The sequence below is a fragment of the Streptomyces sp. NPDC020875 genome (assembly GCF_040641415.1).
Classification (GTDB): Bacteria; Actinomycetota; Actinomycetes; order Streptomycetales; family Streptomycetaceae; genus Streptomyces.
Genome location: NZ_JBFADP010000038.1, coordinates 1 through 56,318, shown reverse-complemented (window position 1 = coordinate 56,318; position 56,318 = coordinate 1). Strand labels below are relative to the sequence as shown.

The window sequence follows — 56,318 nt, the reverse complement described above, 5'->3', positions numbered from 1 at the left end:
TACGTCCCTTGCGACCCGAAGGGGGAATGGACGCCGGTCGCCGCCGCGCTCGGCGGCACCTCCATCGCCCTCGGCCCCGGCCTCCCGGGAAGGCTCAACCCGCTGGACGCCGCCCCGCGTCCGGTGTCCGTTCCGGAGGAGGAGTGGGCGGGCGAGATCCGCAAGCGCCGCCTGCTGCTCCTCGGCTCACTGGCCCGGACCGTCCTGGGACGGGACCTCGCCCCGATGGAACACACCGCTCTCGACGTCGCCCTCGACGCCGTCGTCTCCCACGCCACCGCAACCGGACGGGCCCCGCTGCTCGGTGACATCGCCACCACCCTCAACAACCCGGGCCTCCTGGACATCGCGGGCGGGGCCCTGTCGGGACGGCTCGGCGACGCCGCCCGCGACCTCGCCCACGCGCTCCGCCGTCTCGTCCACGGCGACCTCGCCGGCATGTTCGACGCACCCTCCACCGCCGTCTTCGACCCCGGCTCGCCGATGCTGACCATCGACCTCTCCCGGCTCGGAGGATCCGGCGACGACACCGCCCTCGTCCTCGCCATGACCTGCGCCTCCGCCTGGATGGAGAGCGCGCTCACCGACCCGAACGGCGGCCGGCGCTGGATCGTCTACGACGAAGCCTGGCGCCTCATGCGCCACCCCGGCCTCCTCCAGCGCATGCAGTCCCAGTGGAAACTCTCCCGGGGACTGGGCATCGCCAACCTCATGGTCATCCACCGGCTGTCCGACCTCCTCACCGCGGGCGACGCCGGATCCCGCGGACGCGCACTGGCCGAAGGACTCCTCGCCGACTGCTCCACCCGCATCATCTACCGCCAGGAAACCGACCAACTACAGGCAGCCGCCGGCCTCCTCGGCCTCACCACCGTCGAAACCCAGGCCATCGCCCACCTCAACCGCGGCCGAGGACTCTGGCGCGTCGCCGGACGATCATTCATCGTTCAACATCTTCTGCACCCGCACGAGCGACAGCTCTTCGACACCGACGCCCGCATGCACTAGAACCCCGCCGGACGAACAAGCCCCCGGCACCCCGAACCGCCCGGACAACCCACGGTAAACCCGCAGACACCGACACCACACCCAGCCCTGCCAAGCCTGATCACACCGCCACAGGAGCACAACATAGAATCTCACCCCACCACATCCCTCCTTCCGCCGCTCGACGAGGACGACCTCGCCGCCCTCGCCCAGGACATCGGCGACAACGGACTGCTGCAGCCCATCGTCCTGGACAGTCACGGACGAATTCTCGACGGCCGCGGACGGCTCGCCGCCTGCGAACAGGCCCACGTCGAACCGGCCTTCATCACCTATGAGGGCAACGACCCCGACATCTACGTCCTGTCCGTCAACCTCCGGCGCCGCAGCCTCACCAAGGGCCAGGCCGCGATGATCTCGGTCAAGGCCCGTTCCCTGGGGGAACAAGAGCGCTGTTCCTCCAGGGAACAGACCGCGCGTTCCCTCGGGGAACAGCTCGGAGTCGCCGTCGCCGTCATGGGCCGGGCCGGCATGGTCCTCCAGCACGCCCCCCATCTCGTGGACCCGGTCATCGCCGGCGCCATGGGACTGAACGAGGCATACGCCACCGCGCAGGAGAACAAGGCCAAGGCCAACAGCGCCGAGGTGCAGCTCGCCCGGCTGCGGGAGGAGGACCCCGAACTGGCCGACCGGGTCGTCGAAGGCGACCTGACGCTCGCCGGGGCGTGGGCCGAGCGCACCGCGCGGGTCGAGGAGGACAAGCGGCAGCGCCGGGTCGCGACCCGGCTGCTGGAGGAGATCGTGCCACCCCTCGCCCAGGCCCGCGGAACGAGGACCTTCATCCGGTACGACCCCGCGTTCGCCTCCGGTACGCCCATCACCCGCGAGACCATCGCCCACGCCATGACCGCGCTCACGGAAATGGACCAGGTCTGGCAGGAGCGTGACCTGCCGTGAAACCCACCACCAACACCCGCCTGCAGCAGATCGTCGAGCAGTGCGCCATCGCACTCACCGACGCCGACGGGCGGGTCAGCAAACGCGAACTCACCGTGGCGGTCCGTGAACAGCTCACGAGCGACGACCTCGACCACCACACCAAAACGGCCGCTCTCGGCCAGCTGGCCAGCAGCCTCGTCACCGGATTCGGAGAGCAGCGCAACCCCCGGCGCCGGCGGGCCGATACGCTCTTCCACCCCCGGGACCTGATCAAGCCCGGCAACGGCGTCTGGGTGTGGATGGACCAGGCCACCGACTCCGACCTGCTGGCCTGGAGCCGCCTCTCCAGGCGCAACCGCGCCCGCGTCGACCGAGCGGACGACGAGGTCCAGGACTACGTCGACCAGCGAACCGACGCCTTCCGCACCCACACCGGCATCGTCCGCCTCATCGACCTCGAACGCGCCGCCTTCGGCTGGAACGACACCGACGACGAACCCGAAGAACCCGACCAGCCCGGGCTCTTCGCAGCCTGACCCGGCACCGAACAGCACCCGCACCACGCCCGCGACGCCGCCGGTGGCCCCGGACCCCGAAATCCGCCCACCGGGGCCGGGGCCACCGGGCCGGCAGTCCACCCTCACCATCCGGAGCCGCCTTCTGACGACCCGTTCGTTCATTGCCCGCCCCACCCCCGACGGGTACACCGGCATCTACGTGCACCTCGACGGCGCCCCCGCCTCCAGACTCCCCCTGCTCCTTGCCGCATTCCAGTACCGCTTCGGCCGGAACCTGACCGTCATGACGCGGCATCTCGTGGACGACGTCGCCGTCGGCTGGGACGAACTCGGCAGCGACCTCCTCAACGGGGCCCCGGTCCAGACCCTCACCCTCCTGACCGGCGGAGAAGTGTGGCCCAGCCGCACACTCGACCACCTCATCACCCCGGACGGGTCACCACCGGTCCGCATGACGGTCACCGAAACCACGGCCGCCGACACGGACCTGCAATGGGGCTACATCCTTCACCCGGAAGGCATCGAGGTCATCGCCGTCACGGCGTACGAACGCGGCCCCCTCGTCGACTGGGACACCGACCCGCTGTCCCTCATCAGCGACAACCCCGCCCACTGGGCACCCGGCCGACCCGCCCCCCTCGCCGACCGCCAGCCCACACCCGCCCCCGCGCCCGCGTCCGCCACACCGCCAGCGGCCGAAGGCGCCCCTCAACGCCGAGCCGCCCGCCGGTGAACCAGCTCTCCCCCCGCCTCCTGGAGTCCTTGTGTCCCAAGACCTGTACGAGGTGAGCCCGCGCTATCTGGCGGCCAGCCCTCCCTCCGATCACCGCGACCACCTCAACGCCCTCGCCGAGAACACCGGCTGGACCCTCCACACCGACGGGCCAACTGCGGTCGTAACCAGCCCGTGCGAGCGGATCGTCGTACGCCACGACCAGGCCGCCGAGAGCTTCGGTCCGCACCTGGTGATCACCGCCCGCACCGGGCCCGGCGCCCCGGTCCGGTGGCGGGCCGATATCGCCGGCAACACCCCCGTCGAAATCCTCACCACGCTCACCACCACGATCACTACCGCGCTGGAGACCGATCCGGACCATCTGGTCTACGACATCGCCGCCGTCCCGGAACAGCCGATCACGCTGCTCGCTGACGCCGGGGACTGGGAGTTCGTCCACGGCCCGGGCGTCGCCGGCATGAGGTCTACCGACGGATACGCCGCAGCGCTTCAGCACGCACCGGACGACCCGGCCCCACCACTGCGCGACGACCCGACCATCGCCTGGCACCTCTTCGCGACCCACCCCGCAGGATCCCTGTGGGCGGTGTCCTTCACCCACGACACCCCTCTGTTCGTCGTCGCCTCCGCACTCGAACAAACCCTGTCGCCCGAACCGCTCATCCGCCCGGCCGGCCTCGCCCGGCATCCGGCCTTCGCCCCCCTGATCACCACCCGCCCCGTACCCGCCAAGCCCGCGCAAACCACTACCGGTCTCCCTCCCCAGCCCCCGGGTCCCGCCCAGGGCAGCGCGAAGGCACGGTGAAACGGAGAGAAGGGCCTTGACCTCCCACGCCGCTTCGACGCCGCCCGCCCGGATCGCCCTCTCCCTGCGCGAGGGTCCACAGATTGCCGCCGTCGCCACCGGCGAGCAGTACAAGTGGGCCGAAACCGCCCTGCGGGCCGCCGGATGGCAGCGGACCGGAAACGGGGTCTACACCCGTCCCGCCGCCGACCGGAAGGCAGCGGAGCTCGCGTTCGCCACACTGGTCTACTTCGCCCGCCGGCACCGGGCCGCCGTCGTTACCAGCACCCGTCCCTACCTCGGCGACGTCGCCGGCACTATCGCCCGCCAGCTCCCCGGACCGTGGGTCACGGCCGTCGAGGTCTACAGCCACCCGGTGTGGCAGGAGGACCTGGTGCCGTGGCTGTGGGACTCCGGCGACCTGATCCACGCCGTTCAAGCCGGGCAGGTCACCCACGCCGCGAAGCTCACCAACCCGGCCGCGGGCGTCGATCTGCTGATCGTCGAGCGCCCAGGCCACCCCGCCGGGTACGTCGCCGGGGCATTCGCTCCCGACGGGTTCGACGACAACTTCGAAGATCCTCACGCGCCGACGAGCATCGTCCTGCCCCAGGACCCCCGCCAGGCCGCTGCCGAGATCATCGAATACCTGTCCGCCTACCAGCAGGCCCTGCTGCACCACACCCGCGTGCATGCCCCGGGCAGCGCCCCGCTCCCGGCTACCGGCACCGTCCCCGCCCTGCCGCCCGCCTCCGGGCCCACCCGCCACCGCTGAAAGTCCAAGGAGGCATCCTGCTCTCCCAGTTCCATATCGGCACCCATCCCGAATACGGGATCGCCGCGTCCGCCCGGGCCGACATGCCCGCCCACCTCGCCGACTGGTACCTGACCCGCGAGCAGTTCGAGACGGTGCCCGACCGGCCCGGCTTCTACCGGCTCACCGACCCCGGCCGCGACGGCACACGGCGCGCCCGCCAGGCCGTCCACGACCTGCGCGTCCAGGGGTTCACCGTCCACGCCGACTACACCCTCGACCCGGCATCCGAGCACGATCTGCCGGAGCTGCTCGCCACCGCCCGGCAGACCCGGCTCGCCCGCGCCGCCACAACCCGCTCCCCCCAACTCACCACCACGGCCTCCCCCGTGCCACCACCCGCCCCGGCACCCGCAGCCACAGCCGATGTACGGCGGGCGGGCAGAAGCCGCTGACCGTCCCGTCGCCGTCGCGGACGCCACCGGCCCAGCCGTGGTGCCCCTCGCCACCGAACCGTTCCGGAGTACCTCTTGCCAACCAGCGCTGAGATCACCCTCCACCTCAGCCCCGAGGACGGGCTCGTCGCCGTGCCCGCCGGTCCCGGATACGACTGGGCCCGCGCTGTGCTCGACCTTGCCGCATTCGAGGAAACCTACGAGGGCATCCACACCCTTCCCCTGTCCGATCCCGAGATGGCCCGCCGGGCCATAGACAACCTGCATATCGTCGCCTTCCGTTTCGGGGCCCGCGTCGGCACCACCGACCGGCCCTTCATCGGTGACACCGCGCGCCGCATCGCCCAGGGGCTTCCCGGAACGTGGGAACTGGCCGTGGGCCATCTCCAGCTCCCGCACTCCGATGCCCGGCAAAGTCTGGACCGGGCCTGGTCAGTGCCCGGCGGCCCGTTGCCTGTGGCCACAAGGTCCCACCTCCGGGACATGCCCGCTGCGGCATTCTTCTCCGACCACGCCGGCCGCGAGCTCGTGGTGGTGGCGCGGCCCTGGGACGACACGGTCCTCGTCGGTGCGATCGCCCCACATTCCGAGTTCCCCTCCCTCGACGTACGCCAGCCCGCCAGCATCTCCGCGAAAACCATTCCCGCCGCGCGGGCGCAGGTCACCGGGCGACTGCTGCCCTCCTACGACCGGGCCCTGGTCGAGGGCCACCGGCGGATGCTGGACACCGTGCTGAACGGGATCCGTGAGGCCCGGGCCAGCGAAGGATGGCCCGACCTGCTCCCCCTGGCGGCCGGTGCAAGCCAGCACGTGCCCTACCTGCTCCAACATCTGCGCGGGTCCGGAACCCGGCCGCTGTCCGGACAGTCGGCCGCGGCCCTCGACCGCGCCGAAGAAGTATTCGGTGCCGGCATACCGGCAGACGTGAGGCGGACAGCCCGGGTACTGGAGGCGTGGCTCGAACACGGGACCCGTATCGCCGACATGATCGACACGCTCGATCCCCACCTCGCCGACACACCGCCACCGGCAAAGACCGCCCCGGCACTGCCCCCAGGACTTCCTGGACAGGCAGCCGGATCACACCCGCAGAGGTAACACCCCGGAGCAGCCGGCCGATACCGCACGGGCACCGCCCCACCCTCCCCTCCCGACTCGAAAGCCCCCTCATCTCTCCGCCACGCTCCGCCGAACAACCGCCCTCCCCATCGCGCGGCCCCCTGCGGGTGGTCCTGTCCCGCCCCCATGTCGTCCGGCTGCTGACGGCCACGATGGTCGGGCGTCTCCCCACCGTCATGGTGCCGATAGCGGTGATCCTGCTGATCACTACGGCCAGCGGGTCGCTCGCCACCGGCGGGCTGCTCGGCGCCGTCTACTCGCTGACCGCCGCTCTGTCCCAGCCGGGCAAGGGCAGGCTGCTGGACCGGTACGGGCCCGTGCGGGTCTCCGGACCGGGCGCCGTCCTGCACGCCGCCACCTTGCTCGCCCTCCCGCAAGCCGCTGGAGCGCACCGGGCCGTCGCCGTGGCGGTGGTGGTGTTCGCCGCGCTGACCGCGCCCCCTCTGGAGGCGGGCCTGCGGGCCCTGTGGCCCCGGATACTGACCGACCCCGCAGAACGACGGGCCGCCGTCCTTCTGGACAGCACGTGCTCCGGCCTCGTCTTCATCACCGGCCCCCTCCTCACCGGCGGCCTGGCCGCCGCGCACGGCCCCGACGCCGCGATCCTTGCGGCCGCCGCCCTCGGGCTGGCCGGCGCGGCGGGCGTCCTCATCTCCGTCCCGGCACGGTCATGGCACCCGGCCGGCCGCCCGGTACGGAGGTCCGGACAACTGCTCACGGCCTGGCTCGGCGGCCTGGTCGCCGTCCTGACCGGAACGGGCCTGGCGACCGGCGCGATGAACGTGTGGGCCGTCCGGCTCGCCGACGAGAACAACGACGCCGCCCTCACCGGACTGATACCGGCCGTCTTCTCCCTCGGCGCCCTGACCGGGAGCATCCTGCTCGCCCGCCACCTCCACCGCGCAAGCACCCGACGACACCTGGTCACCGGCGCGGCAGCGCTCCAAGTGGCCTGGTTCGTCCCCCTGATCGCCGCGCACCACCACCCGGCGAGCGGTGTCACCGTGGCGGCCATGGCCGTGCCCGGCCTGTTCCACACCGTCGTCACCACCAGCGTCGTCCTCACGGTGCAGAGGCTGGCCCCGGCAGGACGGCGGGCGGAGGCGTACGCGTGGCTCATCCTCGCCGGCGGCACCGGACACGCTCTGGGCACCGCCCTGGGCGGCGCTCTCGCCGCGCACCCTCTCGGCGGACCCGTCCTTCCCGCGCTCGGCGCCGCACTCACCCTCGCCGCGGCCATCCGCACACCGACACACACGGCGCCGGACGTACGCGCGTAGACCCACACGGACCGTCCCTCAACTACTGTCCCAGGAGGCACAGATCCCCGCTTCGCCCCAGCCGTCCGCAGGCGCCGTCAGCCGAGCCCGCGACTTCGCCCTGCGGTTCTCGGTCATACACCTGCGCTGCGAGTCCGTTCTCGACCGCCTGCGCAACCGGCACGGAGCCGTCATCGACGCCCGCGCCGCCGCCGAGGCAGTCGCCGAACGCGACCACGCCGCCTCCGAGGTCTACCGGACCATCCTCATGCAGCACACCGGGACACTGCTCACGGCGGCCCGCGGCGCACTGGACAGCCTGCCGCCCGCCCGGTACCACACCGAATGGTCCGCGCGACTGGACGACCTCCAGTACGCGGCCGACCAGATCGAGCAGATCTTGTCCCAGGCAGCCTCCGAGCCGGGCAGCGAGGCCGCCCGCACCGCGCAGCAGGCCATGTGGCCCCATCTCGTGATATGGGCCGAGCACACAAACACCGCCTGCGACCTGGCCGACCAACACCAAGCTGCGCCTGCGGCCACCGCGCTGTCCAGCGACGAACTACGGGAGTGGACGCAGATAGCCCGGGCGGCACGGTCCTCCGGCCGCCTCACCCCGTATGAGTCCTGGTACGACGCCGACCAGCGGCTCATCACCATCGCCGTCCTTGAGCACGAGGACGAGACGTTCACGGCGGTGGCCCTCGCGGGAGACCTCGACAGCCCGGACGTACAGGTCCTGGGGCACTACGAGGACGAGCTGGAGGCCATCGGCGCGAGCCCTCCCCCCGTTCCGCCCGGCGTGCTGCACCCCAGCGCCTCCCCCTACGCGGAGCGTGTCCACTCCGCGGAAGTGAGCTTCCAGGCCCTGATCCAGGACGTCCGCGAGGCCCGCCGGGCATCGGATGTGGCGGAGGCGATCGAGACCGCCGTCGACCGCTACGGGCTCTCACGCGGCCAGCTGGTCCGCCTGGAGGAATTCGTCAGCGTCTGTGCGGAGTTCGCCCAGGCCCTGGGTACCCAGCACGCCCAGCGCGTGGCGGGGCGGCTCGGTGCCCTGTCCCGGCAGTTCGCCGTTCTCACCGCCGAACTCAGGGAGGCCGGTGACGACCTGAGCTCAACCGTGGCCGTACTGCCGCCCCACCGGACCCGGCACGCCCACCGTCCTCCCGGCACCGGCCACCCGGCCACTCCCACAACGCTCCCCGTCGCGGCACCACCCGCCACGATGCCCGCGCACCGTCGCTGATGCCCACGGTCCGGGCATCAGCGACTCGTGGCGCGGCGCCGTACTCCGGCTCTTCGTTCCCGCCTTCGTCCAACACCTCGCCCTTTTACCGCCACCACCGATAGGAGACCCAGCTTGTCCGAAGCACCAGCAGAGCCGTTTATGCCGATCCGGCACTCCATCACCGGCGAGATCACCACCACCGGCTACAACGCCGCCGCCCGGCGGATCCTGCTCCGGGACGGCTTCGAAGAGGCACCGGGCTGCGCCTGCCGGGCGACGGAACCCGGTACGGAGCGGGCGCACGGGCCTGCTCGGCACCCGGCGAGCTGTGCGTCGCCGGCCATCCCCTGCACCTGTACCGAGCCCTCGGTCGGCCGGTAGGCGCAGGCTGACCCGGTCGCCACTGTCCGTGATCCGCTCCGAAAGCAGCCGGCCTCTCCAGTGCATCGCCAACCCCGGCCACATCCGTACCTGTTGAAGGGACTTCGTTTTGACCACACCCGGACCGCCTGCCAGTCCGGCGCGCACCAAGGGCGGCGAACTGCGGGCCAAGGTGGCCCGGCTGCTGGCCGACCGGCCGACGGACACGCTCACGATCGGGGAGATGGCCCGGCTTCTGGGCCACTCCCACGGCGCGGTCCGTAACGCCGCCCTCACCCTGGTGCGGCGCGGCGAGGCCGGCCAGAGCGGATCCGGGCAACCGTCGTTCCGCGCGAATGCGAAGACCGCCGCTGCCGCGCAGTCCGCGGTGATCAGCCCGCCGGGCACCCACGCTCCCCGCGCCCAGACGGCGGCCACGTCCCGCACCATGATTCCCGCGGCAGCAACGCCCAAACGGAGCGGGCCGATCCGCCGCGCGGGGGGCCAGCTCTACCATCCCCGGGAGCTGGCTGACCTGCCTGACGTCGAGGCGCTGAATCGCCTGCGGGACGCCGATGTGCCGGTGCTGCTCTACGGCCCGCCGGGTACCGGAAAAACGAGTCTGGTCGAGGCCGCGTTCCCGGACCTGCTCACCGTCGCCGGTGACGGCGACACCACGGTCGGCGACTTGATCGGCGAGTACACGCAGGCCGACGGCGGAGGCTATGTCTTTCAGTACGGTCCGCTGGTCACCGCGATGACCGAGGGCCGCGCCCTGCTGATCGACGATGCCACCCTGGTCTCACCGAAGGTCCTGGCGGCGCTGTATCCCGCGATGGACGGGCGCCGGCAGATCCAGGTCAAAGCCCACAAGGGCGAGACGATCAAGGCCGAGCCGGGGTTCTACGTGGTGGCCGGGCACAATCCCGGCGTCCACGGCGCGGTGCTGACGGAGGCGCTCTCAAGCCGGTTCAGCGTGCAGATCCAGGTCGGCACGGACTATGACCTCGCCCTGGCCTTGAGGGTCGATGCCCGGGTGGTCCGGGTCGCCCGGCACCTCGCCCGCCAGGTCGAACTCGGCGAGCTGGGCTGGGCCCCCCAACTGCGGGAACTGCTGAGCTACCAGAAGACCGAGGCCGTTCTCGGCACGAAGGCCGCGCTCGCGAACCTGGTCGGCATCGCTCCTGTGGAGGATCGCGACGCCGTCGCCGACGCCGTCGTCAAGGCCGCCGGTGTCCAACAGGTCGCGCCGCTCACCCTCGGCAAGCAGCTCCCCGCCACGGCCGCCCGGCAGCCCCCGGGCACCGGCTCAGCACACCGGGGCCGCTCGCGATGAGCGCCCACCACCACGTCCAGCCCCCCGCCACCACCCGGGACGACGCCGCCGACCTCGCGCGCTGGGACGACGACGGCGCCCCGCCCGCGCAACCCCGTTCCTCCCCGGCCGCGTGGCTGCGCGTGGGAGCCGAACTCGGCGACCGGCTGGTCGCCCTCTCCGGCCGCCAGGACCTCCTCGTCACCTGCCGCCCCGGCACGCGCAGCGGCGCACCGGCCGCGTTCTTCCCCGCCCTGGGCGAGGTCGAGTTCGACGCCCGCCTGTTCGCCCCGCTGAAGCCCCACGAGATCCATCCGCGGATCGTGGGCGACGAGGAGCGGTATCCCGCCGCCTGGGGCGTGTTCGTCCACGAGGCCGCGCACGCGGCCCACTCCGTCTGGACGGCGCCTGCCGGAGCGGACCCCCGTGTCGTCGAGGCCGCGCTCCTGCTGGAGGAGAGCCGTGTCGAAGGCGCACACCTGGCCAGGCGGCCCACGGACCGCACGTATCTGCGCACCAGTGCCCGGACCCTGGTCATGCCCGACATCGCCCACCCCGCCCTCCAGGGTATCGAGCACGCCGCATCCGTGGCGGCCCTGATCCTCGGCCGCCGTGACGTCGGCATCCTGGACGGCGGCGAGACCCGGGCCGTCGCCGATCTGTGCGAAAAGGTACTGGGCGCACCGCTGCTGGCCACCCTGACCCGTATCTGGACCGCGGCCCACCGGTGCGCGGACCACGACGCCACGGCGATGCTCGCGCACGCGAAAGAATGGTGCGACGCTCTGGATACCGCGGCCCCCGCCCTGCCCGTGCCGGAGGGCCTTGCCGATCTGCTGTCCGTCGCCGTGGGGGTCGTCATGGACAGTGCGGCCGCCACCGACGCCGCCGACCTCGCGGCACAGGCCGCAGCGGCCGATGCCGTGGCCGCGCAGTCCAAGGCGCAGGCCCAGGACCGCGCCCAGCGGACCGGCCGGCGACGCAAAGCCGCCGCCACCGCCAAGTCGGTCTTCAACTCCCGTGGCACCACCGTCGCTCCCGACGGCACACCGGCGCCCTACGACAACCCGGTCACCGGCACCCGCAGGCCCACCGCCGCCGAGCAGAGTGCCGCCTCACGCCTGAGCCGCGCCCTGCGTGCCGCCGCCTACCGCGAGCGGACCGAGGAGCGGACCACCAGCCCCACCCCGCCCGGCCGCCTCAACATGCGCTCAGCCCTGGCCCGCGACGCCCAGCGCGCGGCCGGGTCGGTCCCCACCGCGGAACCGTTCACCCACACCCGCCGCCGGAACTCCCCCACCCCACCGCTGCGCGTGGGTATCGCCGTCGACGTGTCCGGGTCCATGCGTGCCGCCTGCGCGCCCGTCGCCTCCGCCGCCTGGATCGTGGCACGCGCAGCAGCCCTGACCGACCCCGACTCCCTCACGGCCACCATCGCCTATGACCATCACCTGACCGCATTGACCCGACCCACCCACCGGGCACCAGAACGGGTGACGGATTTCGACGCCAACGGCGGCCACCACAACCTCGGCGACGCCATCGACGCACTCGACCACGGCCTCGAACTCAGCCGCCCCGGCGCCGGCCGCCTCCTCGTGATCGTCACCGACGCCCGGTACAGCAGATCCGAAACCGCTTCGGCCGTCACCCGCATCAAGCAGCTCACGACCGCCGGCTGCGCCGTACTCCAGCTCACCCTCACCGCCCAGTCCCTCCACTTGCCGGGGACCACCTTGCTGCACCTGCCCCGGCCCTCCAGCGCTCCCGCCGCCATCGCCGCGGCAGCCACGGACGCCATCCGCAGGACACGCTGAAACGACGCAGGCCCCCACCCCGACCGCCCACGAAAGGCACTCGACTTGAAGCCCCGGACCAGCAGCCCGATCTCGAACGCAACGCCCATCAAACGGAATTCCCCGGGGGTTGCGACTTCCTGGGACATCGTCCACGCCTGCGGACACGCATGGACGCACGACCTCTCGTCCCGCGCCGCCGACCAGCGCGCTTCCTTCGCCCGCTGGCTCACCGGGCGGGACTGCACCGACTGCTGGCGGACCACCCGGCCCGCCGACACCGCCGGCCGCGAGGAGTGGCTGGCTGCCCGGCGCGCCGCCGAGCAGCAGACCGCCGCCGAGTGGGCGAAACGTTTCGGCATGCCGCCGCTCGAAGGCCCCGAGAAGATCCTCGGCTGGGCCGAGCGGTGCCGCCACCAGCTCGTGACCGCCGCGCACACCGCGCTGGTCGCCGAGGGCACCTGGGACGAGGCGGACTGGGCCGATCTGGAGGAAAAGGCCCGGACCGTCACCCGCGGCGGATGGTGGCTCGACCAGCGCGAAAGCGAAGCCGCCGATCTGCCCGAACTCCTGAACGCCGCAACCGAATCCGACCGGGGGACCGAGAATCCGTTTCTCTGACCCCTACACCCGAGACGCAGCCTTCCCCAGCCAGGGAATCACCATTGGCACAGGATGACCGGTCTAGCTCACCGGTTGCTTGCGGCGCTCCTCGGGAATAGTTTCCAAGAGGTCGTCAGCCAATCCGTCGGCGTAGTAGCTCCACAAACCGGCCTCCGTGATCAGGCGGCGATATCGAGTGAAGTCCACCTCGGGATTCGCCGATATCAAGTCCCCAACCCGTTTCAGTGTCATATGAACATCTCGTGCCTGGCGCAGCGCAAGGTGAAGCCTCTCGCGCAGGTGATCTTCAGGGCTCGGGTATGTGGGGGGCGGCACGAGATCGAAGGTAGCGCGACCACCGTCCGTCACGGCCCCATTGATCAGCAGCGGGATGAACGAACAGTCCCTGTGGTGCTGTTGAAGGGCTTCCATGACCTTCAGATGGTCATCCCTGAATTCCGCGCTGATCCATACGGCATGGCTGGCTTTCACTTCTGCTGCACAGGTGATGAGACGTCCCAGATGGTCCGCATCCGTACGCTCCAGTTGGTTTTCGATGACCACAAAGCGGTCGCGATCTCCTACTTGGGTTTTGGCAAGAATGTCGATGCAATATCCGGCAATTTTCTGTTCGGTTCCGACGAGCTTGAGCGGCTTTTCGAACCAAGCCGCGCGCTGCACGATGCCGAGCCGCCGGGCGAGCCAAGGGGTGAAATTTGTCGCCTCGTGCCCGAAATAGGTTCGTATGTTGTCGACGGTGCGGAGCCACTGGGTACGTTTCTCGTCGGCTCCCTCGGGTTCGGCAGCGTCAACTACTCCTTTCTGCAGGGGAAGGATTTTCTCAGGCCCTGCCTCAACCGGGAGGAGATAGTCACTGGAGTCCAGCTCGGCGTGGGCGGCTGCGAAGGACTGGCCCAGCATGGTCCAGTCAAGCGCGGGGGAAGTATCTGTGGTCATGCTGCAGAACGCTAGCTCCTGCCACTGACAACGCCCGGCGGAGACCGCAGACAGTTCCCTGTCTCGTTGACGGCAAGGCATTTCAGCAATCAATCTCGGGCCACCGCACAGGCGCGCCGGCAGACGGCAGTACGGGCTGGTGGTGAGAGCCCCAGCAGGATGGCGCTCGTCGCACTAGCGACGCCGCGTCCGGCCTCCTCCACACAGCTGGGAGTCGAATGCGGATATGCACCGACTGCTGATGCGTCACCCAAGCCGGCATTACCGCCGACCGGAAGAAACGGCTGGCCCCCGTCGAGCCGCCCAACAACAGCCGCCACCCGCGCCGGATAGTGGCTCGGCCAGCGCGACGTCAAGCCCGCCAGACATCGCCGAACTCCCAGACACAGCAACCTAATCCGTTCGAGGAACCGGAATCCCGCACCGGGCAGGGCACTGAATCACCGGCACCTTGGAGACCGCCATCACCGACAACACGCCACCGAACTCCGCCCTGTCCGGGGCCGAACAGCGCAAGTGGTCCGAGATAGCCAGGGAGGCGAGGGCGGCAGGGCGGATGGACCCGTACGAGTCCTGGTAAGAAGCCGATCACCGGCTCATCACCATCGCTGCCCTCCAGCACGAGGACGACACTTTCACCTGCGTCGCGCTTGCCGGAGACCTCGACAGCCCCGGCCTGCAGGTCCTGGGCCACTACTGGGACGAGAGGAACGCCGTCGACGCGAGCCCCCCACCGGTCACGTCCGGCGTACTCCACCCCACCACGCCACACGTCCCTGCCCCCGAGATCAGCTTTCAGGAACTGATCCACGATGCTCGCCAGGCCCGGCGGGCATGCGACGTGGCTGAGGCGATCGGCCTGGCCGTCGGCCGCGACGGCCCCACACGCGGCCAGCTCCTCCAGCTCGAAGAGTTCGTAACCCTGTGCGCCGAGTTCGCCCAGGCCCTGAACACCCGGCACGCACAGCGCGTCGCCGGACGGCTCGGCGCCCTCGCCCACCAGATCTCCGCGCTCCCGGCCACGGCCCCCGTACATCACCGCTGAGCCCACGAGCCACTGCGTCGGTCGACGAAGCGCTATTGAGATGATGGCCAGAATTGAACGACGTACCGTTCCCCCGCCAGTTCTTGCGCTCGTTCGGCACTGATGGGGAACACGCTCATGGCTTCGTTCATCTGCTGCCACCCCTGGTACATCACGCGTACGGCATAGTTGCCGGGTCCGGGGAGTTCGAGGACCGTAGCGCCCATGGTGCGCTTCGAGATGACGAGAGTGCCTGTTGGGCATTCCAAGGCCAGAAGGCGGTGGCCTTCCCAACTGGTCAGGTCGGAGTCTGGGGCCGTGTCCCAGGCTTCGATCGTGAGGTCGACATCCATGGTCCCCGCGCAGTGGATGGCGATTTCGTAGCCGTTGCCGGCTGCCACATCGCTCCAGGCTGTCTCGGCTACCTCCGGATCCCCGGCGTCACAGTCACCGTCGTAGAGATCGAACCCCCCGAAGTCAGGCGTGATCCGAAAGTGTTGTGCCAGCAGCCGTTCGGCCATCGAAGCCCCTCCCTTCGTCGGCGACGGCCCCACGAACGCAGGGCAAAGCTCTCCCCCGCTTTCGTCGTCCGCCGCAGGCACGCAACCTGAAACGACGACTTATAGCCGATGACGGCCGGTTCGGGAAATCGGGGATCGTGCGGACCCTTGAATCATCCCCACCACCGCCGCCCGTGCCCTGCTGGAAGGACCTCTGCGTGCCCGATCCCTTTTCCCGTCCGCCGTATGTTCCCGCGGACACCGTCACGCCCGAACGGGACATCACCCACCAGCATTTCCGCCCCGGTGACCAGGTCTTCATCGTGAAGGGTGTCGCGGGCGCGGGGCTGTGGGGCGAGACGATGACGGTGGTGACCCCGTCGTGGCACACCGCGACCGACGCGGACGGCTGGCGGCTGCGGAACCCGCGCGGCGGTGCCCGGACGTTTATCACCGCCCACCCCCGCTACATGATCCACACCTCCCGGCTGTGCCGGGACTGCCTCAGCCACCGGCGCGCCCTCGAAGACCACATCCTCCAGAAGATCCCCGCGGCCGGCGGGCCGGTGGACTGCGGCTGGTACACCCTCACTGACCTGAATCAGCTCGTCCACACCGGTGACACGGCCCGGGGCGGGCGGTGATCGCCTGTCTGTGGGGGCGGAGCCTGAGTGCTTACCTCCCCGTCGAGGAAGCTCTCGGCCGGGCCGCCAGCGATTCGGGGAGTGTCCACGAGTCGGTGGTCGCGTACTGGGACCGGCTGGGTGACTACACGCAGGGCGAGGAGCGGCTCTGGACGTCCGTGGACTGGATCAATCATCTGGACGACCCGACCTTCGAGTGGCCGTTCGCCAGCGACGAGAAGGGCGTGCGGGAGCCCGTGTTCCACCTAACCGCCGAGCTGCACCCCGCCGACCGGGAGCTGGAATCCGCGGAGTGGGCGACTATCGCCCACCGTCTGGCGATCACCGTGGGTCTGGCGCCGCCCCTCGACGACCAGGGGTGCCAGTGGGTCGCTTTCCAGGCCCGGCCCCGCCGCCTCGATCTGCTGGCCAATCTGATCCGGCTCGACGGCGCCTGGCAGCGACTGCCCCCTGATCCGCTGCGCGCTGCGTTGAGCCAAATCCGTCAGGTCCAGCGCGATTTCGGGTTGACCGGGGCTCACCCGGCACCGCCGCCGGTCCCGCCCACCGCGCCTCCCACGCGGGGACCGGGCCGCCGCTGACCGATCACACAAGGGAACCGCCATGCTGCCTCTTGCCGACCGTTTCCTGAGCCTGCGGCGCGATCCGGACTCCGGTGAGGTCCTCGCGCGCGGCGGCGGCCCGGACGCCCACGGCATCCTGGAGCGGGCCGGTTTCGTTCCCGTGGCCCGGGTCCACGAGCTGTACCACCGGCTGCCGACCGGCCTCACCCCGCAGGAGGAGACCCGGCTCGCGACCCGGGCCGTCGCCCGACTCCGCTCCGCCGGCATCCCGATGGAATGCGACCGGGCCTTCGAGACCGATGCCCTCGAGGTGGCCGACCTCACCCTCGGCGCCCAGGTCGGCAATCTCGCCGCCCGGATCCGGCGGGCGACCAGCAGCGCCGAGGTCGCCGAGGCTCTGGCCGAGGTGACCGCCGGATACGACGGCGTCCTCGCCGGACTCGCCGACGTCCTGACCGCCGCGGCCGGCTTCCACCAGGACCTCGGCGGCCCCGCCGACCGGCCGGCCGCGGAGCGTCTGCACTACCTCGCCGTCCACGGGCTCGGGACCATCGCGGCCGACCTGCGCACCATCCGTACCGACCTCGCCGACCGCAGAACACCCCACCCCCGGCGGTCGGTGTGCGCGGGCGAGGTTCCGGAGAACGAGCGGGAAGCCTCCGCCGTCTGCGCCTGCCCTCCACTTCCCCCGCCGGCGCCCGCGCCGACTGCGGCCCGCCTCCGCTGACCCATCACCTTCTTCCCCGAGGAGCCCATGCGCCACCAGCACGACCACGATCACGATGTGGAGGGGTTCGCAACCGTCCTCGCCGGCGAACTCCCCGGCCACTGGACCGTTGACTACCGCGAACACGCGACCCGAGCCGAGCAGATGAACCGGGCCGGGGCGGTGTGGGACATGGATACGGTCGCCGACGCCATCGCCCGGCACCCCCTCGGGCACGACGCGATCCTCACCCGCGACGACGGCACCCGCCTCTACGTCACCGGGCGGCCCCGGCACGAGGAACAGTTCCTCGTCGCCGCCCTCGCCCCGGCCTCCATCTCGGCGGAGGCATTCCGGGGGGTGCGGGAACCCGGCGGGATCGTCGTCCCGGCAGATCCGTTCGCCGGGGCCGACGCCGTTGCCACCGGACTGCTCCCCCGCTACGAGGCCGCCCTCGCCCAAGTCCAGGACAATGCTGCCCGCCTGACCTCCCGGGCCCCGGTGACCCTGACCTGGGTGGGGCCGGATCTCCACGCCACCGCCGACGTATCCGAAACCGTACGGACCGTACTCACCGAGCACGGCTTCGCCCCGTCCGGTACCGGACACACTCTCGTGCTCAGCGGCGACGACACCGCCCTGCAGGCCCAGGCCGTCCGCGCCGTCGGAGCCGTCCTCGCCACCCACGGCACCCATCTCGCCCTGCGCCACCCCGCCCCCCGCACCGGCCCGGACACCGCCACCGCAACCCCGGTCCGCCACAACCGCCCCGCCGCCCGCGTGCGCTGACCGCCCGCCCCGGCCACACCTGAGACGAAGACCCCAACCCTCGCACCGGCTCCATCCGGGCTCGGGCCCGTCTTGAACACCCCTCCGGCCTACGGAAACACCCCCGGGGGCCGGAGTTGGACGCACGCTCCACCTTTCCATCGGAGAACCTCATTCCCCAGCCCAGCCGCACCCCGTCGCCAGCCGCTCTGGCGCGGCTGCGCCGTCTCGCCGCCCGGCTGCCCCGCAGGCAGCAGCGCGCCCCCAAGGCCCGTATCCGTCCGGAGCGGGACACCGTGCCGGAACTCCCCACCTTCTGGGGGCCGATCCCCACCCGCCACCGTCAGGACTTCTGACCACACTCCCCTTTTCGCCCCCGCTCCCCGGGAGGACTGTGCCCCACCCCGCCTCTGATCCCGTCCGGCTCGCCGGTGACATCGCCCGCAGAATCGACCAGCTCGCCGAACACCTCATCGCCGCGCCGCCCCCGCTGTCCGCCCAGGTCATCGCCACGGTCCTCGACTCCGAGGAGGGAATTCTCGGGCGCTTCACCACGCTGGTGGCCACCGGCTCCCACTTCGCCCAGGAGCACGCCGAGGCCGGCGAGCTGGCGCCGGAGGTGTGGCTCGCCCTCGGCCGCGCCGCGAACGAGCTGTACGGCATCGGTATCGACCTCGACGAGCACACGGATACCCTCCGCGAGCTCGCCCGCCCCGCACCGCCCGGCACCGTCCCGCCGTTGGCGAGGCCCGCCTCTCCCCTGATCGCGAGGCGGCACCGGTGAACCATCCCCACGGCTTCCGGGCAGGCTGGCACGACCGCCCCCAGCAGCACTACCTGATCGAGCCCCGCTATCTCGCCGGAGCCGGCGACCTGCGGCACGCCACGGAGTTCCTGCGGGCCTCCGGCTGGAAGGAGAAGTCGAAGACCGGCGGCCCCCTCGTCTTCCACAACCCGGACAAGTCCGTCCGCGTCGTCTTCGATCCGGTCACCCAGCCCGGCGGCTGGACGATCGAAAGCAAGGCATCCGGTCACCAGCCCTCCTGGGCGGCGAAGTTCGGTATCCAGACACCCGTCGAGATCGTCGCCGGGCTCACCGACGCACTGACCCAGCCGCCGACCGCGCACGCCCCCAACGTGTGGTCGCCCCTCGAAGGCGAGAAGTGGAGTACCCGGCAAGGCCAGCACTTCACCGCCATGAGCCCGGACAGCTCCGCGTTCGTACAGTTCCACCAGTCCTCCGCCGGGCAGGCCCACTGGTGGATCGGCGCCCGTACCGAGCACGGGCGTGCCTGGGACGCCCAGCTCTCCCCGACGACCCCGTTGTCGCTGGTGCAGGCGGTCACGACCGCGCTGGCCGACCCGAAGCCCGTGATGCGCCCCCGCGGCATGTTCCCGCCCAGCAGCCGGATCCGGACCACCTCGGTATCCGTCCGCCCCTCGGAGCTCGGCGCCTGGCAGCAGGCCCGGATCAACACCGCCCGCACCGCGGCCTGGGCCCGCAACGCCTGGGCTACCGCACGGCCCCGAGGCCGCAGACCCGCCCCCGCGCCCCGTATCCCCGCCGGATACGCGACCGGCCGCCGCTGACCCCGCGCGCGGAACCGGCATCCCTTACACACCCGAAGGAGTCACCATCCCGGCCACCCACTCCCACAAACATCTCGACCGGCTCAACCGCTTCCTCCACCAGGCCAAAGCCATCATGGAGGCATTCGACCAGGACCCCGCCCAGCAGCAGGGAGATGACGGCTGGCCCGTCGACACCGAGGCGTACAGCTGGGCCGCCCATCGCCGCGACCGTTCCCTGTGGGACGCGTTCCTCCCCGTCCGGGTGCATGTCGGAGCGCTTCTCGCCACCGCGACCGCACAGCTCGGTCTTCTCCCGGACGCCTCCCGGGACGCCTGGACTTCCAAGATCACCGCGCTGAGCCATGCGACCGAGAAGCTGGACTACGAACACGATCGCGCCATCGAGCAGCTGCACCAGCACCTCGGCCAGCCCCACCCGACACTGAGAACCGTCGACTCCGTCGTGACCGAGTTCTTCGACGAGGCGTGGCCCGCACTGGACGTGTGGGCCGGCGGTGGGCACGCGGTGACCGAACTGAACACCACGGTGAACCCGGGCACCGCTCCGTCCCGGACGGCCAAGCCGGCGCTTCGCCTCGTGTCCGGCGGCATCGTCCCACCGGGGGCCCCGCCCACCGGCCGGTCCCGTTGCTGACCCAACGCCAGACCGATCTGTTCGCCGCCGACCACTCCGGGCGTCTCGACGACGTCTCGCCCCGGCATCTGGCGGGCCCCGGCGACCCACGGCACGTCACTCACGCCCTGGCCGCCGCCGGATGGGCCCTGCGCTCCGACGCCCTCTCCCCCGTCATCCATCTGGTCAGCCCGGACGGGCTGCACCAACTCCGGTACGGGCCGACCCTCACCTCAATGACCTGGCGCCTCGACGGCACCCACGCCGACGGGCACTGGTACGCGTCCTTCACATCCGTCCCCGCCGAGATCCTGACCGGATTCACCGACGGCCTCCTCATCGCGGCACCCGCCGAATCACCTCCTCCCGTCTGGGACGTTCTCACCGGCGCCGGGTGGACCCACACCCGCAGTACGACCGGCAACGAAGCACGCTCCCCGGACGGGGCCATCCACCTCTCTCACCAGCCGATCACCGGCAAGGAGGACCCGTACTTCGGGTGGCAGATCACGGTCAGCACCGAACGGGACCACGGCCCGCCCCTGTGGACGGCGTGGATCGCCCACTTCCCACCCCCGCACCTGGTCCACGGCCTCGTCACCGCGCTGACCGACCCCGCCCCGGTTCAGCGCAACTGGCATGAACCAGAAGGCCATTACCGTGCCCGGCGCACCGAAAGCCCGGTCACACCGAAGCAGTACGCCCGGGCCCACCGCGACCGCATCGACACCGCCCGCGCCCACGTGCGGGCCGCTACAAGAACCCTCACCGCCACACCGCCATCCCCTGCTCCCGCCCCCGTACGACAGGCCCGGTAATCCCCGACCTCGACGGACGGCCGTACGACGAAGACGCTCAACGGCGGGCGCAGAGGCGGCGAAACCACAGGGCCACTGAAGGAGTGATCATCGACCCGATCTCCCAGTCCGACAAGCATCTCGCCCGAATAGGCCGCTTCGTTCGCACCGCGGCGGACATCATGCTGGAGTTCGACAGCGATCCCGCCCAGGAGCAGACCCCGGGCGGCTGGCCGTGTGACGAGCTCGCCTACAGCTGGGCCGCCCACCGCCGCGACTGCAGCATGTGGGAAGCCTTCCGGCCCGTGGAAGAGTGCCTGGACTCCGTGCTCGCCACTGCCAACTCACAGCTCGACCGCCTCCCCACCGCATCCCGCGGTGAGTGGCAATCCAGAATCGACGCCTTCACCCGAGCGGCCGAAACCCTCGACGCCGAACACCTTCGGGCCGTTGCCCGGCTCCGGGACCATCTGGTGCGCGACAACGCCGACATCGCCACCGTCGGCCACATCCTTACCGAGTTCTACGACGAGGCGTGGCCCGCGCTCGACACCCTGGCCGGCAGCGCCCGCTCCATCATCGAACTCAACGCCGCCGTCAATCCCCCGAGTACGGCCCAACGGCAGCGGGGCGACACCCGTTCCGCGGCTCGCCGCTCTTCCGGCGGCGCCATCCCAACGCCACCCGTGCCCGGCCAGGGCCCAGCCCGGCGGGGAGACCACCGGTGGCCCCGCCCCTGATTCTTCCCCGCTCCGACAGGCAAGGTGACACCCCTATTCCGACGCACGACCCCCGACCCGACCATCTCCTAGCCGGCTTTCTCGCCCGGATGGACCGCCTCCAGACCGCGTGGCAGACCTACGAAGACATCGCCACCGACCTCGACGGACGGCCGTACGACGAAGACGCTCAACGGCGGGCGCAGAGGCGGCGGAACGCCGCCGCCTGGGCCGCGTTCGAACCCGTATCCCAGCTCGCCGTCCGGCTCGTGGTCTCGGCCGAGAACCGCCTCGCCGACCTGCCCTCCACCCTCGTCCAGTCACGCTGGGTCTCCCAGCTCGGGGCCCTCACCGCCGCCGCACACGGACTCACCGTCGTCCGCGCCACCTGGGAAGAGGAACTCGACAGCCTGCCGCCCACTGCCCGGCCGGGCACCCCCGCGTACGACACGGTCACCGCCGAGCGGAACGCGTCGGCCTGGCTTCTGCTGGAGGAATGGGCCCTGCACGGGCAGGCGGTACTCGATATCCGCGCCGCCGTACCGCAACGGCCCCGGCCGACTACCGTGGCCCCCGCCGCCCCGACGGCGATCACCGGGTCCTCCAGCACCCCGGCGGCCCGCCGGTGACGAAGAAGATCACCGTCGAGCAGGCCCTGGTCTCCCCGCGGGCGCTGGCCGGCGGCGGCGACCCGGCCTGGATCACCGTCCCCCTTCACCGTGCCGGCGGATGGAGTCACGGGCACGACCCGCTGCAGCCGCGCGTCCTGCTGTCCAGCCCCGACCAGCGGATGCTGCTGCGCCTGGAGCCCGCCCCCGACGACCTCATGTGGTGGAGCGTGCACCACCCGCGGACCGCCACCGGCCCGGCATGGTCGGCCGCCTTCGGCGCCCGGACGCCGGTCGAGATCATCGCCGGATTCACCGACGCCCTGATCCAGCCGCACGCCGCCCAGGCCGGCTCAGCCCCGTACGCGCCGCTGGCCGAACGGGGTTGGACGCCCCTGCGTCATGTCAGCGGCTTCGCCTCCCCGGACAGCCTGACAAAAATCGACCAAGCCCCTCACAAAAGTTCCGCCGGGTGGGTCGTGACGACCCTGGAACAGCGCAACGGTCCGCCGCCCTTGTGGCGCGCCCGGTTCAGCGGCCATACGCCCCCGTATCTCGTCGCCGGGTTCACCCGCGCCCTCGCCGACCCCTCACCGCTGGCCCGCAACCCGCTGCATCTCCCTTCCGCCGTCGTCCGCTCCCGGATCACCCGGCACGAAGTTCCTGCGGACGAGGTGGCCCGCGCGCTGGAGCAGCGTGTCCAGCAGCTCACCGTCGCGAGCGAGCCCGCGGCGGGCACTACGCCGCAGGCTCCGCGTGTTCCCCCGCCGCACCGCCGCACCCGCTGACCCCTCACCCCTCTCTCCTCCCGGACCCACCCCCTTGCCCAGCCCTTCTTCTCCTTCCTCTCCCTCCTCCGGCGAAGGCACCGACCTCGCCTTCAAAGCCCTGCTCGGCGCGTTCGCCGTGGCTGTGCCGCTGGCCAACCTCGCCTGGCTCGCCGGGAACACCACCGTCTGGCTCACCGCATCCGGCCCCGCAGCGCCGTACCGGCCGACCGATGCCCTCCTGCATCCCGACCGGCTCTGGCCCGAAGCCGGGGAAACGTCTCTGCTCGTCGGAACCCGTATCGCCCCCGCAGTGCTGCTGATCGCCCTCGGAGTGATCGCCGCCGTGGTCTGGAACCGGCACAGGAACAGCCCCGGCGGGCGCCGTCGGAAGGTCCGCGGGACGGCGAAGGCGAAGGACATCGAGCCCCTGCTCGCCAAAGCGGTCACCGCCAAGGCCCGCTCGCTGCGTCCGAGCCTCAAGGACGCGAAGACCATCGCACCGGCCGACACCGGGATCCGCCTCGGCAACCTCCAGAGCACCCGCATCGAAGTGCGGATGGGGTACGAGGACGTCGCCGTCGCGATCATGGCCCCGCGTTCCGGGAAGACCACCTCGCTGGCGATCCCGAGCATCCTCGCCGCCCCCGGCCCCGTCCTCCTCACCTCCAACAAGGCCGCAGGCGACGCGTACACCACCTGCCTGGAACCCCGGTCCGCCGCAGGACGGGTGTGGTCGATGGACCCGCAGCAGATCGCCCACGCCGAGCGGACCATGTGGTGGAACCCCCTCGCCGACGCAAGGACCCTCGACGGCGCGGGCAGATTGGCCGGGCACTTCCTCGCCGCTTCCGTGGACGCGAGCCAGCAGGGCGACTTCTGGTCCAAGGCCGGATCCAACATCCTGTCCCAGCTCTTCCTCGCCGCAGCCCTCGACAACCGGCCGATCACCGACGTCATGCAGTGGCTCGCATTCCCGGCCAACCGCGCCCCGCTCGACATCCTCCGCGACCACGGATTCAGCGCCGTCGCCGCCCAGCTCAAGGGCACCGTGGAGGGCCCGCCCGAGACACGGGACGGCATCTACGAGACCGCCCGCCAGTACGCCGCCGCCCTCCTCAATTCGGAGATCGCCGCCTGGGTCACCCCCCAGGACCAGATCGCGGAGTTCCGGCCCTCCGAATTCGTCACCAGTACCGACACGCTGTTCCTGCTGTCCAAGGACGGCGGCGGCGGAGCATCCGCGCTGATCGCGGCGTGCGCGGACTCCGTGATGCGGGCGGCCACCGCCCAGGCCGAACGCGCCGGCGGACGACTGGACCCGCCGATGCTGGCAATCCTCGACGAGGCCGCCAACGTATGCAAAATCTCGGACCTTCCGGACCTGTACTCCCACCTCGGGTCCCGCGGCATCATCCCGATGACAATCCTGCAGTCCTACCGTCAGGGCCAGAAAGTGTGGGGCGACGCGGGCATGGACGCCATGTGGAGTGCGGCGACGATCAAGGTCATCGGCTCCGGTATCGACGACCCCGACTTCGCCGACAAACTCTCCCGCCTGATCGGCGACCACGACGTCGAGACGAAGTCGACCTCCACCTCCGACTCCGGGACCTCAACGAGTATCAGCATGCGACAGGAACGCATCCTGCCCGCCGACGCCATCCGCGCCCTGCCCAAGGGCACCGCGCTCCTGTTCGGCACCGGTATGCGGGCCGCCATGCTCGACCTCCGCCCCTGGTACCAGGAGCCCGGCGCCGACACCCTGTCCGCCGCGTCCGCCCGCGCGTCGAAGGCGATCACCGCCCGCGCCATCTCCAAAGCCACCGAGCCGGACTTCGGGACCGCATGACCCATCGGCCGCCCCTCGCCCTGGACCAGCTGCTGGTCCTGGCCGACCAGGCAACCTGCCTCTCGGACGCCTTCCACCTGCTGGAACGCAATGACGACCTGACCATGACCGTGATGTCGGCGCATATCTGTACCGCCGAGGACCTCGCCCGGGACCTGGCCAAGTGGGATCACGCCGTCCACATCCTCAGCCACTCCCACCCCACCCTGACCCAAGCCCGGACCGCCCTGCACGCCGTGACCCAGCACACCCGGCTCGCGGGCGAACACCTCGGTGAAGCCCTGGTGACGCACGGCCGCCGGCCCGCCAGCCCCGAGCCCAGTACCACTGACGCCCAGTGGGATCACAAGCTGTGGTCCGCGGCCCACCAGCGGACACGGGCAGCCCGCAGCCTCCTCACTCTCGTACCGGCCATCTGCGTACAGGCCGCCGCCGCCCTCGCCCAAACCGTCCCGCACACGGCCGCCATCCAGGACATCACCGCGACCCGGCAGGTGTCCCTCTCCCCTCTCCAGACCGCCGCGCTGCGGGCCACCGCCGAAGGACACCTGTCACTGGCTGCCGTCGGCCCGTCCACGATCCTGCTCAACGACAGCGACCTCCGCCTCACCATGCGAACGGTCAACCCTCTCGTGAACAGAGGGCTCGTCCAGTACGACAACGCCTACACCCGCGCCCGCACATGGCGTATCCGCCTCACCCCCGCAGGACGCAATGCGCTGCTGAGCAGCCTCGCGCACCCTCTCCACGGCTCCACACCCTCTGCTGCGCCCGTTCCGTCTCCGCCCCGGCGGCGAGCCAGCCGCCGCTGACCGACGCCGGGGCCACCGCCCGCACCCGAATGGACCCCGAACTCCATGCCCGCTGACAACCTCCCGCCAGCAGCCGGGTACGCGCCCGACGACCGGGTCATGGTCTCCCCCCGGTACATGGCCGGTGCCGGTGACCGGATCGCCGACGCGATCGGCCCGTTGATCCACCTCTTCGGCTGGTCCACGCAGCATGACGCCACCACCGGACACCTCAAGATCGACAGCCCTGACGGCAGCTTGTTCTGCGACTTCGACCCCGTTCATCCCCTTGGGCAGTGGTGGACGATCGCGCACCACGAGCCGTACTGGGAAGTGCAATTCAGCTGTCAGGCCCCGCTGGAGGCGGTCGCCGCCGTCACCCAAGCACTGCCCCAGCTGCTCGGCGATACCCGTCACGCCGAGCGCATCCCGATCACGGATATGCCCATGGACCAGCTGGCGGAGCTCAACGGCTGGTCCGTCGAGAGCGACGGCGGACTGAACTCACCCGACTGGTACTGCCAGCTCCTGCACACGCCCGACGAGGACATCACCTGGCGGGCCTGGCACGCCTTCTACGAGAAGCAGCCGCTGGCCACCTTCACCCGCGACACCCCCGAGGGGCTCGTCCGGACCTTCTTCGCCCACCTGGCCACACCGACAGCGGTCGAACGGGCCTACGCCGAGGTGCCCCTGAGCACACGGTACGAACACAGCGCTTTGATCACCCCCGTCCGCGGGGCTGTCATCAACCCTCACTTCGATCACTCCTTGGCGCAGCTCGACCGCCCCCGCCCCCGCAGCCGCTGACCATCCCCCGCGCTCGCCAGGAGCCTACGCCCTGACCAACAAGGAAACACGATTCCCGCAACCCCCGCTTTCCGCGCCATCTCCCTCGGCGCCGGAATCCAGTCCAGCGCCATGCTCGCCCTCTCCGCCGAAGGCGTTCTCCCCAAGGTCGATTACGCGATCTTCGCCGACACCGGCTGGGAACCAAAGGCCGTTTACGACCACCTCGACCGCCTGGAACGCGAGATAGCACAACCCGCCGGAATACCCATCCTCCGCGTTTCATCCGGGAATATCAGAAACGACGCACTCGACCCGGAACACCGGTTCGCCAGCATGCCGCTCTACATTCTCAATAAAGACGGAAAGCCCGGAATGACCCGGCGGCAGTGCACCGGCGAATACAAAATCAAGCCAATAAAGAAGCAGGTACGCGACCTTCTCGGCTACCCCTACCCCGCACGAATACCGAAGGGCGTGTTCGTCGAGCAGTGGGTGGGCATCTCCACCGATGAGTTCCACCGGGCCAAGGACGCCGACGTCAAGTACATGCGGAACCGGCATCCTCTCATCACGGATATGAACTGGTCCCGCGCCGACTGCGTCCGCTACCTGACGTCGATCGGACTCGCCGAAACACCCAAATCCGCTTGCCTGGGATGTCCTTTCCACGGAAACGCCCAGTGGCGTGCCATCCGGGATCACAGCCCGGAGGAGTGGGCGGATGTTGTGGAATTCGATGCGGCGATCCGCGAGGGGAATGCGCGGGCGAATGCGACGGGGAACCGTCTGCTGGGGCAGGCGTTCCTGCACCGTTCCCGTGTCCCGCTCGGCCAGGCCCCGATCGACCACGTCACCGCCGCCGAATGGGCCGCCCTCCAGGTGGAGATCAGCGACCTGGACACGGCCGAGTTGGAAGAAGGCGTGGCGGACGGCTGTTCCCCCTGGGCCTGCCGCGGCTCCGACCCGGTGCAGGACGACTTCGGGCTGGCCGCGTGACGCGGAGCGTTCTGGATCTGTTCGCGGGTCCGGGCGGATGGTCGGTCCCCCTGCACCGGTGGGGAATCCGGGAAGTCGGCCTGGAATGGGACGAGTGGGCCTGCCGGACACGGGCCGCCGCCGGGCTGCTCACCATCCGCACCGACATCGCCCTCTATCCCACGTGGGTCTTCACCGGGCGCGTCGTGGGGCTGATCGCGTCCCCGCCGTGCCAGGCGTGGTCCATGGCCGGCAAGCGCCTCGGTCTGCTCGACCAGCCCCTGGTCCACCAGGCGGTCGCCGATCTCGCCGCCGGACGCGACACCCGCGCCAGCCTGCTCACGGCCTGCCGCGATGAAAGGTCACTTCTGGCGGCGGAGCCGATGCGCTACCTCCAAGCCCTCCACCGCAGCGGCGAGCCGGAGTGGGTGGCCATGGAAGAGGTCCCGCACGTCCTCCCCCTGTGGAAGCAGTACGCCGAGATACTCCGCAGCTGGGGGTACTCCGTATGGACCGGGATCCTGAACGCGGCCGACTACGGAGTCCCTCAAACACGGCGCCGGGCGATCCTCCTCGCCTCCCGGACCCGTACCGCGATACCTCCGCCCCCGACGCACGCCTCCGTCGCCGAGCCCGAATCGCTGTTCGGTCCGGGCCGGGAACGCTGGGTCTCGATGGCCGCGGCCCTGGGCTGGGGCGCCACCGACCGGCCGGTTCCGACCGTGTGCGCGGGCGGCGGCCCCGGCGGCGGACCGGAGCCCTTCCCCTCCGGCTCCCGCAAGGCCCTCACCGACGCCCGCGACCGCGGCACCTGGACCCGGCGGAAGGCCGGCACCGGGATCTTCCTCGCGTCCCGCCGGGAGGGACCGGGCTATGCCGAGCAGCACGGCCCCCGCGAGAACCGCCCCGCCGGCGCGCCTGCCCCCACGTTCACCACCGAGCCGCACCGGCGGTCGTGGAGTCTGCGGAGCAACAACCAGACCAACGCCACCGTCCGCCGCGCAGACGAACCGGCGGGGACGCTGTTCTTCGGGCACCGCGCGAACGAGTGCGTCTGGGAGGCCGAGCCGACGGATGGCGGCGCGGTGGAATCGATCCGGATCACCGCCGCCGAGGCCGGCCTCTTGCAGACGTTCCCGGCCGCGTATCCGTGGCAGGGCAACAAGGGACAGCAGTTCTCCCAGATCGGCAACGCGATCCCGCCGCGACTGGCAGCCCATCTGCTCGCCCCGCACGTCGGCCGGAACCTCACCCGCGACGACTTCGACCTGGCAGCCTGATGCCCGGAAGGACCCAGTTGTACGGCGACGGGGAAGGGCCAGAAGACCCCGCGCCGTCGCCGCCGGTGCACTACGCCGAGCAGGCTCTCCTCGGCGCGCTCCTCCTGAACCCCGCCCGCCTCAACACTCTCGGCCCGCTGGAAGCGGTCCAGTTCCACAATCCCGCCCACGCGGCCGTGTTCGCCGCCATGGCCAGCCTCCCTGCTCCGGAGGCCGCCGTGCACGCGAAGGAACCGGTCTGGCTGACCGCAGTCCACGATCACGCGCGCCGCGACGCCCGCGTACTGACCGCCTCCTACCTCCATGCCCTCGTCCAAGCCTGCCCGGCGCCCGAACACGCCCCGGCGTACGCGCGGATAGTCCGTGCCGACCACGCGCGCCGGACCCTGCGCGCTCAGGCCGAGCGTCTCGTACAGGCTGCCACCGGCTCGACGATGCCCGACCCGGCCGCCACCGCTATGACCCGCGCGGACGCCCTCGCAGGCTTCCTCGACAACCTCGCGAGCTTGTTCCCGCCGCACCCCGGCTCGCTGCCCCGCACCCCGCTCCCGCCACCGCCCGAACACGACAGCGGGGCAGAGGCGGCCTACGAGGAACGGGCCCTGCTCGCCTGCGCCGTCGCCCGCCCCGAGACCCTGACCGCCATGCGGTGGCTCCAGGCCGACGACTTCGCCACCCCGCTGCACGGGCAGCTCTTCCGGTGCGTCGCCCAGCTCGCCCACCGCGGCGACGCGGTCGACCCGGTCACCGTCCTGTGGGAAGCCCAGCACCACGGTCTGGTCCCGTCCCTCCCGCCGCGCGAGATCCTCGACCTCGTCAGCACCCCCGCCGGCGCGGCGGAGCACTGGGGCGAACGGGTCCTGCAACGTTCCCTGCTCCACCAGGCCCGTACCGCCGGGCTGCGGATCCGCGCGTACACCGACGACCCGGCCACCAGCGTCCACCAGCTCGTCACCGGCAGCCGCCGCGCCCTCGCCGACCTCACCGCCGTCCGCGCCCGCTGGCACCACGCCACCCACCCCGGACCCGCCCCACGGGCCGCCCCCACGTCCACCGCCGCCCGCGCCGGTCCCCGTTCACCCCGAACGAAGCCGGCGAGCGCCGTGCGGACCGGCCGATGACCCCAAGCCGAGAGAACCCGATGCCCCACTCCGAGCCCGCTATCCATGTCCGCCTCGCCCTCCACCCGGACCACCAGCCGGCGGTCACCGCCACGCTGACCGGTCCGGACAACGGCACCGCCCACGAGGTCCTCCTGGCCCACGGCTTCCGGGACAGTGAGCCGGGGGTGATGGTGCTGGCCCGGATCGACCGGGAGGAGCCCTACTACGCCGCCCGGGCCGCCGAGGACCTCGCCCGGCAGGGCTGCCGCACGGTGATCGAATCCGCGCTCCAGGAGGAGATCGACACCGAGTGGACCTGGGGCGGCTATCCGATGCCCTGGCTGACCCGCGACGAGATCCGGGAAGTAGGCGCCGCGGCCCAGCAGATCCACGACGACATCGCCTCCGGCCGCCTCACCATCCACCTGCACGCCCACGACGGGCACACCATCGTCGCCGCCGGCACCCACCAGGACGGCCGCCACCTCCACCTCCACGGCGAAGACCACCTCCGGCAGATCACCACCGTCTACGACACCGAGACCGAAGCCGTCGCCGACTTCCACCAGCTCTACTCCGTCGCCGTACGCCCCGGACCCGCACCGGCCACCGAAACCGAGCGCGCCGCAGCCGCAGCCCTCGCCAGTCCGCGTTCGGCCAGCGTGTCAGAGCCGACCGCTAGCCCCACCGAGACCGCGCCCGCCCCCATCCCCGCGCTGGAGGACCACGAAGCCGTCCTCGACTCGTTCCTCGAAGCCCAGAACGAGTGGCAGAAGTGGCGGACCTGGGACGACAACTGCACCTACGCCGTCCACGAATCACAGACCATCCGCGTCGAGTTCGACCACGAAGCCCGCCACCGGAGCGACACCGCCTGGACCGTCGCCGTCTACGAGACCCCCGTCGGCGAGCGCCTGTGGCACGCCACCGCCACCGCCGGCACTCCAGCCCCGATCATGAGCACCCTTCTCGACAGCCTCACCAACGGGGACGGCGCCTGGGGCCACGGCCCCGCACCGGTCAGCGAGAAGACCATCGCCGAGGTCACCCGCCCCCTCAGCGACGCCGACTGGACCCACACCGCCGACGGACACGGAATCACCCTCACCGGCCCAGGCCCCCACCCCGCCGGAGTCCGGTTCGACCCGATCGCCGCCCACCCCGCCTGGACCCTGTGGAGCGGCAACCCCGACCGGCCCGACTGGGCCATCCGCCTCTCCCCTTACACCCCAGCAGCCCTCCTGCAGGACCTCACCGCCGAACTCGCCCACAACCAGGCCATCCGCACACCACCGGCCCCGGCCAGGTCGGCAGCACTCAGCGTCCGGGTGGGTACCCCGGCATCGCCCCGTGGCACGGCAGGTAGGGCACAGCGGCGGTGATCCGCAGGAGGTGACCAGCGCCGTTCAGCCCGTATGCGCGATATCAGACGAGATGTGAAAAAGGCGAGGCGAGTCTGTCTCCATCCCGTAGATGGGGGCAGACTCGCCCTCGCCTCAACTGTCAGTGTCTGCCCGTACGCTGGCCGCGTGGGCTACATCATGGAATCAAGGATGCCGTTCGCGGCCAACAACGCTGACAATTGGCAGGCGTTTGAGCGGTTCGTTGCGGACGAGGTCAGCAAGCTCGACTCCAACGCGACCGTCGAGCACGACGCGAAGCTGCAGGGTGTTCACAGCGGGATTGAGCGCCAGATCGACGTGCTCGCATCGGTTCGGGCTCTCGGCGCCACCATGCAGGTCGTCTACGAGTGCAAGCTCTACAAACGCGCTGTGGGCATCGGCACCGTCGAAGAGTTCATCGGCAAGATCCTGGATCTGCGGGTTGACCGAGGAGTCCTCTGCGTCTTCGGCAACATAACTCCGTCTGCCTTCCACCGTCTGCTTGGTGTCCTCCATCCCCGCCTGGACCTTTACATCTGGCATCGGGACAACCCCACGCTCTTCGATCGGGAGCCGTCGCTGGACGAAGAGAACTGGGATGCCATTGCGGATTGGGATCGGCGCATGGAGCAGGTACGCCGTCAGCGGTTCCATTTCTGCTGATCCGGGTCGAACAGCGCGCGATGCGTCCTCGCGGCCTTCAGCCACAGGCGCTCCGACACGGGCAAACAGCTTGGCTACCGTCCTGATCCCCTGCGTCCAGAACCGTTTCATGCCAGACCGGGTAGCAACCGCTCGCGATCCTTGCCCCGCGCTTCCTTCATCCGCTTCAGGTGGGTGACGGTGCCATGACGGTTGTGGCAGTGCGGGGCACAATCCGCGGCCATGCCAGGGAAGTTTCCGGTCGTTCGGCGGATCTCCTGGCGAGGGCTCCCGGTGAAGGTGAGCGCTTGGTTGTACTCAGCGATCTCACAGGGCGTGTCGGCTTCCAGCAGTTGCAGGTCGAGTCGCCCGGTGCCGTGTCCCGGCCCGTCGAACCAAATCCGGCACCCACGCGCTCCGTAGTCGCAGGAGCAGGTGCGCATGTCCTCGCTGAGGGCGATTCCGAACTCGGGGTGGGTGAGGTGCTGAATGAACTCGTCGTGTGGTGTCCAGTGCGGTTTCGCGAAGGTGAGGGTGAAGCCGTAGGTGTCGTTGTGCTTAGTGAAACCGGCCATGTCCAGCCAGTCGGCACCAGCACGGAAGATCATCAGTCGCCGGAGCAGGGCACTGCCGAGTGCCGCCGCCTCACGCCACGCCTCGTCAGACCATGCGTGTGCCCGGGTGAACGCGGCTTCACCAGGTGTCAGCTCTCGACTCCGGAACGGCACCGATGCACGGCCTTGCCGACGGTAGCGGAGCTCCACTGCAGCTTTCCAGGCTTTCTCGGGAATACCCGCGAGGCGGATAGAGGCGGTGGTTCCCAGGAGTCCCACGTCGATCCTGTTGTGCTTGGCGTGGAGGACACGCAATCCGCAGATCCCCCCGAGATCGTGCTCGCCACCAGTCGGGAACAGACCCCAGGCGATCAGCTCGGCGAGCCCATCAGGGTCTGAATCAGCCGCGAACCGCACGACCGTCCCGGTCTCCCGCGGAATGACCCGCTCGATACGCAACGGCCGCGTGGTGTAGGTGGTGGGGTACTCCAGCAGCGCGCGCAGCACCTGAGCCTCCAGGAACTCCTGGTCACCCAGTGCCCGGGGAATGAGCGGGCTGCCGGGCGGGAGTGTTCTGATGCGCTCCTTCACTCCGGAGGAAGCCTCTCCGGTGTACCGGCGGCACAGGTCGACAGCATGGTCGTGGAACACGACGGACTCGCTTTCCGTGAAAGATGCTGCTGCCGGATCCCAGCGCGGAAGTGAGTTGGCGTTCCTGCGACTGTCAGGTGCGGTGCGAGGTACTGCGGGGGACTTCCGGCACACTGCGCTTCCGATCCGGGCGGCGCACGCCGAGGACTCCCTCAACCAAGACCGCACCGTACGGTGCAGCAGGCCAGTGCCGCAAGCGGCCTGCCCCAAATGGGGGAACCCGCTGCACACTCCTGCGAGGTTGTCGTCCCTCGGAGTCGTGGCTTGTACCATCCGGGTGCGGCGAGAACACCGCTCCCCGGAGAGATTCGGCCCATCCTTCTCCACGCTCAGGTGAACCGTTCGCCCTCCAGCAGCATGAGGTGCAGCACTTCTGGATTCCCACTTGCCACGTGTCCAGGGCCGGGACGCGCAAGGGAGAAGCATGAGTGCATCACCACAGGACATCGCGGGGAAGCGCTGCCTGTACACGGGGGAGACGTTCCAGGAGGCTTTCCGTGTCCTGGGGAAACTACGCCAGGGCGAGGCCCCCATCCCTACTGCCGCCAATCCGGATCAGGTGCTGCTGGAAGCCCGCGTTCTGCTGAATCTGCTGGAGTCCCGGAACATCTACACTCGCTACCCCCTCGGAATCGTTGCCGTCCACCCCGCGCCGGACACCATCGGCCTCCAGGTGGAAAGCGTGGAGCGCGCGACTGAGATCCTCTTCAACATCCTCCCGGCGTTTGGGCCCGACGGCGAACTCCACGGTGTGCCGGGCCTGCGGATCGCCCGGTGGCACAAGACCGCCATCGAGCTCCGTGTCTTGGGGCAACCTGCCCGGCTGCGGCTGTCCGGCCTTCCCTGTCGGCTCTGGCGCCAAGCGGAAGCGGATACGCTTCCGGGTTGGATCGACCCGGCCGAGATGCGCTTGTGCTGGCGCTCCTCACCCGCCCAGTACACCACCGTGGAACGCGAACGCCGGAACATGTGGGAAGACCCAGACGACGACTACGTCCAGAGAGTCCGCCGCGGAGCCTGGCTGAGCAGCGGGCTGCTGCGGCGGGCAGCTCTCCTGCATACGGTGTCCAACGCCTTCGCCGCCGACGGGTACCACTCACTGGGCGCCAACGTGGCGCCGCTGGTGGTCCGCTCCTCGCACGTCCGCGGACACGGTCCGGGGCCGCATCACATCGTCGCCGCCCTCCTGGACCCCGTCTTCGGCCTACCGCTCCGAGTGGCACGGTTCCAGGGTGACACCGACGAAAGCTACGGGGCGGACCAGCACTTCGTCCTTAAGGACCGATCCGGAACCGGCGCACTCGACCTGCGGGCCTCCACCGAGAAGCCCTCGTCCCGCATGGACGACACCCTGTGGCGGTCCATCATGCGCAGACTACCGACGCGGGGCTTCACGGGCCCGGAAGCGGGTCCCCTCGCCATCCTCAACTGCGTCGGGGCGCCATAGCGAGCTCGCCTGGGCAAAACAGCGGGCGCCCTCCGGCAACGCGTCCGAACGCCGGTCGGCTCGGGAATTCGAGGGCTGACCGTGCCCCTGGTGCCGTTCGCCGACGCACGATAGCCGGAGATCCCCGGCTCACGAAACCGGGGATCTGCCGGACCATTGACTACTCCACCGCCACGTCCTGCTCCTCCTCAAGAAAAACGCCCACTACGACCCAGCCTCCACCCGAGAGCGACGAACTCGAACTTCTATGCTCCCGCGTAGGCGAGGCGGAACAGCTCCCCGGCCCGCTCCAGGTCCCGCTCGGACCGGAGCTGAACCTCCAGGTCAACCGTTCCGTGGTGGCCGAGCCCCGTCACATCCCGGGTGAACCCGAGCGTGAGGTCGGCCTCCTTCGGGTCGACCTTCACATAGGCGAGGATGTTGACCTGCCGCGCCGGCGGGACGCAGACGAAGTTCCGCAGCCGCCGGTAGGCGGTGTACTGCTTGCGCCGCACCGCCCCCACATCGCCGCCCAGCCCGAGCAGCACCTCGTCCAGGGCCGTCGAGAGATCCGCCATCGCCCAACCGACCGTCTGGCGGCCCGGTGCCGCCGCGGTCCGTTCATGACGCCCCGAACCGGCGTGAAGCGGCAGAGACGATACCCGCGCACCGGGAGGGACGGCGGGGCGGGTGCCGTCAGTGCTCGGTGAGGTCCCGGATGTCCCAGCCAGCGCCGGTCATCGCGTCCGCGTACTTTTTGCTGCGGTCGCGGTGGGCGGCGAGCACCAGAAGGTGGGTTGGGCGTGTCGCGCCGACGAAGACGAGCTGCACGGCGGCCTGGACGCTCTTCAGCTCCCGCAGCGGGTCGCTCCTTTCGGCGATCATGCGCAGCGCCTCGGTGACGTCGAACTTCTTGCCTGTCTTTTCCAGGCACTCCAGGATCAGTGTTGCCGCGTGGGTCTCGCCCTTCGCGTCATGGATGCTCCCGGGTACCGCCCTCGCCGCCGGTACTGCGGCGACGGCCGCGGGGGCGGGCCCGGGAGCCGCGCCTACCGTAGCGGCGGGGGTGAATTCCATTACAGCCTGGCGTAGTTGGTAGCCATTGAGGAGCTTCAGCTGGATGGTCAGCTGCTCGGTGGCCTCTCCCCAGCTCGCTTCGTCGAATTCGTCCGCGTTGAGGAGGAGTTCGCGCAGCAGGATCCGCACCCTGCCTCCGGTCGTCGCTATTGACCTCTCCAGGCGGCCGAGGGGTGGGAGCCCGTCGCCGGTCGGTGACGAGACGGACGCGCGCACGGCGTTCCACAACTCGGTGGCCGCTTCGTGGCTGTCCGGGCCTGATTTCCACCGGTCGCTTGCCGCGCGGGCCGCGCCGATCAGGGTGCGGTGAGCCGTCGGGGTGCTGGTCGGGGTGTATCCGGGCAGGTAGCAGGAGATCGACTGCGGGTAGACGGGTGAAGTTTTCGGGTTCTGTCGTGCACCCAGTACACGCGGTGGACGTCGCACCAGGACGTCCTCGGGGACGGTCACAGCGGCCATGCGCTCGAAGGTCGGTACGACGTCGGACACTGTGGTCTCGTCGAACAGCAGAACCGCCACCTGGCCGTCGGGGCCGACTCCGCGGACCTGCTGGGGCCGCCGGACGGCCAGGCGGCTGGCCACGGCCGCGATCTGCGCCCCGAAGCGCTGGCTGACCGGCAGCTCCGGGGCCCCCGGCAGCGGGAACAGGGAGGCGGGCCCTCCTGCGGAGGCCGCGTCGCTATAGATGCCCTGGTTGGTGTCACCCACCCGCTGCACGACGGTGCATGAGGAAGCGAACACGAGGTCCAGCAGTTCATGCTGGGTGGCGCTGGTGTCCTGCGTTTCGTCGAGGAGAACGAACGGGAAGCGCGTGGTGACCGCCGCAGCGATACCCGGGTGGCGGGCGAGATACTCCTGGGCGATGGCGTACATGTCCTGGAAGCGGAAGATGCCCCGGCGGGCCAGAGTCTTCTTGAGGTGGTCCAGCTGTTTTCCGCTGGATGACTGGGCACCGAAGGGCAGATCTCTGGCCGCTCCAGTGACCGCGAGTTCGCCGTCCCGGTAGGTGAACGTCGCCCCGGCGACGATGCCAGTGCCCTGGTGCTGGCGTTCCACATAGTTGCGCAGGGTGGAGTATTCGGGACGCTGCAGGAGCAGGAGGGCTGCGGTCTCGAAGGCCGCGTCGTCGATGGACCGGACCTCCACTTTTCTGTTCCGGACGGCCGGCAGCGCGAGGAAGGTGTGCACGAAGGACTGAATGGTGCCGATGAAGTGCGGATAGCGCAGCAGGCTGCGTCCTGCGGCGAGAAGGTCCACCCGGTCGGCGATCTCGTTCTTGGCCGTGTTGGTGTGCGACAGCACGCACACCCCGCGTGTCGGGGAGGTCCACGCGTCGGCCATCAGGGCGAGCTTGAGTCCGATCAAGGTCGTCTTGCCCGATCCCGGGGCGGCCTGGAGGTCCTGCGTACTCTCGCTCTGGAGGAAGTCCCACTGCTCGGCGTCGAGCGGGTCCAGCCCCAGGAGTTTCACCATGTCCTCCACCTTGTCGGTGGCGAAGGCATCGGGCAGGTAGGTGCGGGTCACAGGGCCACCTCGCCGCACAGGTACGTGAAGGCATCGAGCAGGTAGGGCGGGACGTCGCTGCGAACCAGCGGCGTCGAGGCGAGCAACTGGGCGGCGAACTGCGCGGTGATCGGCTTGCTGACGTTGTCCAGCTTGAGCGGACGGTAGATCTCCAGAGCGGCCTCTTCCAGGGACAGGCCCTGCCCTATCCACGCGTCGACAGCCCGGTCGGCCCGTGCGATGGCCTTCTGCGACTTGTCGGCGTCCGGCCATGACCCCGCGGCAACGGATGCCAACTTGACCGCTCGGTACATCAGCCTGGCCATGGTCCAGGACGTGACCGCGAGATCGTACTCCAGCGTCCACCAATCGGACACGAACGTCTTCACCGGCCCGTCGTCGCCGGTGGTGAGCTTCGTGAGGTACGCGGAGATCTCCTCCTCCGTCATATCCGTCCAGCGCGCGAGCTTGCCCCTCATATCCTCGGGAGTGCCGGCAGGCACGAGATCACGGTCGCGGATACAGGCCACGCGGACCGGGATCTGCTCACCGTCGCGCTGGAAGACCCGGCTGTAGCGGAACAGGCCGACGTGGCCGACGTTGACCACGCTGATCCCGTGTTCGTTGAAGGGCATACCCAGGGCGTCGGCGAGCGCAGGCAGGAAGATCGCCTCGGCGTCTCCCTCGACCATCGCCAGCCCCCGGGCGAAGAACATGTTCGCCTTGGTGACGTCCAGGAACCGGGTCAGGAATGCGTAGTCCTCCTCGGTCAGCCGCGTGATACCGCGCCGCAGCGGAAAGGTGCGTCCCCGGGCGACGAGGGTCAGGCACTCGACCGGTGTCGAGGAGGCGAGGTTGGGGCTGTGGGTGGTGAGGATGACCTGCACAGGTGACCTGTCACCATCCTGCGACACCTGCGCCTTGTCCCGCAGCAGGTCCATGATCCGAGTCTGCAGCTGGGGATGGAGATGCGCCTCGGGCTCCTCGATCAGCAGCAGAGGAGCCAGTTCGTTCTTGCCCAGCAGGAGCAGCTCCGCAGCCATGAACAGGGCATTGTTGTAACCGAGTCCGCGTCGCGTCCACTCGTCGGATGCTGTGAAGAGGTTCAGTTCCAGCCGCTCCAGCGCGCGGACCAGCGTCGCGTCCGTGGCAACGCTGATCTTGGCGCGCAGGACGTCGTCACCAATCGCAAACCGCTGCAGGTAGGCCGAGTTGATGTCCTCACTCACCTCCGCGACAGCCTTGTTGTCGCGGATATCGCACTCAGCCCGCCGCAGGATACCCCGCAGGGTCGACGGGGGTTCATCACCGGTCGGGTCGAAGTCGTCGACATCCTGGTCCTTCATCGCCGGATAGCCGGCGAGGATCTGGGACAGCCGTGACCCGCGGCCCGAGCGCAGTTCCGCCTCCGCATCGCGAAGGGGGCGCAGATAGGTGGCGCGCAGGAGTTCGCGAGCAGCCCCGTCCAGGGCGGGGCCATTGCCATCCGGCCCGGTCCGGGTGGTGACCGAGACCCGGTTGCGCAGCGGTTCCATCCGCTGAGCCTTGAACGTGACCCACAACCAGGCAGTGCCATCGCGGTCGTGGGTGAGCAGTTCCAGGAAGACCGCCTGCTCCTCGGTCGACAGGTCGGTGAAGGCACACCCGATGGTGAAGGTCCCCGCCCTCCCGTCCTTCCCGAGGTGGAAGTCGTCCTGGGAGACCCGGTAGTAATCCGATGCTGCGGACTGCAGGCACAGCCGGATCGCGTCGACGATCGCCGTCTTCCCGCTGTCGTTCTCCCCCACGAGCACATTCGTACCGGCCGTGAACGACAGGCTCAGCGCATCATTCCGCTCGCCCTCACCTTGCGCTGCGGATCCAAAGACCCGGAAGTTCTCGACCCGCAGATGCGCCAAGTACACACAATCCCCCGCCGACAGAGGCCGCGACACCCTCTTCTCCGGGAAGGAGCCCCCGGGCGGCACGGCACTTGATCGATAATTCCGGAATCCTACGCTCTTCGTGGTCCCCGCCCGGGGCGAATTCGGCAAACCGGTGGGCGCCAACACTGCGAGGGCAATTCCCACGGCGGCGGCAACGGAGCGCTAGGCGCTGCTTGCAGACCGCACGGCGCGGAATGGTACGTCACAAACAGACGGGGACTCAGGGGCTGCTGTTCGCGATCTCTGCGTCAGCCGCGAGGCCGTGTGGGTGCCACGGCGTCAACCGCCGATCGTGGCCGCTTCCGTACCGCTGTCAGCCCGGTAGCGGGTGACATCCCGGAGACTCTGCATCACCCTCGGGCCATACGGCTTACGCCCATTCGCACCTGGAACACAAGGCGACCTGGACGTAGTTGCAGGGACATGTTGTCGGTGCACGACGACTGGCCAGGGCAGAGCGCAGGCGCCGGACGTGGCAGTCGCTCCGCTGGAGGCAGGGTCTCCAGGTAGGCGATGTAGTCCGGACGCTCCCGTGCCGGGCACCCCTCCGGGCAGGGGCCCGAGATCCACGGATCGTGCCCGGGGATCGGGTCGTTCTCCTCGTAGCGGGAAGCCACCCACAGGTCCCAGACGGGACGGTTGTACGGGCGGCGCAGGGCCTTAGCGGCTTCGGTGTGCGACTCTCCGGTGGTCGACTGGCGGCGGCGTACGGGGCCCTTACGAGCGTGGACAGCAAACATGGCAGCTCCAGGGCATCCAGAGGTGGTCTGAATGCGCTGGCGCCGAGCACCTTGTCCAAGCGCGTCAGCGGAGCCGACCACGCGGGCCTGCGCACGGCCCACCCCGCCAACTCGCAAGGCCCACCGAGCTCAGCAGCCCCGAGCGCCCGGAAGGGTGCCACCACACGTACAAGGGACAGGGTGGCGGGCCAGCCCGTTCCTCAGCCACGATGCCCGGATGCAGGATGACGAACCGCTGGAGGCGTGGGGTGGGGTGGGCTCGCCGACGCGACGCACGCCAGACCGCCTCGAGGGGCAAGCATCGCACAGTACCGCTGAGCGAGGGTCCCCACCCTCGAGGCCCACGTCGACCACGGCGTGCCACGAGCGATCGAGGAGTGGACCGGCACAGATTGGACGGTGATCTGCGCCGTCGAGAGCCTTGCCGCCGCGCAGGCCCTCTTGTACTCGCCACCGCCCGTGCAGGAGAAGCCTGACGAGTCGGACCGGCCCGCAATGGGCGGCAGTGGGGTCGGCACCGAAAACCGACTTCGGCGGAGGAGCGGCACAGCGCCCAGGCGCAAGGGGGTGTGGTCGCGAACTGGCCCAGCCGGGCATTACCTTCAAGGGGCTCGGTATGGGATTCGAGGGCAGAGGAAGGGACAGCATGTCTGCAGACAACATGTCGATGGGCAAGCGGATGCGGCGCGAGCTCGGCCTGATAGCAAGAGACGCGGTCAAGGAGAGCGCGCGCGCCGCCTACCGCCAGGAGTACGAACTCGGCTTCGACGATGCCGCCCAGACCTGTCTGCGTGTCCTGTCGGAAGCCTCAGACGAGCTGTTGGCGAAGATGAAGACCGGGAACTTGTCCAAGCAAGAGCAGGCGCTGTACGCGCGGCTGGAAGAGCTGAAGGAGGAAATGGGCGACCGGCTCCAGAGCGCCTGGGGAACGGAGCCTGCTGGAGAAGCCTTGCCGCAGCCGTCCGTCAGCCGCCGCCAGCAAACCCGGCTGCCCTGAGGGTCACTTCCCAGGGTCGGCCCCGTACGTCACGACATCGGGCACGCTGAGGGCCATGCCGGTGGTGCAGCCCTTGCTCCAGGCTTCACACTCATCCTCTTCTAGGCTCTCGGGCAGCGCGTCTGCGCACTCACGCTGGCCCACGGAGACGGGGTATCGAGTGTCGGGGCCGCCAGGGCGGGTGCACATGTCCTGCCGGGCGCCCACCTCCCCACCGGTCGTGCAGTACGTGCAGTACGTGAAGTTGGTGTCGATGACGCGCTTCGTGTAGTCCGTGGGGGTGTTCCGAACGTTTCGACGGTGGACTCCGTGGCGCTGCTGTCCCTCCCCACCGAGTGGGGGTGTTCCGGACACCGGAATCTCATGGTCGGAAACCGCGTCGTCCCTCCCCACCGCGTGGGGGGTGTTCCGTCGACGCCCATACCGGCGAGCAGGTGCTTGCGGTCCCTCCCCACCCCGTGGGAATGTTCCGGGCCAGGGATTGCAGACCCTGCCCCTCTCTCCGTCCCTCCCCACCGCGTGGGGGTGTTCCGGAGGCATCGTCGCCCCGGACTCAGCTGATCTGCGAGTCCTGCTACGAACGAGGGTGTCCGAATCCGGAAACGGGTCTGACCCGGGCGAGCGCGCTGACCCGGTTCTCGTACTCGCGGCGGGCCTTGCGCTGGGCCGGGACGGCGGGCATGCCCTGGCTGCCGTCGAGCGGCTGGCAGCGGGCGAGGAGCTGGCGGTGCACACCGGGGACGGCGCTGACGCGCAGGGTGTGGCCCTGGCCGCGGCGTACGGCCACCCCTTGGTCGAGCGCGACCGGCAGCTCTGGGGCGGGCGCGTCCTGCTCGCTGGCGGTGTGCTCGGGCAGGAGGTCGGCGACGGCGGTCCGGATGGCGCCGCGGCTAACCCGGTGGTCGCAGGCGAGAGCGGCGATGGAGCGGCCTTCCAGGTACGCGGTGCGCACATCGGCGGCCGTCGCGGCCGCGACGGCGGGGCGGCGCCCGCCCTTCGCGCCCTTGGCCTCGGCGGCGCGCAGCCCGTCGTAGGTCAGCTCGCGTTGGAGTTCGCCGGCGGCGGCGAGGGTCTGCACCATGAACTTCACGGTGGACAGCAGCTCGCCGGTGCGCGGGTGGCGGGCGGTGAGGTCCATGGCGGAGAACGCGCCGTCGTGGATTGCGCAGGGCGAGACGTCGCGGTGAAGGACGTCGAGGAGATCGAGGATGTGCTAGTTGCCGCGCACGAGGCGGAACATCTCGGAGATGTGCACGGTGTCGCCCGGCTGCGCGTACGTCAGCAGCTCGCCGAACTTCGGACGCTGGAGCGGGTGGAGACGGCTGACGGTACCCGGGTCCTCCTCGAAGACAACCGGGTCCTCGATCCCGGCCTCGGCCAGGACGAGGTCCTGCCGGGCGGTGGACTGCTGGTCGGTCGAGACCCGCTTGTAGACCAGGTTCGCCACCGGAGGACCCCCTTCCGTATGGAGGATCGGACCCTATCTGTCGTCAAACCCTGTCAGCAATCACCATCGGATCCGATTGGATTCGCGCCGCCCCGAACCCCCGGATTGCACGAGTTCATTGGACGCGCTGCCTGCCTGTCATCAAACGATCGTTTGCCGACAGGCGACCGATGCACCTGTGAGCTGGAGCGGGTGGCTCGCCGCCGACTCGTAGTCCCGTTACGACAGATGACGGGCGAAGAAGGTCCCCACGCGGCGCCGTACCTCAGCGAGTGTCACCGCAGGGTCGCCGGTACCGACGAGCGCGGTCCGCGCCGTCGCTGTCACGAGACCGGACGTCTGGAGCCGGGGGACGAGCGAGCCGTAGTCGGTGAACGCCCAGTGGTTCGCGTCGGGGAGCAGCACGCGGCGGCCGGGAAGGCCCGCCCAGGACGACTCGATCCGGGCGGCGCCGTCGAATCCGTCGGTGCGGAACAGCAGCAGCGGCTGGTCGGGGCCGGCCGGCGTCGGGTACAGGTCGAGATAGCCCTCCAGGTTCGCCACCGCGCCGACCCGGCGGTCGTCACGGGCCGCGTAAACCGCCGCCGCGCCGCCTGCGGAGTGCCCGTACAACCCGATCCGGCGGGAGTCCATGACCGGGGCGAGCGGAAGGTAGCCGAGCCGGTCCAGGACGAGCCGGAGGTCCGCGATACGGGTGTCCAGCATCGTGCGGAAGGTTGCCGGGTCCGGTGGCCCGAACAAGACGGTCGTCCGCAGCCCGGTCGGCAGCTCCACCTGGGAAGCGTCACCGGGGTGGTCGACGAGGACGACCACTCGGCCGTGGCTCGCCAAGTCTTCGGCGAGGTTTGTGCCGAGCGTGCGGGAGTCACCGCCGCCCGGTGAGTACACCAGCACCGGCCGTCGCCCGGGAAGCGGCGGCGCGCCCACGTACCCGTGGGTGAGGACCGCGCCCCAGTCCACCATTCCAGGCTGCGGCAGTCCGGGATGGATGTGGGGCGCGAGGCCGGCGAACTCCCTGGCCTCGGCCGGGGTGAGCTGAGGGGCCCGGGAGAACCCGTGTACCGATCGGGCCGGGTACAGGACGGTCAACATCAACGCCCGCACACCGCCCACCCACGGATCGGTCCGGGACGGGTCCGTCAGATGGACCGTCCGCATGCCGACGGAGTAGGGGCCGGCGGGCGCGGGCAGCCGGAGGACCGGGCCGCCACCGGATGCGGATGCAGCCGTGGGCAGCAGGGCGGCGGCACTCCCGAATAGGGTGCCCTTCAAAAGAGTGCGTCGAGAAGTCATACGAACATCCTTGGCGTGGGGCCGTCACGACGCGAAGGTTCAGGCCCTGGCCGAAAGGCTGGCCCAGGACGAGGAGCTGTGCGAGTGCTGCGAGTCCACTTCACCGCGGAGGACTTCGCCCGTATCCGGTTCGCACCCCGCCCGGCGCCGCTCCAGGAACTGCATGCAGCCCTGACGACAGCCGTGACCCAGCGTGGCGGGCCGCTGTTCGCGCCGTGGCGCGGCCGCATCCTGCGCTCCCTCCCAGCCGCCAGCAGCCCGCTCGCCGATCTGGTTCCCGCGGGCCGCCCACCCTCCTTCCTCGACGTCATCGGTGGCACCATGGCCGACGGCTTCGAACAGATCCGAGCCACCAGCCCCGGTCTCGTCCGAGTCGAGCTGGAGCGGGTCTACGGGGCGGTGCCCGTTCCTCGCTGGATCCGGGGCCTTCGCGCGGGCGACGAGACCGCCTGGCGCACCCTGCACCGCGCCCAGCAGGCTGCGTTCGAGACGGTCCTCGCCCCGGTCTGGTCCGCCGTGCAGGATCTACACCGTGAGGAATTCACCCGCTACGCCCTGGCGGTCGCCGAGCATGGCGTGGCCGCCACCTTGACCGGCCTGGCCCCGGGCAGCCGGCTCCACGAGGGCGTGTGGGAATGGCCCGGCACAGAGCCTGACCGCGACGTCTGCCTCGACGGGCGCGGCCTGGTTCTGCTGCCCACCTTCCACCACCCGGCGGGCCCACTTCTCCAGGACATCCCGGGCCATCCCGCGGTCCTGACGTACCCAGCCGGTCCCGGGCTCCCGCCCACCGCGGGGGGCCCGGTCGTCTCCGTCGAGGCCCTTGCCGCAGTCCTGGGCCGCACACGGCTGGACGCCCTGCGCCTCCTCGCCGAACCTCACACCACGACTTCCCTGGCCCGCGCCCTCCACGTCAGCAACGCGACGGCTTCGTCCCACGCGGCCGCGCTGAGATCGGTAGGCATGGCGACGACGACCCGCGCAGGCCGCTCGGCCACCCACCAGCGCACGGCTCTCGGCACGCTGGTTGCGGGCGCTTGGCCGCCGTAGTTCACCGCAAGACGGAGCCAACGATCGCCACGCAGGTGAAGTACCTGACCACGTTCGCCGAGAAGGTCGGCAAGGAGCGGTTCGACGCCGAGTCCGCCAAAGTGATCAAGGGCAGCGGCATCGGCCCACGCGCTCCCCGGCAGCGGTGCGCGACGGCCGCGAAGCCGCTGACCAAGGCGAGGGCCCGCAAGCTCATCACCGCGCTGGCCGGCCACGACTAGTTCGGCTCGCCCCCGTCGTCGTCCTCGTCCAGCTCCGGCGCGTCCGGGTCGCGCAGCGGGCGCAGGGCGCCGGTGGCCGGGACGCTGGCGGTGAAGCTGTAGCGGCCGAGCAGGTTCAGGTTGCGGTGCTTGAGCGGGGACAGGCGGGCGATGTCCTCGTCGCGGATCTCGTGCCCTCGGCGCGGAGCTGGGCGACGGCGGCGTCGATGTACTTCGTCGTCCACAGCGTATCCGGGGCAAACGGGTGAGTAACTGGCATTCATGCAGGTAGAACGCTTGCAGTCGCGTCTGTAAGAGGATCAGGTCTCGGAGGTCCGATGTCGTTAGGAGCCGACGATCTCCAGTTCAGTGGAGTTCACCATTCCCCGGGGCAGCAGCCGGAAGAGCGGCGGGTAAAATCCGATCGTGCGCCTGTAAGCTCAACGCTTCCTGCGTGCGGCAGTTGGGCCAACCGGCATCGGCGACCGTCTGCGGACAGTAGCTTCCATCTCTGACAGGGGTGCGGATATGACAGGGGGGCCAGTGGGCGGCGTCCAAGATGTGAACTTTCCTCCTGTTTACAACGGAATGGACTATCTGCGCAGTGTCATGGACAACCTGGAAGGCACGCCGAGCCCCAGGAATCTCAAATACGCTGTCCTTCACCTTCAAGCAGCCACCGAGGTCCTCCTCAAGGCGCGCCTGACGGCCCATGACTGGAAACTCGTCTTCACCCGTCCCGACAAGGCAGACCGAGGCAAGTTCGAGCGCGGCGAGTTTCACAGCTGTGGTGTAGAAAAAGCTATTGAGCGGCTCAGTGACGATGTCGGCATTTCCATCCCGGATACCGCAAAGACCAACATCCTCCGCCTTGCCGACCAGCGCAACGCCCTGCAGCACTATGGCCTGACCAGTACCACACTCGCCGTCGAGTCACGCGCAGTGCCGGTTCTTGACTTTCTGCTCGACTTCGTTTCGCACCACCTGCGCCCTGGCCTGGCTGGCGATGAGGCCACCCATGTCGATGAAGAAATGGCTTCGGTGCGCGAAGAGCTGATAGCGATACAAGCACTAGTCGACGCGCGGTTGCAGCGCATCGAACCCGACCTGCAGGCGGCCGTCGACCGGACAGTCGAGTGCCCCGCGTGCGGATATACCGCCATGATCGCCTCAGGTGACCACTCCGTGGAGTGCCTGCTCTGCGGACAGTGCTGGAAGCCCGAGCAGGCCGCCGAGGAGTATGCCGAACTCGTCGTGGGCCTGTCGTGGTATCAGCACCACACAGACGACGGTGGCCGACCGGTAATCAGTTGCCCTGAATGCGATCTCGAAACCGTCGTCTGTGGCGCTACTGTCGCGGGCTCCCCTGACACACCGGGAGACTTCTGCTTCAACTGCGCCTACCTCTTCTCAACTCTGGTTCCTTGTGAGAACAGTTGTGGAACCCTCGTCGACCGCGATAGCGATCTCGGGCTGTGCCCGAGTTGCGAGGGCAACGACTTCGCCCGGTTCTGAGCTGGCTCTCCGGACAGAATGGCCAACTGCTGACGGTGTCACTTCGTGGAACCGCCCTCGGGCTGGACGGTGTGCCGTGGGCCGAGGCGGCGTCGCAGTTCGAGGTTCTCGCTCTGGGCGGCTTCGAGGGCCTGCCGCAGGGCCTGGACCAGAACGGGCGGCCTTGAGGCGTTCGTCGAGGGTGCGGTTGTCGGTGGCGAGCTGGCGGACGCACTGTCCACGACCGACCCCCGTCCTTCCGCTCGATCTGCTGGACCCACGGGTCCCCGACCACCACACGCCGTGCCACTCGCCCTCCGTACCGGCTCCAGAACATGACAGACGTCCCGGACACGGTCGGCAAACAAGCCAGGGACGTGCCGGTCACAGTCGCAGACGGGCATCACGGGGCAGGACTACCTGCGGTCGGCAAACTCGACGATCACCGGCGACCTATTCTCATCCAAGCCCAGCGAGTCGATCCGCCCACGGTGGACCGGCCCGGTGCTGTACTCGCTCGCCAGAAGGCTGACGCCCAGCATCGTCTCCGTTACGCCGTGGTTCGTGTTGAATAGCCTCAGTTCGCCGTCCCCTCCTTGCAAGACTCTCCAGCGGGGCACAACGAGGGGAGACTCCGGAATATTTCGCCTCTCTTTGCAGTGGGCCTGTATTCCGCAGCCTGAAGGCGTGTGGGGCTTGGCCGGGCCCGCTGGCTCCGTCGGGGAATTGCGTCTGCGTGCGGGGCTTAGCCGGGGCCTGTGAATTCGTTCGTGTTCGGTGCGGCTGTCATTCTCATGAGGGTGAGGCCGTCGAAGTCCATGGGCACTCTCCGGCGGGTGCCTGCGGTACGGATGGTATAGCCCTGTTCGGTCGGGGCGGGGTGGACGAGGACTGCTGCTCCGTCGCCGACGGTGCCGGTGACCGCGTCCCAGAGTTCGTCGCGTACGCGGGCGGAGACGGTGCCGACGAAGATCCCGGGGACGACTTCCGTGGTCCAGCGGCTGAGCGCGCCGCGTAGGTGGTCGGGGACTGCGGTGGTGGCGAGTACCAGCATGGATGGCATTACTCGTCCCTTGCGGCGTAGTTGACGCCTGCGGGGAGGGTTCCTCTTTTGGGATCCCACAGGTGCACCAGTTCGGTGTCCGTTCGTTCGGTGGTTGGTGTGGGTGCGCTGGTTGCGGTCGGTCTGTCGGGGGTGAGGAGGGACTGGACGTCGCGGACGATGCGCGGGAGGAGCTTCAGCAGGCGGAGGTTTTCGCGGAATCGGCGGCGTGCTTCTTGTTCGGGGTTGTCGGATTGGTGGAGTGCGAAGGCGAGGGGGAGGGTGGTTTCGGCTTTGTAGAGGTCGGCGATGTCGTAGACGAAGGCGTGTTGTTTTCCGGTGTGGACGAAGCCGAGTGCTGGCGAGAGGCCGAGGGCGAGCAGAGCGGCGTGGATGATGCCGTACAAGCAGGTGTTGGCGGAGGACAGGGCGAGGTTGACCGGGTCCTGTGCGTGCCATTGGTCGGGGTGATAGTTGCGGCGGAAGCGGCCGATTCCGTGCTGCTGGGCGAGGATTTTGTAGAGGGCTTTCATGCGCTGGCCTTCCATGCCGCGCAGTTGGTCGAGGGTGACGGTGTCGGGGAGTTCGGCGCCTGGGAAGCGCATCCGGTACATGCGGACCGCGGCGTCGAGGCGCCGGGTCTGGTCGGTCCAGGTGGTGACCTGTTGTTCGAGCCAGTGGGTGGTGAGGGAGTCGGGGAGGACTCCGGCGTAGGTTCGTACGCCGCCTGCTCCTACGCAGACCACGCTGGTTCCGTGGCGGGCGAGGGTGGTGAGTGCCGGGGTGGTGATGGATACGCCGGGGCCGAGCAGGAGGCAGGAGAGTGCGGCGGTGGGGATGTAGACGGTGTCGGTGCGGTCGGGGCTGACCTGGATCTGGGCGCATACTCCGGTGTCGTCCTGGAGGACTCGGACCATATCGAGGTAGAGGAAGGAGAGGGAGTCCGCGACGCGCGGGAGCATGGCGAGGGTCGGGGAGGCGAGTCGTCTGCGAGCGTCGCCGCTGCGGCGGGGTGCGCTCATGAGGTGGTGGCCGGGGCGAGGCTGAGGAGGCCGGCTCCGTAGGGTTTGGCGCGGCCGATGCCGTTTCGCAGGGCTTCGGCGAGGGCTGCGGGGTCGGTGACGGCGGCGGTGCCGTCGTATCGCAGGAGGTGGTGTCGCATGGGGGCGGCTTGGGTTGTGCGGGGTCGTACGGGATGGACGTTGGTGGGGGTGAGGATGTGGACGTCGAGGCCGGCGGTGGCTGCCCGGCGGTGCCACCACTGGTCGGCGTCGGGGCCGGACAGGGCGACGATCCGGCCCCGGGTGTTCAGGTCGGCGTGGGGGGGGCGTTCGCGTTTGGAGGGGTTGACGACGATGCGGTAGCGGACCGGGAGTCCGGTTCGGAGCGCGGTGAACATGGGCGTGAGGCTTTTGATCTGTGTGTGGCCGTATCCGGGGGGCAGGGCGGCGGGGTCCAGGCGGTGGGCCTGGACCAGGAGGGTGCTGGTGGTGTCGGTTTCGTCGACCCGGTACAGGAGGCCGGCCTGGTGGCGGGGTGAGTCGCCGAGGCCGTCGGGGACCATGCGCATGACGGTGCGGTGCATCTGGGTGGCGTCGCGAAGATCGCGCTGGACTTCGCGGCTGTGTGGGTTGAGGCTGATGCGCGCGAGTACGGGGTGGTCGTCGTTCATGCGGATTCCTCGGTCCGGACGTAGTCGAGCAGGCGGCTTTGCAGTTCGCTCTGGGGTCCTGTCAGCCTGCGGGGCAGTTGTCGGGTGACCCGGTGGAGGCGGCGTACGGCGTGGGCGCGTCGGTGCTGGGCGAAGCTGAGGGGGATGTCGGCGATGTCGATGACGTCCGTCTTCCCGGTGGTGTCGTCGGGGAGCTGTTCGTACAGGAAGTCCACGTCGATGGTGTCTTCGCCGTTGCGGGGTGGTGGTGGGAGGGCGAGGGGGACGCGGGTGAGGAGTTCGTTTTCGGGGTCTGCGATGTGGCGGCGCAGGATGAGTGGTTCGTCGGGCACACAGGATCGGCGTCCCAGGTAGGGGGCCCAGTGGGGGTGTTCGAGGGCTTGGGCGAGGCGGGTGGTGGTCTCGTCGTCGGGAGTTGTGATGCCGACGACGAAGACGGCGTCGCTCAGGTAGTGGCGGCGGGTGATGACGGCGGCGCCTTTGTTGCTGCCGCCGCTCGTCGCGGCGGTGCGGGCTTTGGGCTGGCCGCCGCCGACGGTGTGGTAGTCGATGAGGCGTTGTCCGGGGCGGTCGGCGCGGATGATGAACCGCAGGTCGTCGTAGCGGTCGAGTCCGCCGTGGTCGCGGCCGATGCCTTCGGCGGCGGCGAGCATGCCGATGAGGCCGGAGCGGGTGGGGAAGGAAGCGGTGTCCCGTACGGTCGTGAAGGCGGAGCGTTCGCCCCAGGACTGGAGGGGTCCGGCGAGCCGGAGCAGCAGTCCGCTCACGCCGTTTCACCCGACGGTGTGGGGAGGGCGGCGTTGACGGCGCCTTTGACGAGGGTGTCATAGGAGGTGTGGCTGTCGCCCAGGCCGGCGAGCTGTTCATCGGGGTCGATGACGGTGTGCCCGTGGAAGCGCCGCCCCTGGTTGCCGGTGAGCCGGTTGATGTTGTCGGCGTACTGGGCCAGGGCGGTGCGGGAAGGACGGGAGTAGCCGCCGTTGCGGGCGGTGACGGGGGTCTCGAAGGCTGCGGCCAGTGAGATGGGCCGGCGTTCGCGGACGGCCAGATAGGCGAGGTCGGGCAGGGTGTGGGGAGCGGAGCTGGTGCGCTTGGCCTGGGGCAGCGAGTACAGGAAGTGCTCGGCGAAGGAGGCGAGGACCGTGCGGGCGGCGGAGGTGTCGCCGTCCAGGTTGTTCACCAGGTCGGCGACGTTGACCGTGGCATACCGGTAGAAGACTCCGGCGCTGAACTCGGCGGTGTCGAGGTGGGCGCTGCCGGTGTCGGCCTGGCCGAGCCAGTCGTCGACGGCGGTGAAGTAGTCGCGCTGGGGTTCGGCGGCATGGGTGGTGAAGGCGTGGGCGACCTGGGCGGCGCCGTCGACGTTGGCGCCGGGGAGCTCGGCGAGCATCCGGCCGAGGAGGCTGATGGAGGCCGTACGGCGCTTGAGGATTTCCTCGATCCGCTCCGGGGGGAGCGCCTTGCCGGGGTTCTTCTTTCCCAGGTTCTGTTCGAGGGCTTCGCGGTGTTCGGCGCAGACGGCGGCCAGCTCGGTGATGGCGGCCTCGGGAACGAACAGCAGGACGGAGGTGTGTCCTTCCTTCTCGGTGCTGATGCCCTTCTTCCCCGCGCTCGCGGCGACCTGGAGTCCGGCGAACTCGGCGAGCTCGGCGGGCCAGTTGTGGGCATCGCCCGCCAGGGCTTTGCTGACCTGGGCGGGTACCAGGCGTGAGCGGGCGGCCTTCTCGCCGAGGTCTTCCTCGACGCCGTGCCGGATGGCCCTCTTCCAGGACTGGCTGGATACTCGGATGCGCGGGGTGCTGCCGTACCGGACCTGCTTGGGGGAGCCGAGGTCGTCACGGTTCAGGTTGGCCGCCGGAACGGACTGCAGGACGCTCAGGTCCAGGTAGAGGGTCATCGCGCGTTCTCCTCGGTCGTGCTCGGGGTCTCGGGGTCGTCGTCGGGTTCGGGTTCGGCGGTGCGGAAGTAGCTCTCCAGCCAGCGGGCGGCGATCCGGTCGCGTCGGTGGTCCCACCAGGCGAGGTCGTCCAGAAGGACGGCGAAGTCCACCGCGATGCCGCCGCTGAGCAGTTGACGCGTCAGGGAGGGCAGGGTCGCGTGCACGGAGTCAGCGCTCTGCCGGGACATCAGGTGCAGGGTCCCCTCGGCTGTTGCCGCTTTGATGACCTTCGCGGATACGGCCTGCCCGAGTGAGACCCCCAGGTCCGTTTTCGTCCGGCCTGCGGACTCCTCGGAATCGCCGGCGTGGGGCAGGGCGGAGCGTGCCACGCGAGGGCGGGCGGCGATCAGTGCTGCGATGGCGTAGTGGGCCCGTTTGGTCGCGGGGTGCATGTTCTTCGTCGGCTCCGCGCGGTCATGTGTCCACGGGACCAGGTAGCGGTGCAGGAAGTTGCAGCGCTCGACCGGCTGGCCGAGCCCTCGCCGCAGTTCCGCCCGCGTCCGGGGGGTTTCGCACAGCTCGACGATGTAGGTGACGAATCGCTCGGCAGTGCGTTCTTCCCGCTTCTTTGGAACTGGTAGCGCCTGTCCGGAACTGCTCATGGATTTCCTCGGAAAACGGATGGTCCGGGGCGCACCTGCCGGTGTGCCCCGAGCGGATGTTGGTGTGCGGCTGGATGTCCCGGCTTTTCTCAGCCTGCTGGGGGGCTTGGCAGGAGGCCGAGGAGCATGGCGCGGGCCCGGCTGCGGGCGCGGGCGACGCGGATGTCGGCACGGTTTGCGGGGCCGATCGCTTCGTCGAGGCAGTTCAGGGCCGCGTGTACGAAGGGCTTCTCGATCGGTGTACCGGTGTGCTGCGGACCGGCCAGTTTCCAGAACTCCCTCTCGGCGGCCGGCCAGTAGCGCGAGAGAGCTCCCGCGGCCCAGGGACCGGGCTTGCGCCGGTCGATCTTGACTTTGGCCTTGGGCGAGGGGTCGGTAGTTGCGTCGGCGGCGATACGCCATGCCACCAGCGCGGCGAACTCCAGTCTGTCCGCGGTCTCCTCGGCCGCGGCATGGCAGCGCCGGATGTGATGCGCCATAGTGCGGTGGTTTTCCTCCTGCCACTGAAGTACGGGCGGTGTCGTCGCCTGGAACCAGACGCTGTCCTTCTGCTGGCCGTCCTGGTCGAAGCCGTAGGCGCGGACTCTGAGCCGCGGCCTCAGGCCGCGGGGCAGGTATTCCAGTGCGGGCGGGCGCCGCACGTCTCTCCGGCTGTCCTTCAGCAGGAGAGAGTCCAGGTCCCGCCACAGTGCTCGCGCCCCGTCGGCCTCCCGGGCCTGGAATTCTCCGTCCTTGCGCCGGTCGAGGATCTGGAAGGGATCCTGGGCGGGGACCGGCTTCTCGTGTGTCGCCCACGTGATGTAGGCGTCCGAGACCGTCTGCCGGTCGGCGGACGGCACCAGCAGCACCGCGTGCCGGAAGCAGCCCGTGAGCAGACGGCCGGGCCAGGTGGCCGGCGGCAGCGGCGCGAGCGGGTGAACAAGCTCCCCCTCCCACGCGGCGCAGTCCCCGTCATCCTGGCCGGGGCCGCCCTGCGGGCCCGGTACGGCAAGGACGAGACTCGTGAAAAGGTCGGGTCCCCAGGGGAAGTACGAGATCGACTTCCGCAGCGGGGCCGCGTCCCCGCTGCCGGCCCGGTGGGAGGTGATTCTGCGGGGCGTGCACTGGCCCGACGGGCCGAAGTACAGCTGGGCGATCAGATGCCAGGCCGCCTCCGCGGCGGGTACCGGGATCGGCTCCGTGTCGGTGAAATGCCCGAACAGGATTGCGCCGTTGACTCCGGTCGGCCGGCCGAAGACCAGCTTGTTCACCCCGGACGGGTTTGGCGCCCCTTTGGGGTCCACGCACTCCCGGATCAGCCGGGGATCCTGAAGGAACGGACGGTCTTCATCGAAGAGATCGAACCGCCCCGAGCGTCTCGGATCGTCGAAGTAGGCGTCGACCGCCTCCGGCTCGAACAGTCCGTGATCCAGAATGCGCTGGCGCAGCGGGTACCAGGTCGCGGCGTCCCGGGCGGCGCCGGCATCATCGAGTCGCTCATCACCATGGCCGCCGATCGATGCGGTCATCACCGCCAGGATGCGCAGCAGGCCCGACGCTGCGGGGGGCACCGGGAGCTCCAGGTCCGCGACCCTGTGGGCCTGCCTGAACAGTTCCCGGAACCCTAACCGTTCCCGCTCACCGGACAGCATCCGTACGGGAATCCATCGTTCGTCCCGCAGGTCGTACCCGAGCATCGGCCATCGCTCTCTCCTCGTCCCGGCGCAGCCCCGACCGCACATCCGGGCATGCGACAACTCCCGCCAAACCATTGCGGAAAGCCGTGACCGACATTGAAGCAGCCGCCACTGACAACAGACCGGGAAACGGTCACACAACGGCAGCCGCCAACGGCTACCGCTGATTCAGAAGGTGGAAGGGTAGGGGTGCGGGGAGGGTCGGCACGTTGCGCGGCCCTCTCGAGCGCCTCTAGGCTCCGGGCCCCGACGCCGTCACCAGGCGGCCAACCCAACGCTCGTGCACAGGAGTTCTCATGTCTCAGACCGTCTCGCCCGGCCACGGACCCCGGCCGCTCGCGGCCCTGGTCGTGATCACGGTGATCGTCGTCGTGCTCGTCCTCAGGCCCGATCCCGTCGTGGTCGGTACGTGCGGGCTGCTGCTGGTCGCCGCGACGGACGCGGTCCGCCGTCTGGGATACTGACGTCCGCCGCCCGGCCGCCGCCTCGGCCGGGCCCGCTGGCCTTCCCTGCCCGCGTGGGGGTGTTCCAGTGGAGGGGTACGGGTATCTCCGCACCGCAGCCACCTCCCCACCTTCGTGGGGGCGCTCCGTGATGCTGAGGCGGGGCTTCAGGTACGGACGAGGCCGAGGTCCGCGTCGAGGCGCAGCGTCACGCCGCCGACGGTGACGGCCTGTGCCGTACCGTTGAGCACCGGCTGGTACAGGACGCGGACGTCCCCCAGCATCGGGTGCCCCTCCCAGGAGGCCGGGGGGCCGACAAGCCCTTCCGCTTCCGCCCCCTTGAACCATTGTGCCGCTACCGGGATGGTGCGTCGCATGACCGCCCGGACCGCGCTGGCCGGGATCCTCGCCTCGCCCTGTGGATCGGGCAGCGGGTGCTGGCCTGCCGGGTCGAGCGTGGCCCGCCCGTCCGGCTGGACGTAGGCGCACAGCAGGCGCAGCGACTTCGCGCCCAGGCGGGTGGCGGCCTCCCACTCGTCCTCGCGGCCGGGCAGTTCGTGGAGATCGTGCAGTCCGCGGACATCCCGGGCCCGGCGTACGGCGACCAGGGCGGCCTGTCCCCGTTCGGCCGTCTCCGTCCCGGCGTGCGCGGCCCAGGCTTGCTGGTACTGGCTGCCGGGGGTGTCCCAGTCGAAGGACTCCACACCAGTCCCGTGCACCGCCTCGACCAGTTCCTGCACCTGGGCCGGGATGGACACCAGCCCGCCGTGCAGAGACCGAAGTTGGTCAGAGGTGAGACGGAGCAGGTACTCGCTGTACACCTCGCCCCATCGCCGGGGAACCCCGCCGGCTCCCGCGACGGGATCGAGCACGACCAGGCGCGGGGCCCGCGCCCACCCCGGGCGGCCCCGGCCCGCCGGATACCCCTGGCGACGCCACCAGTTCTCGTGCCGCCAGCAGCGGCCGGCCCTCTGCAGGAGCAGAGCGAGCGGGGCGAGATCGCTCACCACGACATCAGCGTCCAGGTCGAGGGACTGTTCCACGACCTGAGTGGCCACCACGATCCGGCGTTCGGGCCTGGGGCCGCCGCGCCCGAGCCCGCCGGTGATCCTGAGGGTCCGCTCCTCGCGGACGTCTCCGGGAAGCCGGGCGTGGAGCAGGTGAACCATCCCGCCGTCCTCATGGGAACGATCGTCGAACCGCTCCCGGAGACGGTGATAGGTCTCCTGGGCGTCGCCGACGGTATTGCACACGATGAGGGCCACGCCGCCTTCGCCCCCGGCCACCGGCTCCGCCAGGCGTTCGACGGCCGGCAGCCGACTGCCCTCGTTCACCGGCTCGACGTGCACCCGCAAATCCGTCTGCCGCTCAAGGGCCTGCGCCCGGCTCCGCCGACCGGACATCCCCGTACGCCGGCCCGTGGCGCCGTCCACGTAGAGCCAGCCCGGGTACCGCAGCGACTGGATCGAACCCTCCGGGTCACGGCGGTCCGCTCCCGAACCGTGCAGGTACTCCCTGATCAGCCGGTCACTCACGGAGACCGGGAGTGTCGCCGACAGCAACACGACGGGCACGCCGTACGCGCCGAGCCAGTTCAGCAGCCGGCCCAGCAGCTCCTGCATATACGGCTCGTACGCGTGTGCCTCGTCGATGACCACCGTCTTCCCGGACAGCGCGAGCAGCCGCAGGGCGTTGTGCCGTACCGGCAGTACGGCCATCAGCGCCTGGTCGACCGTTCCCACGGAGAACTGCGCCAGCAAAGGACGCTTGGTGCCGCGCAGCCACCGGCGCGGACGCATATCCGCCTCCGCGCGGGATCCGGTCGCCGTACGCTCATCACCGTCACAGGTCACCACCTCCCCGCCGCCGTCCAACTCGTCGTCGCAATAGGCACTGTTGAGCCAGGCCATGCTATGTACAAGGGTCAGGCCAGCGCCCTGGCCCGACTGCCGCAGCAGGGCCTTCGACACCCGTCCGTACATCTGATCGCTGGTGGCCGTCGTCGGCAGCAGGAAGACCAGTCCCTGCGTACCGAATGCCTCCGCCAGCACCTTCTCGGCCTCCAAGGCCGCCTCGCTCTTCCCGTCCCCCGGAGCAGCCGTGATCAGCAGAACTCCGCCGCGGTTGCCGCCACCGGCGACGGCGGCCGGCAGTTCCTCCATGATCGATTGCTGCAGAGGGTTGGGGCTGCCGTCGATCCCGTACGTCTCCCCGAAGCCCAGGCGTTCCAGCCGGACGGGCGCCAGCCCCGCCTCCTGCAGCAGACCGGGCGCGTCCGCGACGGACCGTGCGAAATGGTTTTCCACCGACGGGTCGAGACACTTCTGGCGTCCCCGCAGATAGTCCGCCTGGCTGACCAGCCAGTCCGCCAGAATGACCACACCAGTCACCAGCACGGCAGCCGGGGCGTCGAAAGTGGGCGGCGGAAGCGGCGCGCCCAGCACTCCGTACACCGCGGACGCGTGAGCGGCGCGTTGCTCCGACCACGCGGCCCCGCCCAGAAAGGGCGAGTCACCCCAAGCCTCATAGCGGTGGAAGCAGCCGTGGTGGCCGCCGATGATCTCCGCGGTCCGGTCGATGGCCGCGGACCCCGGGACGAAGCCGAGGATCTCCAGTACTTCCGCGGCTGCCTCCATGCCGGCGACGTCGTGTCCG

60 protein-coding genes and 5 pseudogenes (1 of these 65 running past the window's edge) are annotated in these 56,318 nt (G+C 69.9%); 45 read left to right on the top strand and 20 right to left on the bottom strand.

The features are described 5' to 3' along the window. The 10 genes and pseudogenes from AB0G74_RS22280 to AB0G74_RS22235 all read left to right on the top strand — a co-directional run. Positions 1-1,008, top strand: partial view of an ATP-binding protein gene (locus tag AB0G74_RS22280; protein WP_361148875.1) — the 3' portion only. It extends 504 nt beyond the left edge of the window; only the last 1,008 of its 1,512 coding nucleotides appear in the window; its start codon lies beyond the left edge, outside the window; its stop codon occupies positions 1,006-1,008. Positions 1,009-1,095: 87 nt separating this feature from the next. Continuing rightward, a pseudogene (locus AB0G74_RS22275) lies at positions 1,096-1,245 on the top strand (hypothetical protein); the annotation flags it as partial. Between the two features lie 273 nt (positions 1,246-1,518). Then, on the top strand, positions 1,519-1,944 hold the full coding sequence (locus tag AB0G74_RS22270) for a hypothetical protein (protein ID WP_361148873.1): 426 nt from the start codon (positions 1,519-1,521) through the stop codon (positions 1,942-1,944). Further along, on the top strand, positions 1,941-2,462 hold the full coding sequence (locus AB0G74_RS22265) for a hypothetical protein (RefSeq protein ID WP_361148871.1): 522 nt from the start codon (positions 1,941-1,943) through the stop codon (positions 2,460-2,462). The genes AB0G74_RS22270 and AB0G74_RS22265 overlap by 4 nt, the downstream gene beginning before the upstream one ends. A 265-nt stretch (positions 2,463-2,727) precedes the next feature. Next, positions 2,728-3,177 (top strand): hypothetical protein, encoded by a 450-nt coding sequence (locus tag AB0G74_RS22260; RefSeq protein ID WP_361148869.1) that lies wholly within the window; start codon positions 2,728-2,730, stop codon positions 3,175-3,177. A gap of 31 nt (positions 3,178-3,208) precedes the next feature. Further along, positions 3,209-3,985, top strand: coding sequence for a DUF317 domain-containing protein (locus tag AB0G74_RS22255; protein WP_361148867.1), 777 nt, complete (start codon positions 3,209-3,211; stop codon positions 3,983-3,985). A 16-nt stretch (positions 3,986-4,001) separates the two neighbouring features. Then, the gene (locus AB0G74_RS22250) at positions 4,002-4,739 is read left to right on the top strand and encodes a hypothetical protein (RefSeq protein WP_361148866.1); all 738 of its coding nucleotides are present in this window, start codon (positions 4,002-4,004) and stop codon (positions 4,737-4,739) included. An 83-nt stretch (positions 4,740-4,822) separates the two neighbouring features. Next, positions 4,823-5,173, top strand: a complete 351-nt coding sequence (locus tag AB0G74_RS22245; protein WP_361148864.1) for a hypothetical protein — start codon at positions 4,823-4,825, stop codon at positions 5,171-5,173. A 75-nt stretch (positions 5,174-5,248) separates the two neighbouring features. Next, a complete protein-coding gene (locus tag AB0G74_RS22240) occupies positions 5,249-6,271 on the top strand; it encodes a hypothetical protein (protein WP_361148862.1) in 1,023 nt (340 codons plus the stop codon). A 128-nt stretch (positions 6,272-6,399) separates the two neighbouring features. After that, positions 6,400-7,572, top strand: coding sequence for an MFS transporter (locus AB0G74_RS22235; RefSeq protein WP_361148860.1), 1,173 nt, complete (start codon positions 6,400-6,402; stop codon positions 7,570-7,572). A 22-nt stretch (positions 7,573-7,594) separates the two neighbouring features. Here the strand turns inward: AB0G74_RS22235 and AB0G74_RS22230 are convergent, their stop codons facing one another. Next, the gene (locus AB0G74_RS22230) at positions 7,595-7,828 is read right to left on the bottom strand and encodes a hypothetical protein (RefSeq protein WP_361148859.1); all 234 of its coding nucleotides are present in this window, start codon (positions 7,826-7,828) and stop codon (positions 7,595-7,597) included. Here AB0G74_RS22230 and AB0G74_RS22225 point away from each other — a divergent pair. The 5 genes from AB0G74_RS22225 (at position 7,820) to AB0G74_RS22205 (ending at position 12,874) form a co-directional block, all read left to right on the top strand. After that, positions 7,820-8,800, top strand: coding sequence for a hypothetical protein (locus AB0G74_RS22225; RefSeq protein ID WP_361148857.1), 981 nt, complete (start codon positions 7,820-7,822; stop codon positions 8,798-8,800). The two genes, AB0G74_RS22230 and AB0G74_RS22225, sit on opposite strands and share 9 nt — an antisense overlap. Positions 8,801-8,941: 141 nt before the next feature. Then, positions 8,942-9,163 (top strand): hypothetical protein, encoded by a 222-nt coding sequence (locus AB0G74_RS22220; RefSeq protein ID WP_361148943.1) that lies wholly within the window; start codon positions 8,942-8,944, stop codon positions 9,161-9,163. Positions 9,164-9,335: 172 nt separating this feature from the next. Beyond that, a complete protein-coding gene (locus AB0G74_RS22215; protein WP_361148941.1) occupies positions 9,336-10,478 on the top strand; it encodes an AAA family ATPase in 1,143 nt (380 codons plus the stop codon). Beyond that, positions 10,475-12,274, top strand: coding sequence for a hypothetical protein (locus tag AB0G74_RS22210; RefSeq protein WP_361148855.1), 1,800 nt, complete (start codon positions 10,475-10,477; stop codon positions 12,272-12,274). Before AB0G74_RS22215 ends, AB0G74_RS22210 begins: the two co-directional genes overlap by 4 nt. 45 nt (positions 12,275-12,319) lie before the next feature. Beyond that, positions 12,320-12,874, top strand: a complete 555-nt coding sequence (locus AB0G74_RS22205; protein ID WP_361148853.1) for a hypothetical protein — start codon at positions 12,320-12,322, stop codon at positions 12,872-12,874. Positions 12,875-12,937: 63 nt separating this feature from the next. On the opposite strand, the gene AB0G74_RS22200 is transcribed toward AB0G74_RS22205, so the two are convergent. Beyond that, positions 12,938-13,813, bottom strand: coding sequence for a hypothetical protein (locus AB0G74_RS22200; RefSeq protein WP_361148851.1), 876 nt, complete (start codon positions 13,811-13,813; stop codon positions 12,938-12,940). A 451-nt stretch (positions 13,814-14,264) separates the two neighbouring features. On the opposite strand from AB0G74_RS22200, the gene AB0G74_RS22195 reads away from it, so the two are divergent. Beyond that, complete coding sequence (locus tag AB0G74_RS22195) at positions 14,265-14,393, top strand: hypothetical protein (protein WP_361148849.1); 129 nt, start codon at positions 14,265-14,267, stop codon at positions 14,391-14,393. Between the two features lie 261 nt (positions 14,394-14,654). After that, positions 14,655-14,858, top strand: a complete 204-nt coding sequence (locus tag AB0G74_RS22190) for a hypothetical protein (protein ID WP_361148847.1) — start codon at positions 14,655-14,657, stop codon at positions 14,856-14,858. Between the two features lie 32 nt (positions 14,859-14,890). Here the strand turns inward: AB0G74_RS22190 and AB0G74_RS22185 are convergent, their stop codons facing one another. Continuing rightward, positions 14,891-15,358, bottom strand: coding sequence for a hypothetical protein (locus tag AB0G74_RS22185; RefSeq protein ID WP_361148845.1), 468 nt, complete (start codon positions 15,356-15,358; stop codon positions 14,891-14,893). Between the two features lie 197 nt (positions 15,359-15,555). Between AB0G74_RS22185 and AB0G74_RS22180 the strand changes: the two genes are divergently transcribed. The 20 genes from AB0G74_RS22180 to AB0G74_RS22085 all read left to right on the top strand — a co-directional run bounded on the left by AB0G74_RS22180 (position 15,556) and on the right by AB0G74_RS22085 (position 31,953). After that, positions 15,556-15,981, top strand: a complete 426-nt coding sequence (locus AB0G74_RS22180) for a hypothetical protein (RefSeq protein ID WP_361148843.1) — start codon at positions 15,556-15,558, stop codon at positions 15,979-15,981. Beyond that, positions 15,978-16,562, top strand: a complete 585-nt coding sequence (locus AB0G74_RS22175) for a hypothetical protein (RefSeq protein ID WP_361148841.1) — start codon at positions 15,978-15,980, stop codon at positions 16,560-16,562. The genes AB0G74_RS22180 and AB0G74_RS22175 overlap by 4 nt, the downstream gene beginning before the upstream one ends. 22 nt (positions 16,563-16,584) lie before the next feature. Then, positions 16,585-17,271, top strand: a complete 687-nt coding sequence (locus AB0G74_RS22170) for a hypothetical protein (protein ID WP_361148839.1) — start codon at positions 16,585-16,587, stop codon at positions 17,269-17,271. Positions 17,272-17,298: 27 nt separating this feature from the next. Further along, positions 17,299-18,039: a hypothetical protein gene (locus AB0G74_RS22165; protein WP_361148837.1), complete on the top strand. Its 741-nt coding sequence runs from the start codon at positions 17,299-17,301 to the stop codon at positions 18,037-18,039. Between the two features lie 116 nt (positions 18,040-18,155). Then, complete coding sequence (locus AB0G74_RS22160) at positions 18,156-18,374, top strand: hypothetical protein (RefSeq protein ID WP_361148835.1); 219 nt, start codon at positions 18,156-18,158, stop codon at positions 18,372-18,374. 38 nt (positions 18,375-18,412) lie between these two features. Next, positions 18,413-18,802, top strand: coding sequence for a hypothetical protein (locus AB0G74_RS22155; protein WP_361148833.1), 390 nt, complete (start codon positions 18,413-18,415; stop codon positions 18,800-18,802). After that, positions 18,799-19,608 carry a DUF317 domain-containing protein gene (locus AB0G74_RS22150; protein WP_361148831.1) on the top strand — a complete coding sequence of 270 codons (810 nt, stop codon included), beginning with the start codon at positions 18,799-18,801 and terminating at the stop codon, positions 19,606-19,608. The genes AB0G74_RS22155 and AB0G74_RS22150 overlap by 4 nt, the downstream gene beginning before the upstream one ends. 115 nt (positions 19,609-19,723) lie before the next feature. Beyond that, the gene (locus tag AB0G74_RS22145) at positions 19,724-20,245 is read left to right on the top strand and encodes a hypothetical protein (protein WP_361148829.1); all 522 of its coding nucleotides are present in this window, start codon (positions 19,724-19,726) and stop codon (positions 20,243-20,245) included. Further along, a complete protein-coding gene (locus AB0G74_RS22140; RefSeq protein ID WP_361148827.1) occupies positions 20,239-21,042 on the top strand; it encodes a DUF317 domain-containing protein in 804 nt (267 codons plus the stop codon). Before AB0G74_RS22145 ends, AB0G74_RS22140 begins: the two co-directional genes overlap by 7 nt. An 83-nt stretch (positions 21,043-21,125) precedes the next feature. Then, complete coding sequence (locus tag AB0G74_RS22135; RefSeq protein ID WP_361148825.1) at positions 21,126-21,761, top strand: hypothetical protein; 636 nt, start codon at positions 21,126-21,128, stop codon at positions 21,759-21,761. An 89-nt stretch (positions 21,762-21,850) separates the two neighbouring features. Then, entirely contained in the window at positions 21,851-22,369 is a 519-nt protein-coding gene (locus tag AB0G74_RS22130) for a hypothetical protein (RefSeq protein ID WP_361148823.1), read from the top strand. Then, positions 22,366-23,136, top strand: a complete 771-nt coding sequence (locus tag AB0G74_RS22125) for a DUF317 domain-containing protein (RefSeq protein WP_361148821.1) — start codon at positions 22,366-22,368, stop codon at positions 23,134-23,136. Before AB0G74_RS22130 ends, AB0G74_RS22125 begins: the two co-directional genes overlap by 4 nt. Before the next feature lie 34 nt (positions 23,137-23,170). Beyond that, positions 23,171-24,967 carry a TraM recognition domain-containing protein gene (locus AB0G74_RS22120; protein WP_361148819.1) on the top strand — a complete coding sequence of 599 codons (1,797 nt, stop codon included), beginning with the start codon at positions 23,171-23,173 and terminating at the stop codon, positions 24,965-24,967. Beyond that, complete coding sequence (locus tag AB0G74_RS22115) at positions 24,964-25,779, top strand: hypothetical protein (RefSeq protein ID WP_361148817.1); 816 nt, start codon at positions 24,964-24,966, stop codon at positions 25,777-25,779. Before AB0G74_RS22120 ends, AB0G74_RS22115 begins: the two co-directional genes overlap by 4 nt. A gap of 45 nt (positions 25,780-25,824) precedes the next feature. After that, on the top strand, positions 25,825-26,568 hold the full coding sequence (locus AB0G74_RS22110) for a DUF317 domain-containing protein (RefSeq protein ID WP_361148815.1): 744 nt from the start codon (positions 25,825-25,827) through the stop codon (positions 26,566-26,568). 111 nt (positions 26,569-26,679) lie between these two features. Continuing rightward, positions 26,680-27,546: a hypothetical protein gene (locus tag AB0G74_RS22105; RefSeq protein ID WP_361148813.1), complete on the top strand. Its 867-nt coding sequence runs from the start codon at positions 26,680-26,682 to the stop codon at positions 27,544-27,546. Beyond that, the gene (locus AB0G74_RS22100) at positions 27,543-28,805 is read left to right on the top strand and encodes a DNA cytosine methyltransferase (protein ID WP_361148811.1); all 1,263 of its coding nucleotides are present in this window, start codon (positions 27,543-27,545) and stop codon (positions 28,803-28,805) included. The genes AB0G74_RS22105 and AB0G74_RS22100 overlap by 4 nt, the downstream gene beginning before the upstream one ends. Then, positions 28,805-29,926 (top strand): DnaB-like helicase N-terminal domain-containing protein, encoded by a 1,122-nt coding sequence (locus AB0G74_RS22095; protein WP_361148809.1) that lies wholly within the window; start codon positions 28,805-28,807, stop codon positions 29,924-29,926. Before AB0G74_RS22100 ends, AB0G74_RS22095 begins: the two co-directional genes overlap by 1 nt. After that, entirely contained in the window at positions 29,923-31,290 is a 1,368-nt protein-coding gene (locus AB0G74_RS22090) for a DUF317 domain-containing protein (protein ID WP_361148807.1), read from the top strand. Before AB0G74_RS22095 ends, AB0G74_RS22090 begins: the two co-directional genes overlap by 4 nt. A gap of 147 nt (positions 31,291-31,437) precedes the next feature. After that, entirely contained in the window at positions 31,438-31,953 is a 516-nt protein-coding gene (locus AB0G74_RS22085; RefSeq protein ID WP_361148805.1) for a restriction endonuclease, read from the top strand. Between the two features lie 107 nt (positions 31,954-32,060). Here AB0G74_RS22085 and AB0G74_RS22080 read toward each other — a convergent pair whose 3' ends face one another. Beyond that, entirely contained in the window at positions 32,061-33,137 is a 1,077-nt protein-coding gene (locus tag AB0G74_RS22080) for a hypothetical protein (protein WP_361148803.1), read from the bottom strand. A gap of 424 nt (positions 33,138-33,561) precedes the next feature. Here AB0G74_RS22080 and AB0G74_RS22075 point away from each other — a divergent pair, with 424 nt between their 5' ends. Continuing rightward, a complete protein-coding gene (locus tag AB0G74_RS22075) occupies positions 33,562-34,584 on the top strand; it encodes a hypothetical protein (protein WP_361148801.1) in 1,023 nt (340 codons plus the stop codon). Positions 34,585-34,829: 245 nt separating this feature from the next. Here AB0G74_RS22075 and AB0G74_RS22070 read toward each other — a convergent pair. From AB0G74_RS22070 to AB0G74_RS22060, 3 genes and pseudogenes are all read right to left on the bottom strand, one after another. After that, positions 34,830-35,150 (bottom strand): annotated as a pseudogene (locus AB0G74_RS22070) (DUF5655 domain-containing protein); the annotation flags it as partial. 109 nt (positions 35,151-35,259) lie between these two features. After that, positions 35,260-37,164 (bottom strand): UvrD-helicase domain-containing protein, encoded by a 1,905-nt coding sequence (locus tag AB0G74_RS22065; RefSeq protein WP_361148799.1) that lies wholly within the window; start codon positions 37,162-37,164, stop codon positions 35,260-35,262. Continuing rightward, positions 37,161-39,041 (bottom strand): AAA family ATPase, encoded by a 1,881-nt coding sequence (locus AB0G74_RS22060; protein WP_361148797.1) that lies wholly within the window; start codon positions 39,039-39,041, stop codon positions 37,161-37,163. The genes AB0G74_RS22065 and AB0G74_RS22060 overlap by 4 nt, the downstream gene beginning before the upstream one ends. Positions 39,042-40,165: 1,124 nt before the next feature. Between AB0G74_RS22060 and AB0G74_RS22055 the strand changes: the two are divergent. Both AB0G74_RS22055 and AB0G74_RS22050 read left to right on the top strand, forming a co-directional pair. Continuing rightward, positions 40,166-40,252 (top strand): annotated as a pseudogene (locus AB0G74_RS22055) (DUF6087 family protein); the annotation flags it as partial. 202 nt (positions 40,253-40,454) lie between these two features. Beyond that, positions 40,455-40,805, top strand: coding sequence for a hypothetical protein (locus AB0G74_RS22050; protein ID WP_361148795.1), 351 nt, complete (start codon positions 40,455-40,457; stop codon positions 40,803-40,805). A gap of 574 nt (positions 40,806-41,379) precedes the next feature. On the opposite strand, the gene AB0G74_RS22045 is transcribed toward AB0G74_RS22050, so the two are convergent. From AB0G74_RS22045 to AB0G74_RS22035, 3 genes are all read right to left on the bottom strand, one after another. After that, positions 41,380-41,943 carry a hypothetical protein gene (locus tag AB0G74_RS22045; protein WP_361148793.1) on the bottom strand — a complete coding sequence of 188 codons (564 nt, stop codon included), beginning with the start codon at positions 41,941-41,943 and terminating at the stop codon, positions 41,380-41,382. A gap of 75 nt (positions 41,944-42,018) precedes the next feature. Further along, entirely contained in the window at positions 42,019-42,252 is a 234-nt protein-coding gene (locus AB0G74_RS22040; protein ID WP_361148791.1) for a recombinase family protein, read from the bottom strand. Positions 42,253-42,471: 219 nt separating this feature from the next. Beyond that, positions 42,472-43,545, bottom strand: coding sequence for an acetylhydrolase (locus tag AB0G74_RS22035; RefSeq protein ID WP_361148789.1), 1,074 nt, complete (start codon positions 43,543-43,545; stop codon positions 42,472-42,474). 84 nt (positions 43,546-43,629) lie between these two features. Between AB0G74_RS22035 and AB0G74_RS22030 the strand changes: the two genes are divergently transcribed. Next, positions 43,630-44,595 (top strand): winged helix-turn-helix domain-containing protein, encoded by a 966-nt coding sequence (locus tag AB0G74_RS22030; RefSeq protein WP_361148939.1) that lies wholly within the window; start codon positions 43,630-43,632, stop codon positions 44,593-44,595. Between the two features lie 35 nt (positions 44,596-44,630). Further along, positions 44,631-44,816, top strand: a complete 186-nt coding sequence (locus AB0G74_RS22025; protein ID WP_361148787.1) for a hypothetical protein — start codon at positions 44,631-44,633, stop codon at positions 44,814-44,816. Here AB0G74_RS22025 and AB0G74_RS22020 read toward each other — a convergent pair. Further along, positions 44,813-45,042, bottom strand: a pseudogene (locus AB0G74_RS22020) (Tn3 family transposase); the annotation flags it as partial. The gene AB0G74_RS22025 and the pseudogene AB0G74_RS22020 overlap by 4 nt on opposite strands. A gap of 341 nt (positions 45,043-45,383) precedes the next feature. Between AB0G74_RS22020 and AB0G74_RS22015 the strand changes: the two are divergent. Together AB0G74_RS22015 and AB0G74_RS22010 are read left to right on the top strand one after the other, a co-directional pair. Next, a complete protein-coding gene (locus AB0G74_RS22015; RefSeq protein ID WP_361148785.1) occupies positions 45,384-46,310 on the top strand; it encodes a hypothetical protein in 927 nt (308 codons plus the stop codon). Between the two features lie 35 nt (positions 46,311-46,345). Beyond that, on the top strand, positions 46,346-46,477 hold the full coding sequence (locus AB0G74_RS22010) for a hypothetical protein (protein WP_361148783.1): 132 nt from the start codon (positions 46,346-46,348) through the stop codon (positions 46,475-46,477). 243 nt (positions 46,478-46,720) lie between these two features. Here AB0G74_RS22010 and AB0G74_RS22005 read toward each other — a convergent pair. The 8 genes and pseudogenes from AB0G74_RS22005 to casA form a co-directional block, all read right to left on the bottom strand. After that, positions 46,721-46,831 (bottom strand): annotated as a pseudogene (locus tag AB0G74_RS22005) (transporter); the annotation flags it as partial. Between the two features lie 203 nt (positions 46,832-47,034). Beyond that, positions 47,035-47,352, bottom strand: coding sequence for a type I-E CRISPR-associated endoribonuclease Cas2e (gene cas2e, locus AB0G74_RS22000; protein ID WP_361148781.1), 318 nt, complete (start codon positions 47,350-47,352; stop codon positions 47,035-47,037). Further along, positions 47,352-48,293 (bottom strand): type I-E CRISPR-associated endonuclease Cas1e, encoded by a 942-nt coding sequence (gene cas1e / locus AB0G74_RS21995; protein ID WP_361148936.1) that lies wholly within the window; start codon positions 48,291-48,293, stop codon positions 47,352-47,354. The genes cas2e and cas1e overlap by 1 nt, the downstream gene beginning before the upstream one ends. Positions 48,294-48,349: 56 nt before the next feature. Then, positions 48,350-49,003 carry a type I-E CRISPR-associated protein Cas6/Cse3/CasE gene (gene cas6e / locus AB0G74_RS21990; RefSeq protein WP_361148779.1) on the bottom strand — a complete coding sequence of 218 codons (654 nt, stop codon included), beginning with the start codon at positions 49,001-49,003 and terminating at the stop codon, positions 48,350-48,352. Further along, positions 49,000-49,770, bottom strand: a complete 771-nt coding sequence (cas5e, locus tag AB0G74_RS21985; protein WP_361148777.1) for a type I-E CRISPR-associated protein Cas5/CasD — start codon at positions 49,768-49,770, stop codon at positions 49,000-49,002. Before cas5e ends, cas6e begins: the two co-directional genes overlap by 4 nt. Then, positions 49,767-50,900, bottom strand: a complete 1,134-nt coding sequence (cas7e, locus tag AB0G74_RS21980) for a type I-E CRISPR-associated protein Cas7/Cse4/CasC (protein ID WP_361148775.1) — start codon at positions 50,898-50,900, stop codon at positions 49,767-49,769. The genes cas5e and cas7e overlap by 4 nt, the downstream gene beginning before the upstream one ends. After that, a complete protein-coding gene (casB, locus tag AB0G74_RS21975; protein WP_361148773.1) occupies positions 50,897-51,544 on the bottom strand; it encodes a type I-E CRISPR-associated protein Cse2/CasB in 648 nt (215 codons plus the stop codon). The genes cas7e and casB overlap by 4 nt, the downstream gene beginning before the upstream one ends. 89 nt (positions 51,545-51,633) lie before the next feature. Continuing rightward, positions 51,634-53,220, bottom strand: coding sequence for a type I-E CRISPR-associated protein Cse1/CasA (gene casA / locus AB0G74_RS21970; protein ID WP_361148771.1), 1,587 nt, complete (start codon positions 53,218-53,220; stop codon positions 51,634-51,636). A 296-nt stretch (positions 53,221-53,516) separates the two neighbouring features. On the opposite strand from casA, the gene AB0G74_RS21965 reads away from it, so the two are divergent. Beyond that, positions 53,517-53,684 carry a hypothetical protein gene (locus AB0G74_RS21965; RefSeq protein ID WP_361148769.1) on the top strand — a complete coding sequence of 56 codons (168 nt, stop codon included), beginning with the start codon at positions 53,517-53,519 and terminating at the stop codon, positions 53,682-53,684. A 146-nt stretch (positions 53,685-53,830) separates the two neighbouring features. On the opposite strand, the gene cas3 is transcribed toward AB0G74_RS21965, so the two are convergent. After that, positions 53,831-56,318, bottom strand: a 2,488-nt coding sequence (cas3, locus tag AB0G74_RS21960; RefSeq protein WP_361148767.1) for a CRISPR-associated helicase Cas3', incomplete at its 5' end; no start/stop codon positions are given.

Coding starts and splice junctions, on each gene's coding strand:
- AB0G74_RS22015 (WP_361148785.1), top strand. CDS start 45,384: ATGGACTATCTGCGCAGTGTCATGGACAACCTGGAAGGCACGCCGAGC.
- AB0G74_RS22110 (WP_361148815.1), top strand. CDS start 25,825: ATGCCCGCTGACAACCTCCCGCCAGCAGCCGGGTACGCGCCCGACGAC.
- AB0G74_RS22270 (WP_361148873.1), top strand. CDS start 1,519: ATGGTCCTCCAGCACGCCCCCCATCTCGTGGACCCGGTCATCGCCGGC.
- casA (WP_361148771.1), bottom strand. CDS start 53,220: ATGCTCGGGTACGACCTGCGGGACGAACGATGGATTCCCGTACGGATG.
- AB0G74_RS22260 (WP_361148869.1), top strand. CDS start 2,728: ATGACGCGGCATCTCGTGGACGACGTCGCCGTCGGCTGGGACGAACTC.
- AB0G74_RS21965 (WP_361148769.1), top strand. CDS start 53,517: ATGTCTCAGACCGTCTCGCCCGGCCACGGACCCCGGCCGCTCGCGGCC.
- AB0G74_RS22145 (WP_361148829.1), top strand. CDS start 19,724: ATGGAGGCATTCGACCAGGACCCCGCCCAGCAGCAGGGAGATGACGGC.
- AB0G74_RS22225 (WP_361148857.1), top strand. CDS start 7,820: ATGCAGCACACCGGGACACTGCTCACGGCGGCCCGCGGCGCACTGGAC.
- AB0G74_RS22090 (WP_361148807.1), top strand. CDS start 29,923: ATGACCCCAAGCCGAGAGAACCCGATGCCCCACTCCGAGCCCGCTATC.
- AB0G74_RS22130 (WP_361148823.1), top strand. CDS start 21,851: ATGGACCGCCTCCAGACCGCGTGGCAGACCTACGAAGACATCGCCACC.
- AB0G74_RS22245 (WP_361148864.1), top strand. CDS start 4,823: ATGCCCGCCCACCTCGCCGACTGGTACCTGACCCGCGAGCAGTTCGAG.
- casB (WP_361148773.1), bottom strand. CDS start 51,544: ATGAGCAGTTCCGGACAGGCGCTACCAGTTCCAAAGAAGCGGGAAGAA.
- AB0G74_RS22185 (WP_361148845.1), bottom strand. CDS start 15,358: ATGGCCGAACGGCTGCTGGCACAACACTTTCGGATCACGCCTGACTTC.
- AB0G74_RS22170 (WP_361148839.1), top strand. CDS start 16,585: ATGCTGCCTCTTGCCGACCGTTTCCTGAGCCTGCGGCGCGATCCGGAC.
- AB0G74_RS22035 (WP_361148789.1), bottom strand. CDS start 43,545: ATGACTTCTCGACGCACTCTTTTGAAGGGCACCCTATTCGGGAGTGCC.
- cas1e (WP_361148936.1), bottom strand. CDS start 48,293: ATGCTCCCGCGCGTCGCGGACTCCCTCTCCTTCCTCTACCTCGATATG.
- AB0G74_RS22050 (WP_361148795.1), top strand. CDS start 40,455: ATGTCTGCAGACAACATGTCGATGGGCAAGCGGATGCGGCGCGAGCTC.
- cas7e (WP_361148775.1), bottom strand. CDS start 50,900: ATGACCCTCTACCTGGACCTGAGCGTCCTGCAGTCCGTTCCGGCGGCC.
- cas6e (WP_361148779.1), bottom strand. CDS start 49,003: ATGAACGACGACCACCCCGTACTCGCGCGCATCAGCCTCAACCCACAC.
- AB0G74_RS22165 (WP_361148837.1), top strand. CDS start 17,299: ATGCGCCACCAGCACGACCACGATCACGATGTGGAGGGGTTCGCAACC.
- AB0G74_RS22200 (WP_361148851.1), bottom strand. CDS start 13,813: ATGACCACAGATACTTCCCCCGCGCTTGACTGGACCATGCTGGGCCAG.
- AB0G74_RS22210 (WP_361148855.1), top strand. CDS start 10,475: ATGAGCGCCCACCACCACGTCCAGCCCCCCGCCACCACCCGGGACGAC.
- AB0G74_RS22105 (WP_361148813.1), top strand. CDS start 26,680: ATGCTCGCCCTCTCCGCCGAAGGCGTTCTCCCCAAGGTCGATTACGCG.
- AB0G74_RS22075 (WP_361148801.1), top strand. CDS start 33,562: ATGAGTGCATCACCACAGGACATCGCGGGGAAGCGCTGCCTGTACACG.
- AB0G74_RS22220 (WP_361148943.1), top strand. CDS start 8,942: ATGCCGATCCGGCACTCCATCACCGGCGAGATCACCACCACCGGCTAC.
- AB0G74_RS22045 (WP_361148793.1), bottom strand. CDS start 41,943: ATGGACCTCACCGCCCGCCACCCGCGCACCGGCGAGCTGCTGTCCACC.
- AB0G74_RS22115 (WP_361148817.1), top strand. CDS start 24,964: ATGACCCATCGGCCGCCCCTCGCCCTGGACCAGCTGCTGGTCCTGGCC.
- AB0G74_RS22095 (WP_361148809.1), top strand. CDS start 28,805: ATGCCCGGAAGGACCCAGTTGTACGGCGACGGGGAAGGGCCAGAAGAC.
- cas2e (WP_361148781.1), bottom strand. CDS start 47,352: ATGCCATCCATGCTGGTACTCGCCACCACCGCAGTCCCCGACCACCTA.